The 57,671-nt window shown below is 29.2% G+C and carries 39 protein-coding genes and 1 rRNA gene (2 of these 40 only partly in view); 25 read left to right on the forward strand and 15 right to left on the reverse strand.

The features are described 5' to 3' along the window. The 6 genes from IM807_RS03455 to IM807_RS04080 form a co-directional block, all read right to left on the reverse strand. Positions 1-100, reverse strand: partial view of a hypothetical protein gene (locus IM807_RS03455; RefSeq protein WP_230861139.1) — the 5' end (the start) only. It extends 503 nt beyond the left edge of the window; the window shows 100 of its 603 coding nt (coding positions 1-100); its start codon is at positions 98-100; its stop codon lies off the left edge, out of view. Between the two features lie 469 nt (positions 101-569). After that, the gene (locus IM807_RS00260) at positions 570-869 is read right to left on the reverse strand and encodes a hypothetical protein (RefSeq protein ID WP_196362589.1); all 300 of its coding nucleotides are present in this window, start codon (positions 867-869) and stop codon (positions 570-572) included. Between the two features lie 1,181 nt (positions 870-2,050). Beyond that, positions 2,051-2,338, reverse strand: a complete 288-nt coding sequence (locus IM807_RS00265) for a hypothetical protein (protein WP_230861140.1) — start codon at positions 2,336-2,338, stop codon at positions 2,051-2,053. A gap of 894 nt (positions 2,339-3,232) precedes the next feature. Continuing rightward, entirely contained in the window at positions 3,233-4,690 is a 1,458-nt protein-coding gene (locus IM807_RS00270) for a hypothetical protein (RefSeq protein ID WP_230861141.1), read from the reverse strand. Positions 4,691-4,693: 3 nt separating this feature from the next. Continuing rightward, a complete protein-coding gene (locus tag IM807_RS00275) occupies positions 4,694-6,133 on the reverse strand; it encodes a hypothetical protein (protein ID WP_196362590.1) in 1,440 nt (479 codons plus the stop codon). Continuing rightward, positions 6,114-8,453, reverse strand: coding sequence for a S8 family serine peptidase (locus tag IM807_RS04080; protein ID WP_196362591.1), 2,340 nt, complete (start codon positions 8,451-8,453; stop codon positions 6,114-6,116). Before IM807_RS04080 ends, IM807_RS00275 begins: the two co-directional genes overlap by 20 nt. A gap of 345 nt (positions 8,454-8,798) precedes the next feature. On the opposite strand from IM807_RS04080, the gene IM807_RS00285 reads away from it, so the two are divergent. After that, positions 8,799-9,146, forward strand: coding sequence for an FtsX-like permease family protein (locus tag IM807_RS00285; protein WP_196362592.1), 348 nt, complete (start codon positions 8,799-8,801; stop codon positions 9,144-9,146). Positions 9,147-9,399: 253 nt separating this feature from the next. Here the strand turns inward: IM807_RS00285 and IM807_RS00290 are convergent, their stop codons facing one another. Then, positions 9,400-9,627, reverse strand: coding sequence for a hypothetical protein (locus IM807_RS00290; RefSeq protein ID WP_196362593.1), 228 nt, complete (start codon positions 9,625-9,627; stop codon positions 9,400-9,402). Positions 9,628-10,013: 386 nt separating this feature from the next. Here IM807_RS00290 and IM807_RS03465 point away from each other — a divergent pair, with 386 nt between their 5' ends. Genes IM807_RS03465 through IM807_RS04085 form a run of 3 tightly spaced genes read left to right on the forward strand, consistent with a single transcriptional unit; the run spans position 10,014 to position 14,050 of the window. After that, positions 10,014-10,403: a type III restriction endonuclease subunit M gene (locus IM807_RS03465; RefSeq protein ID WP_230861142.1), complete on the forward strand. Its 390-nt coding sequence runs from the start codon at positions 10,014-10,016 to the stop codon at positions 10,401-10,403. Further along, positions 10,387-11,691, forward strand: a complete 1,305-nt coding sequence (locus IM807_RS00295; protein WP_308699295.1) for a site-specific DNA-methyltransferase — start codon at positions 10,387-10,389, stop codon at positions 11,689-11,691. The genes IM807_RS03465 and IM807_RS00295 overlap by 17 nt, the downstream gene beginning before the upstream one ends. Next, positions 11,678-14,050: a DEAD/DEAH box helicase family protein gene (locus tag IM807_RS04085; RefSeq protein ID WP_196362594.1), complete on the forward strand. Its 2,373-nt coding sequence runs from the start codon at positions 11,678-11,680 to the stop codon at positions 14,048-14,050. Before IM807_RS00295 ends, IM807_RS04085 begins: the two co-directional genes overlap by 14 nt. 117 nt (positions 14,051-14,167) lie before the next feature. On the opposite strand, the gene IM807_RS00305 is transcribed toward IM807_RS04085, so the two are convergent. Next, positions 14,168-16,237 carry a bifunctional UDP-sugar hydrolase/5'-nucleotidase gene (locus IM807_RS00305; RefSeq protein WP_308699284.1) on the reverse strand — a complete coding sequence of 690 codons (2,070 nt, stop codon included), beginning with the start codon at positions 16,235-16,237 and terminating at the stop codon, positions 14,168-14,170. A gap of 404 nt (positions 16,238-16,641) precedes the next feature. Continuing rightward, positions 16,642-17,652 (reverse strand): type I glyceraldehyde-3-phosphate dehydrogenase, encoded by a 1,011-nt coding sequence (gene gap / locus IM807_RS00310; protein ID WP_196362595.1) that lies wholly within the window; start codon positions 17,650-17,652, stop codon positions 16,642-16,644. Between the two features lie 182 nt (positions 17,653-17,834). Between gap and IM807_RS00315 the strand changes: the two genes are divergently transcribed. Genes IM807_RS00315 through IM807_RS00330 form a run of 4 tightly spaced genes read left to right on the forward strand, consistent with a single transcriptional unit; the run spans position 17,835 to position 25,509 of the window. Further along, entirely contained in the window at positions 17,835-19,763 is a 1,929-nt protein-coding gene (locus IM807_RS00315; RefSeq protein ID WP_196362596.1) for a type IIA DNA topoisomerase subunit B, read from the forward strand. Beyond that, a complete protein-coding gene (locus IM807_RS00320; RefSeq protein ID WP_196362597.1) occupies positions 19,756-22,269 on the forward strand; it encodes a DNA topoisomerase IV subunit A in 2,514 nt (837 codons plus the stop codon). Before IM807_RS00315 ends, IM807_RS00320 begins: the two co-directional genes overlap by 8 nt. Before the next feature lie 56 nt (positions 22,270-22,325). Continuing rightward, positions 22,326-24,932, forward strand: coding sequence for an isoleucine--tRNA ligase (gene ileS / locus IM807_RS00325; protein ID WP_374958953.1), 2,607 nt, complete (start codon positions 22,326-22,328; stop codon positions 24,930-24,932). Continuing rightward, entirely contained in the window at positions 24,913-25,509 is a 597-nt protein-coding gene (locus IM807_RS00330) for a signal peptidase II (protein ID WP_196362599.1), read from the forward strand. Before ileS ends, IM807_RS00330 begins: the two co-directional genes overlap by 20 nt. A gap of 283 nt (positions 25,510-25,792) precedes the next feature. Here the strand turns inward: IM807_RS00330 and IM807_RS00335 are convergent, their stop codons facing one another. The 6 genes from IM807_RS00335 to pyrH are packed head-to-tail and all read right to left on the reverse strand — an operon-like array spanning position 25,793 to position 34,042. Further along, positions 25,793-27,079, reverse strand: a complete 1,287-nt coding sequence (locus IM807_RS00335; protein WP_196362600.1) for a glucose-6-phosphate isomerase — start codon at positions 27,077-27,079, stop codon at positions 25,793-25,795. Continuing rightward, positions 27,045-27,392, reverse strand: coding sequence for a hypothetical protein (locus IM807_RS00340; RefSeq protein ID WP_196362601.1), 348 nt, complete (start codon positions 27,390-27,392; stop codon positions 27,045-27,047). The genes IM807_RS00335 and IM807_RS00340 overlap by 35 nt, the downstream gene beginning before the upstream one ends. Before the next feature lie 25 nt (positions 27,393-27,417). Further along, entirely contained in the window at positions 27,418-31,803 is a 4,386-nt protein-coding gene (locus IM807_RS00345) for a PolC-type DNA polymerase III (protein ID WP_196362602.1), read from the reverse strand. Positions 31,804-31,830: 27 nt separating this feature from the next. Further along, on the reverse strand, positions 31,831-32,754 hold the full coding sequence (locus IM807_RS00350; protein ID WP_196362603.1) for a phosphatidate cytidylyltransferase: 924 nt from the start codon (positions 32,752-32,754) through the stop codon (positions 31,831-31,833). A 5-nt stretch (positions 32,755-32,759) separates the two neighbouring features. After that, the gene (locus IM807_RS00355; RefSeq protein ID WP_196362604.1) at positions 32,760-33,329 is read right to left on the reverse strand and encodes a ribosome-recycling factor; all 570 of its coding nucleotides are present in this window, start codon (positions 33,327-33,329) and stop codon (positions 32,760-32,762) included. 2 nt (positions 33,330-33,331) lie between these two features. Continuing rightward, positions 33,332-34,042 carry a UMP kinase gene (pyrH, locus tag IM807_RS00360; RefSeq protein WP_196362605.1) on the reverse strand — a complete coding sequence of 237 codons (711 nt, stop codon included), beginning with the start codon at positions 34,040-34,042 and terminating at the stop codon, positions 33,332-33,334. Between the two features lie 155 nt (positions 34,043-34,197). Here pyrH and IM807_RS00365 point away from each other — a divergent pair, with 155 nt between their 5' ends. The 17 genes from IM807_RS00365 to IM807_RS00445 form a co-directional block, all read left to right on the forward strand. Further along, positions 34,198-35,541: a hypothetical protein gene (locus IM807_RS00365; RefSeq protein ID WP_196362606.1), complete on the forward strand. Its 1,344-nt coding sequence runs from the start codon at positions 34,198-34,200 to the stop codon at positions 35,539-35,541. Positions 35,542-35,574: 33 nt separating this feature from the next. Then, positions 35,575-36,102 (forward strand): hypothetical protein, encoded by a 528-nt coding sequence (locus IM807_RS04090; protein ID WP_196362607.1) that lies wholly within the window; start codon positions 35,575-35,577, stop codon positions 36,100-36,102. A 344-nt stretch (positions 36,103-36,446) separates the two neighbouring features. Continuing rightward, positions 36,447-36,914 carry a hypothetical protein gene (locus tag IM807_RS00375; protein ID WP_196362608.1) on the forward strand — a complete coding sequence of 156 codons (468 nt, stop codon included), beginning with the start codon at positions 36,447-36,449 and terminating at the stop codon, positions 36,912-36,914. Between the two features lie 110 nt (positions 36,915-37,024). After that, positions 37,025-38,389, forward strand: a complete 1,365-nt coding sequence (locus IM807_RS00380; RefSeq protein WP_196362609.1) for a dihydrolipoyl dehydrogenase — start codon at positions 37,025-37,027, stop codon at positions 38,387-38,389. A gap of 332 nt (positions 38,390-38,721) precedes the next feature. Further along, entirely contained in the window at positions 38,722-39,567 is an 846-nt protein-coding gene (locus IM807_RS00385) for a leucine-rich repeat domain-containing protein (protein WP_196362610.1), read from the forward strand. 67 nt (positions 39,568-39,634) lie between these two features. Further along, entirely contained in the window at positions 39,635-41,413 is a 1,779-nt protein-coding gene (locus tag IM807_RS04095; RefSeq protein WP_196362611.1) for a transglutaminase domain-containing protein, read from the forward strand. Positions 41,414-41,747: 334 nt separating this feature from the next. Continuing rightward, positions 41,748-45,344, forward strand: a complete 3,597-nt coding sequence (locus IM807_RS00395) for a P97 family adhesin (RefSeq protein WP_196362612.1) — start codon at positions 41,748-41,750, stop codon at positions 45,342-45,344. Between the two features lie 24 nt (positions 45,345-45,368). Next, complete coding sequence (locus IM807_RS04100) at positions 45,369-48,929, forward strand: P110/LppT family adhesin N-terminal domain (RefSeq protein ID WP_196362613.1); 3,561 nt, start codon at positions 45,369-45,371, stop codon at positions 48,927-48,929. A gap of 54 nt (positions 48,930-48,983) precedes the next feature. Next, positions 48,984-49,089 (forward strand): 5S ribosomal RNA (gene rrf, locus IM807_RS00405). Positions 49,090-49,115: 26 nt separating this feature from the next. Beyond that, entirely contained in the window at positions 49,116-49,970 is an 855-nt protein-coding gene (gene whiA, locus IM807_RS00410) for a DNA-binding protein WhiA (protein ID WP_196362614.1), read from the forward strand. Continuing rightward, positions 49,960-50,766 carry an MAG0110 family membrane protein gene (locus tag IM807_RS00415; protein WP_196362615.1) on the forward strand — a complete coding sequence of 269 codons (807 nt, stop codon included), beginning with the start codon at positions 49,960-49,962 and terminating at the stop codon, positions 50,764-50,766. The genes whiA and IM807_RS00415 overlap by 11 nt, the downstream gene beginning before the upstream one ends. A 15-nt stretch (positions 50,767-50,781) precedes the next feature. After that, positions 50,782-51,333 carry an inorganic diphosphatase gene (locus IM807_RS00420; protein ID WP_196362616.1) on the forward strand — a complete coding sequence of 184 codons (552 nt, stop codon included), beginning with the start codon at positions 50,782-50,784 and terminating at the stop codon, positions 51,331-51,333. 318 nt (positions 51,334-51,651) lie between these two features. Beyond that, a complete protein-coding gene (locus IM807_RS04105) occupies positions 51,652-53,121 on the forward strand; it encodes a BMP family ABC transporter substrate-binding protein (RefSeq protein WP_196362617.1) in 1,470 nt (489 codons plus the stop codon). A gap of 128 nt (positions 53,122-53,249) precedes the next feature. Beyond that, a complete protein-coding gene (locus IM807_RS00430) occupies positions 53,250-54,776 on the forward strand; it encodes an ABC transporter ATP-binding protein (protein WP_196362618.1) in 1,527 nt (508 codons plus the stop codon). A gap of 43 nt (positions 54,777-54,819) precedes the next feature. Continuing rightward, the gene (locus IM807_RS04110; RefSeq protein WP_308699285.1) at positions 54,820-56,412 is read left to right on the forward strand and encodes an ABC transporter permease; all 1,593 of its coding nucleotides are present in this window, start codon (positions 54,820-54,822) and stop codon (positions 56,410-56,412) included. After that, the gene (locus IM807_RS00440) at positions 56,412-57,326 is read left to right on the forward strand and encodes an ABC transporter permease (protein WP_196362620.1); all 915 of its coding nucleotides are present in this window, start codon (positions 56,412-56,414) and stop codon (positions 57,324-57,326) included. Before IM807_RS04110 ends, IM807_RS00440 begins: the two co-directional genes overlap by 1 nt. A gap of 39 nt (positions 57,327-57,365) precedes the next feature. Further along, on the forward strand, positions 57,366-57,671 hold the 5' portion of the coding sequence (locus tag IM807_RS00445; RefSeq protein WP_196362621.1) for a thymidine kinase. 252 nt of this gene lie beyond the right edge of the window; only the first 306 of its 558 coding nucleotides appear in the window; its start codon is at positions 57,366-57,368; the stop codon falls past the right edge of the window.

Consider the following 57,671-nt stretch of genomic DNA (forward strand, 5'->3'; position numbering starts at 1 on the left):
TATCTGCTTTGCAATTTTCCGTGTCCACAAGAACACTATTTACAAAAAATTTAAGATCAAAATTTTGCAAAAACTCAAAGCTTTTCGCTGTATTTTCCATGTTATATTTTCGAAAAAAGTATTTTTTTAAAAGAGAAATGACAAATTTTGCCCAAAAAGCATTTAAAAAAAATCCAAAAAAAGCAATGACAGAATATATCAACACATTAATAAAATTGGGAAATCAAATATTATAATCAATTAGAAATCTGGATTTATTTTCAACGCTAAAAATGAAATTTTTACCTAATGAAAAAAAAGGAACCTTATAAATAAAAATTAACAAAAATAATGAAGCACACAAAAAAACTGAAAATAAATTAAGAATCAAATAAAAAAATGCTGAAATTAATCGTATTTTATGATATAAACCTTTTTCAACGCTTTCATATTCTACTAGCAAATCAAATAATTTATAGTAGCTATTAAGTCCAAAAAAAGGAATAAAAAAAATCCAATTATCAAATTTTAAATTGAAAAATTTTTCTAAACTATCTTTTTTAAACATTACTTAATTTGAATTTTCTTTCTTAAATACTATTCCAAATTACACTTTGAATAAAATCAATTATACCTATTACTATTTTTGTTTGAATAGAAACCCAACTAGCAGAGAGTAAAATGGGTTTAGCCTTCATTATTTTCATTCTTAAAAGATCAATTGTTTTAATTATGTCAATAATGCCTATTTTGGTAGTTTTCACTCCTCTTATATAATTTTTATATATTTTTTCAAGTTGACTAACTAACTGATATCTAATCCTTACTCACTCAGGATTGCCAGTCATTTTATTATAAGCATCTTTATATTCAACAGCTAAATGCGTCAAAGTTCCTGCAGCAATCCCAGATGCAGCTGCTGATAAAAAGTTTAAAGAAAAACCATAAGCAACTGCAGGCTAACTAGTTAGCTATTTTTCCTTATTTTTTCCACCTTATTTAGATTAGTATCAAAAAATTTTTTTCTAATCCTACGATATGTTCATTCAATAAAAAATTGTTTTAGTAAATCGACAGATTCAAACAGAACAAAGACAGCAGTACTTACTGAAGAAATTTTTCATAAAAAAGTTGGAGTAAGCAATTGAAAATCATTGAAAAGAGCGAAAATTACTGCCAAAATAAAAATTCAGATGAGCAAAAGATAAAAAAATAAAATTTTAAACATTACAATGAAAAACTTTTTCTGATTAAAATCTTTTTGTTCTGTATTAAAAATATAAGCAAAAATAACTGTATAAAATCAATAATAATTTTGCATTTCATTTACAAGTCAGTCAAATTCACTAATTTCGTTTTTATTTTTTAATCGAATATAGTAAAATCTAACAAAACGCCTAGTAAAAAAAACATAATTTAAGGGAATTTTTTGCCTTAAGTTGCTAGTTCTTGTGAGCCAGTGCTGATATTTTCAACAAATTTTTCTTGATTTTTTCTTTTTTTTACAGTTTTCTTTATCGACAAGAACGCTATTTACAAAAAATTCTAAATTAAAATTTTGTAAAAATTCGAAACTTTTTGTTTTATTTTCCAAATTATATTTTTGCAATAAAAATTTTTTTGAAAAATAAATAACAAATTTTGCCCAAAAAGCATTCAAAAAAAATCCAAAGAATGCAATGAAAGAATATATTATCACATTCATAATATTTGGGAACCAAATATTATAGTCATAAAAAAAATTAGTTTTATTTTCAATGTTAAAAATGAAATTTTCACCTAATGAAAAAAAATGAAGTTTATAAACAAAAATTATTAAAAATAATGAAATACCCAAAAAAATTGAAAATAAATTAAGAATCAAATAAAAAAATCACGAAATTACTCGGGTTTTATAATAGGAAATTCCATCAAAACTTTCATATTCTACAAGCAAATCAAATAATTTATAGTAACTATTTACACCAAAAAATGGAATAAAAAGTAGTCAATTATAAAATTTTAAATTGAAAAATTTCTCTAAACTATCTTTATTGAACATTATTTAATTAAGTTAGTTGCCTTATCGTTTTTAAACAAATCTTCAAATCGCATTTTGAATTATATCAATTATAGTAATCGCGATTTTTATTTTAAAAGAAACTCAACTAGCAGAAAGCAAAATCGGTTTAGCTTTTGTCACTATTTGTCTTAAACGACTAATTGTTTTAATTATGACAAAAATACGTGTTTTTGCATATCTTATTTCTCGAATATAATCCTTATTTCAATCTTCGAATTGCTTAAGAGACTGGTATCTAATCTTTACTCACTCAGGATTACTATAAGCATCTTTATATTCAACAGCTAAATGCGTCAAAGTTCCTGCAGCAATCCCAGATGCAGCTGCTGATAAAAAGTTTAAAGAAAAACCATAAGCAACTGCAAGAGCATAATTAATAGCTGCAAAAATTGATGATTTTACATGCCCGTTTCAAATTTCAGTGACCTGCTAAAATTTGTGAACTTCCTTCGTGTTTATTTAATTATAACATAAAAAGCATTTTTTGCTAATGTTTTTCTTCGTTTTTTTCCAAATTCCTTAACGCGTTTATATTTATCTTTTAATAGGCAGCTAGGTCCAAATTTTTCTAACGAAAAAGCTTCCCTTCAGTTGTATTTTTCGAATAACAACTTGAACAAAAATATTGAAGATTTTGAAAAAAATAATCTGAATTTTTTAATATCAGCCGGCCCCAAAAAAACTCTTTCACTACTAGTTAATTTACAAACCACTCTTCAGTTTATACTTTCTCTGTTCTGATAATTTTTGCAATTAGTTTTTTAGTGTTTATTGGATTTTTTTCTAAAAATTTAAGTTTTTCAAAGCAAAAATCAATTGCCGTTTTAAAAACTTTAGGTGCAAAAACTAAGGAAATTTTATTTTACCATTGACTTGATTTATTCATTGTTTCCATTTTAGTGTTGTTTTTAGGGTTTGTTTTTATAATTCCGATCATCCCAGAAATTTATAAAATCATTTCTAAACAGGAAATCAATAAAAATTTTTAAAAATTTATTCCGAAAAATCTTAAAATGACAATTAAATCAGTATAAAAATTTCAGACACATCAAGAAGGGTGTTTCAAAATTAAACATATTAATTTCTCAATCAAAGTTAAAATTAAATACATTAAAATTGCAGAATCTGAAGGGTTTAAAACAGCAATTCTGCAATTTGCATAAGAATACAGAGAATTTTATAAAAACAAATTTATTTATTTATTATTTGATTATATAAATTATTGAATTGATCTAGTGTTTCAATTTTAGAATATTCAATTTGCGTAATGTTTGTGTTTCCAATATCGATTTTCTCAAACTTTTCTAAATTTTCAATTTTAAAATTATCGGGTTCAATTGCAAAATTAGTAAATAAATTCTTATAATTAAAGGTAAAAACAGTTATTTTTTTAGTTTTTTCATCAACATTTCAATACAAAATTTCATCATCAAAAATTTTTTTTGCTTCCTGTTTTTTCAAAATAAATTTATTGAAAACTTCGGAATTAGTTTTTGTTGGAATAAAAAGTTTTGAGGGAGTGAAAGCATCGCCTCATTCTGAATTAATTGAACCTGACATAGTTACAATTAGTTTTTTTGTTTCTTCTAAATTTGAAAAAAATTTTATATCCTCGAATTGTTTTTTATCGTTATTTGTATATAATCTTGTACTTTTTAGGTTGTTCTTATCTTGAATTTCCTGTTTTTTCAAAAGAAATTCCTTGAATTTTGAAAAATCATTATCACGAATAATGTTATTATAAAGAACTAGATCTTCAATTTTACTAATGTGAATGTCAAATTTAGAATTAAATCTATTTTCTATAGATTTATCTATAATTTTATAATAAATATGAAATTTTTCTGTCATCGAGTTCGAATTAATCGAAACACCGGCATGATTGATTGGTATTAATGGGTTTATAATTTCATTGTATTCATGCCCTGGGGTAAAAAAATTTTCCAATTTTGAATCAATCGATATTAATCCTATATTTTGTTGATTCGTTGAATCAACAAAATATAAAATAGGATTTAAAAAAGGTTTCTTATCTCTTGATATAAATGCCAAATCTTGATAATTCCATATTGGGCGAACATAAGCAATAATTGATTTTTTGTAAAAAAAATCAGGAGTTTCTAATACTCTTTTATAAAATTTCTCATTTTTTATTTTTGAAAAAAACGAGAAAAAATCTTTTTGGTTTTTCAAAACAACAAAATTATTAATGATTTTTTTATTTTTTCACACACCCTGGTCAGTTATTTTGCTAAATTCTAATGTTTCATTATTTTTGCTAAATTCAGAGTTAAAAAAACTACTTAGTAAAATAAAAGGTGAATTACTATCTGAGTTTTTAAATAAATTGCTTTCAAAAGCTTTATATTTTTTACTTAATTCTTCGACTTTTTCTGGATTTTTTCGAAGTAAATCTGATCAATAGTGCGAAGAAAATCAATGGTTTTTTTCTAAATGAGCAACATCCTGAGAATTGTCGTTAGTAGTAAAAAAATTATTTTCACCATCGGGTACATCCTGAAAAGCAAAATTAACTAATTTTTTAGAACTTTTATGATTAATGGTCAAAATTGCAGAAACAACTGCGGCAGCTATGGTATTTACTAATAATAAACCACCATAAAAAATTTTTTTAAATTTTTTAGTCATGCTTTACCCCATTATTTTATTATATAAATTATTAAAATCTAGAATTGAATTTAATTTTTTCACATGGATTTCTTGAACATCAATATCGCCTATATCAATTTTTTCGAATCGTAGTAGGTTATCAAAATTGAATTTTTCAGACTCTTTACCAATCTTAGGGAAAATATCTTTATAATTTATGGTATAAATTATAATTTTTTTAAAATTCTTATCAAATTCTCAGTAGATAATTTCATCTTGGAAAATTTCATTTACTTGCTGTTTTTGCAAGATGAAATTATTAAATTTATACGTTTTATCTTGGGAATTTATCGGGATAAATAAATTTGAAAGATGAAATGCAATTTCCCAATCTTTGTTTTTTAATAAATTCTTGTTATTTATTAAGTCTTTCACTTCATTAAACCGAGAAAAAAATTGATTTTCATTTAAACTAGGTGTATTTTCCCCGGTCAACGAGGCGTAAATTCTAGTCTTTTTTAAGTTATTTTTTGACAACATCAAAGTTTTTTTATCAATAAAATCTAAAAAATTATTGAATTCAACTGATTTTTTATCTAGCGAATTGTACAATACCAAATCTTCTATTTTGGAAATTTTTATTGAAGAAAGTGGGTTTGATTTATTATAAGAATTCTTAGGAACGGGTTTATAAAAAATTTGAAAATTTTGCTGCGCTTTTTGAGAGGCAGCATCATTTTCTTCAAAATAATTTGAAAATTTTTGATCAATTGAAAGAATACGATTTTGATTTTTGTAGTTGATTAAATCTGTTGGTGATAAATCAGTTTCTAAACTTGTTTTGTTAAAAATAGGAACAACACTTGATTTGTCTTGTTTTATATAGACCAAAAGAAGAGTGTTATTAAAGAAATCTTTTTGTAAATTTTGAGTAGCAAATGTTTGTTTGTCAGCAAATGTCTTAAAAATGCGTTCATAATCTTCAAAATTATCAATAATCAAAAAATTATTAGCAAATAAATCATTAAATCTGTTTGAAAATGAATTTAATTTTAACTCTTTAAAATTAAAATTTTTGTCCTGTGATTTTTGATATTGATTGCTGAAAAAGGTTGATAAATTTTTAGTTGGGCCACCATTTGAATTATAAACAAAGTGTTTGTTTTCAAAATACAAATATTTTTTAACTATTTCCTGAATTTTTTCAGGTTCTTGCAAAAAGATTGTTTTTCAATTAGAATTTTTGAATCAAGGAGAGTTTTTACTATCGATATTTGCTAAATCGTTGTATGAAAAAATATTAGATTTAATAAGGTTGTCTTTGTTTTCAACTTTTAAAATAGTTTTTTGCAAATTTTGACTAGAAAAGTTTGCGTTATTTTTAAATGAAAGATTTTTTATAGTGAAAATTATTGCAGGAATAAATCAAGGCGCAACTAACAAAATTACTATAAGTATTGCCTTATTTTTTTTGTGCAACATATGAAACCGCCAAATTATCATCAATAGATTCTTCGAAAAGTGAAGATTTATATTTTTTCACTAATAACCTGTATATTCCCGATTCATCAACTAAATGTCTTATTAGTTCAACATTTGAGGATGCTGATGAACCGGAATTCAAGTTAATATTTTTTCAATCAGAGCCATATTTTTTTTGCAAAATTAAATCATAATCACTAAATAGTCTGTTATCTTGCTTGTTAAGAAGAGTTTTTCTGTTCAATCATTCATCGTGATGCTCGGGATGGTATTCTTGTCTAAATTTTGATTCTAAATTTTGATTGTGTATTTTTTCACCCATTTTATCAACTAAATATGATAAACCAAATGTAAATAACTTATAAAATCAACTGTCCAATTGGTTTTCATATTTTTTTAAAGGCTTTGTAAGTCCTGCGTTAAAAGCTCATGCAAGTGAAGCTTTTATTCTGTCGCCTTTATTTAATTTTATTTCGGGTGTTGTATAAACATATTCATCATCATTTTGGGCAGAAACGCTAAATGTTTTTAAATTCGATACTGCTTTTTCTATGTTTGCGAAGTTGATTTGACCAGCTCCAGTGGCAGAGTCAAAACCACTCGATTTAAGCTCGTGTTCATTTTCATAATTTTGTAAATATGCTTTTTTACGATTATCTTCTAGATAATTATCAATTGAGGAAGTTATATTCTCGTGCTCATTAGCTTTTTTTGTAGAGTCAACAAATTTCCTTATAGAATCAAAATCTAGGCTGCTATCAATAGCCGATGAGGAAAGTACACTCATTATTGCTGGAATAATATTTTTTTCATCAAATAAAAATGGATGTAAACTTACTATAGTTGATACTATACCAGTTACAATTGGCGCTGAAAAACTTGTTCCTGACTGAGGTGATTTTTGGTCAGTTAAACCAATAATATTTTCGCCCGGAGCTGATATAAAAGGTTTAGGTAAGCCTTTCAGAGCGTCTGGTAATAGCCTATTGCTAAAATTACTTGCATAGAAATTTTCTTTTGTTCCAAAACTAGAACCAACAACAATAGAATTTATAGCATTAGCATATCCTGATATATAACCATATTTGTTTGATGAATTATTGTTTTTCCATTTACTATCATATTCATTTCCCGCAGAAAAAATATTTACCACACCATATTTTCTTGATAAGAAATCTAAATAAAAAATATGGTCAATGTATTTAGAAACGGAATTTTTTAGGGCAGAATCATAACCATAAATATCTTGAAAGGTAGCATCTACATCTTTTTGTTCTATAAAATCAAAACCATAACTGTGGTTTATTATCCTAACTCCATTTTCAATTATTAGTTTTTCAAAAATTGACATTCAAACAGGCGAATCAAAGGTTGCTTTGCCTAAATTTGCAATATACAGGTTAGAATTGGATGAAAAACCACTTGTTCCCGCTATTATTCCGGAAACTAAGGTGGCATGATCATTTTGGCTTTGTTCGGTTTTTTCCGATTTAGCATCCCCAATATTATAGTAATTAACTAAAAATTCAGGGATTTGGCCTTTGATAAAATCGCTTTCTTCATAGATGCCACTCATATCCGCTTCAACTACGCCAACTTTTTGATATGGGTTACCGCCTGAATAGTTGTAGTCAATTATTTCTTTTTCTTTTCTAAAAAAATCCTTACTATTACTTAACTTTGAGTAATAGTAAGCAGCGTGTGAGTAATTATCATAAAATATTTTAGTTTTAGCTTCATGACTTAAGGATTTGGTAGAATAAGTCGGTAGTAAATCCGTATTAGAGGTTTTTTGTAAATTGTTAATTATTAACAAAATAAAATCTAGTTTTTCTAATAATTCAGCGGTTTTTTTTTCAGTTAGTGAATCAATATTAATTCATATTATTGGTGATAATTTACTTACATAACTACTATTTACTTTGATATTATTTTGTTCTAAAATTGAAATTATTTCTTTTAAATATTTATTATTATTTTGTTCATAATATTGAACATTTTTGTTTAATGAATTGTTGTTGGTATCACTTAAATCTAAAAATATTTTGACATTTACATTCGATGCTTCTGAAACATTGTTATTATTAGAACCGAGTAATGAAGAATTACTGAATTTCTGGGTAGATTGTCTGCTGAATATTTTTTTATTTTTTTGCTTAAAATTGAAAAAAGCGGTTTGTACATTTGATAATTTGTTGTTATATTTAATTTTATTGACAGTTTTGTCAGATTCTGACGAAATCGTCAATAAAACAAAACCCGAAAAAATTGATGTTGTTAAAATAGCAGAAAAAAATTTAGTTAGTTTATTTTTTCTCATTTTAGTGACCTGCTAAAATTTGTGAACATCATTCGTGTTTATTTAATTATAATATAAAAAGCATTTTTTGCTAATGTTTTTCTTCGCTTTTCCAAATTCCTTAACGCGTTTATATTTATCTTTTAATAGGCAGGTAGGTCCAAATTTTTCTAACGAAAAAACTTCCCTTCAGTTATATTTTTCGAATAACAACTTGTACAAAAATATTGAAGATTTTGAAAAAAACAATCCGAATTTTTTAATATCAGGCGGCCCCAAAAAAACTCTTTCACTACTAGTTAATTTACAAACCACTCTTCAGTTTATACTTTTTCTGTTCTGATAATTTTTGCAATTAGTTTTTTAGTGTTTATTGGATTTTTTTCTAAAAATTTAAGTTTTTCAAAGCAAAAATCAATTGCCGTTTTAAAAGCTTTAGGTGCAAAAACTAAAGAAATTTTATTTTATCATTGACTTGATTTATTCACTGTTTCCATTTTAGTGTTGTTTTTAGGGTTTGTTTTTATAATTCCGATCATCCCAGAAATTTATAAAATCATTTCTAAACAGGATTTTGCCCAACCCTCATATAAGCAAGTTACAATCATTTTTTTAATAACTTGAATTATAATGTTTGCAATTTTAGCGTTAATTTATTTTTTAACTTCAAGAAAAATCTACAAAAAATCTGTAATTTCTCTCCTGAATAATTAAAGATCTAATTTTTGACATTAAAACGCTAAATCAATAAAAATTTTTAAAAATTTATTCCGAAAAATCTTAAAATTATAATTAAATCAGTATAAAAATTTCAGACACATCAAGAAGGGTGTTTCAAAATTAAACATATTAATTTCTCAATCAAAGTTAAAATTAAATACATTAAAATTGCAGAATCTGAAGGGTTTAAAACAGCAATTCTGCAATTTGCATAAGAATACAGAGAATTTTATAAAAACAAATTTATTTATTTATTTATTATTTGATTATATAAATTATTGAATTGATCTAGTGTTTCAATTTTAGAATATTCAATTTGCGTAATGTTTGTGTTTCCAATATCGATTTTCTCAAACTTTTCTAAATTTTCAATTTTAAAATTATCGGGTTCAATTGCAAAATTAGGAAATAAATTCTTATAATTAAAGGTAAAAACAGTTATTTTTTTAGTTTTTTCATCAACATTTCAATACAAAATTTCATCATCAAAAATTTTTTTTGCTTCCGAAAGTTTGCTAATTTAATTTAAAATTTGATAATTGGCTTTTTTATGCCTTTTCTTAGGGCTAATTGTTATTATAAATTATTTGATTTGCTTATGGAAAAATGTTGATGAATTTTCTAAATATGCATATCAAATATATTCAAATAAAAAAAAAAAAAAATGGAAAATAAAAGTTAAATGGCGAGGAAAAATTAGCTTTTTTATGTATAATTTAATTATATAAAAAATAAATTACTAAATCAAAACAAGTTTTGTTTCAATTACAGATTGAGTAAGAAACAGAATAAAAAGATTAGCAAAATTCTAATAATAAAAAATGAAACTAAGGGAATTTAATTAGTTAAAATTAACAAAGTATGCAAACAAAATCAACAATTTTAGAAAAATTTAAGCAACAAATCGAGGAAATTTCCTCAAAAGAATTAAATCTGGATCAAAAAAAATTAGCATTCGAAATTCTTGAAAAATTTCCCGACAATAAACTTGAATATGTTTTTCAATTTATTTCTCAAAGAGTAAAAACTGGTTTTCGTTTTGATGCAGCACCCGAAAGTGATTCGGGGGTAGTCGCAATACTATCTAAAAATGAACAACTTTCTTTTACATTAGACACAAATAAGCCACAAAACACCCTTATTATTGGCGAAAATTATGATGCTCTCAAAAATCTTTTAGTCATCGAGAGAGAGAGAGAGAGAGAGCCACGCAAGTGGCTATGATGTAATTTACATTGATCCACCTTATAATACTCAGGCTAGTTTTAATGAAGGAAATCAAGTTGCAAATGATAAAGAAAATATTTTGCCTTCAAAATTTATTTATCGTGATAAATATTCGCGAAACGGCTGGCTAAATTTATTAAACGAGCGACTAAATTTAGCCAAAAATCTTTTAAAAGAGGATGGGCTAATTTTTATCTCAATTGATGACAACCAACAAGCCTATTTAAAAATCTTAATGGATGAAATCTTTGGGGAAGAAAATTTCATCACAGATCTAATTTGACAAAAGAAAAACGAGGGTTCATCATCTGATTCCAAATTTATCAGAGAATTAACTGAATATGTAGTAGCTTATTCAAAAAATATTCAACAATTAATAACAAATACTTATATCCAAAATATCGATGATGGCTCATACAAATTTTCCGATGAGCATGTTGAAAAAAGAGGAAGATATAAATTAAATCAACTTGATAGAAACGGCCTAACATGATCACATGGACTTGATTTCCCAATTGAGCATAACAAACAAGTTTATTATCCAGGCGGATCTGAAGAAGATTGAAAATCAAGAAAACTTGGAAAACATGCCACCAAAGATTGGCGCTGACGCTGAAGCAGCCAAAAAGTTAAATGAGGAATTGAGAATGATTTTATTGTTTTTCAAAATGAAAAAGTCTATACAAAACAGTATCAATTTGTTGATAATGATAACCAAGAAATAAAAAGAACTGCAAAATTTTCTAATTTAATACTATCAACTCACGGATCTAAGGGCACTCAGGAACAAAAAAATATTTTTGCAACCAAAGTCTTTGATCATCCAAAACCCGTTGATTTAATTAAATATTTAATTAATTTGCACCCTAATAAAAATATAAAAGTGCTTGATTTTTTTGCTGGATCAGGAACAACCGGCCATGCTGTTTGGGATCTTAATCGTCAAGACGGTGGCAATCGAACTTTTACTTTAGTGACAAATAACCAAAATAATATAGGAATTAATGTTACTTACGAAAGACTTTTTCGGGTTGCAAATGGTTTTGGCACAAAAAATGAAAAAGTGGCTTGGTCTGAAAAAAATGAAGCTTATTGTACTAATCTAAAAGTTTTTGATATTAACTATTTTGACACCAGCATTTTTAATTCTGAAATTGAAATTGAACAACTGACTAATTTACTCATGAAATTATTTCGCGAATTTAATATTAAAATTAATGAGAATGTTAGCGAAGGCAAATATCTTGAATTGCTTAATCATCTTTTAGCGCTAAAACCACAAAAAAGCAAGGAAAATGATGAATTTAACTAGCGCCCAAAATAAAGCTGTTGAAAATTTAGTTGAAACAACAAAGTCATTTCTCAAGCAAGAAATCAATTATAATGCAATTTACTTCAAAGCCCCAACAGGTTCTGGCAAAACATTCATGATGCTAAATTACATTGATGAATTAATACAATGAAATAAATTTCATAGTAATCATGAGCTAGTTTTTGTAATTGTTACGCTATCTAGCGCTGAATTACCAAAGCAAATGGAAGAAAGTTTTGATGAATACAAGCAATTTATTAACAATTCTAATTTGGAGATTTTTCGAATTGAAAGCCCATCAAATTTAAATAGAACATCAAAAATTGATAAAAATTATCAATTTTTTTCAAAGCCTGATTCAATTTATATTATGGGTGGTGCATCTTTTAAATCCAACTCAATTCTCCGGGAACAAGGAGCAATTGAGTTATTTTTAGCTGAAATTAAAAGAAAAAACCAAGTCTTAATTTATATTAGAGACGAAGCCCATATTGGTTCTAGTGTTAGACTCAATGAAAAAGAAAAATCGTTTGAAACACAAATGCAAGCAAATGCAAATTTTATTCTTAAAATGACCGCTACCCCTAAAACTGATTTACCATTAATTGAATTATCAGAAAAAGATTTAGAAGAAGATAATATTCAACTTCTTAAAAACAAAAAAGAATTTAATTTTGGTTTAAAAAGTGGTGGTGATTACAGTAATGAAGAAATTTTACAAATTGCCTGTGAAAAATTTAATAAAATCAAAGAAAAATACAATGATGATGTAAATGAACCAGGGTTAAAAGGAATTAACCCGGCAATGTTAATTCAAATCGACAATGATAGTGAAAAAGATATTGCAAAAAGGGAAATTTTTGAAAAAAATATTAAAACCATCATCAAAATCATTGAAAAAAATAACCTCAGTTGAGTTAAATATTTTGATAAAAACAAAAAAGAAAGCAGTTTAAGGCAAAAGGAAAATTTTTCCCTACGTGATATTTCCAAAAATATTTCCTCAGTTGATGTGATAATTTTTAAAATTGGTCCAGCAACTGGCTGGAATATTCCCAGAGCTTGTATGTTAGTTCAGTTAAGGAATATTTCTTCAACCAATTTGTCAATTCAAACAATCGGGAGAATCAAAAGAAATCCTAATCCCGAATATAATTTTTTGAACAATTCAATTGCTTTAAAATATTTTATTTACAGTAATTTGGATCAAGAAGACAAAACTGTGCATAAACTTTTTTTAAAGGATAAATATAAGGATTATCGATTCATATCAGGCAATATTGAGTATTCCAATCATAAAAATAACTCTAAAAATATTGTTGACATAAAACAGTATGAAAAAAATTTTCTGGATAAATTTAGGCCTGAACTTGATAAATTTAAGACTGAATCTATCCAGAAAAGTAAGTTTTATGTTTCTTTTGAAAGTCTAATCAACAAGTATAAACAACAGTGAGAAGGTGATAAATTTATTATTGCTGGGTCAGAAAAGTTTGGTTCAGGAACGCTGATTACTAGAAAAATTTCAAATATTATTGAATTAGAAATTTTTCTAATCAAATTAAAAAATAATCTTAAAAAATATCTAACGCAACAAATTAGCAATTTCTTTGCAGAAATCAAAGCTAAACTTATTCAAAAACATAAAATAAATTCACAAATTTTAGAAATGATTCTGTTGTCATATTTTAGACCTGAATTTATTGGTATTTACAATGACACTATTAATTCGCAGATTAAAAATGAGGAAATTAAGTACAAACTTAGTTTTGACGAGCCGTTGCCAGAGCAAATTGAGTTTGGCCCTGAAGGACGAATAATTGAACCTGATGAATATTTTGGTTACCGCAAAATCGGCAGCAAAAACAAGAAAGACGAACTTCTTTTAGATTCAGAAGCAGAAAAATTTTTTGCAAATGAATTAATAAAAATTAATAAGCAAAATGAAAAAATTAATTTTTGGGCAAAAAATTCGGCATATGGCAAATTAGGGTTTCAATATATAAAAGTGGAACAAATTGCGCAATCTTATCCTGATTTTTTAGTAAGAAAGGGTAACCACTTTTTCTATTTTGAAATTAAAAATTACAATGATTTTGATCCTAGCAAGACAAAATTGCTAATCGAGCATTATCAAAAATATCTAGAAACTCACATTAACAATCAAATTAACTTAACTTTAGTATTATGTTGAGTTAAAACCGATACTAAAGAACTATATTTTGCTGGCTCATCTACTTTGAAAGAGTTGAAGGAATTAATTGATTTTAATTTGTCATCTAACTCAAAAGAGGAATTTGAGAAAAAAAGAAAAGAAGAAATTCCTTCCCAAAATTTGGCAAAATTTTTTGAATTTTAGTTGCTTAGCGTTAAAAATTACACTGACTTTAATTAGATTCAATTATCTTGTTTTTAAATTTTTTTCAAAACAAGATAATTGCCAAATGAACTTATATTAACAAAATTCATTCTTATTTTAGGAGTTTTCTGTTGGCAAACCCTCCACAACTTGTCCTGAATAAGTTGATTTATTAAGGTAATCAGACAAATTTCTTTCAAATTTCTTTTGATTGTTAAAATTTGAATTTTCAGTTCCTTTTTTGGCAAATTCAATTAGGACATCAATAAATTTTCCGCCCTGATAAGCAAGTTCAAGTTTATCGTTGTTTTCCTTTTTTGTCATGTCAAGCATTGAATAACCATCACCACCTTCTAGAATAAAATCATTTGTGGAAAGGTAGTAATATTTTTCAGGGTCAATCGGTTTGCTACCAATTTTAAAACTAGAAACATCAGGTGTTCAAACATAATCGTTCCTTTTTGTGATTGGGTCAATTCCTTTTTCAACCTTTACTTTATATGAAACATTTGATGAAAGTTGTGAAAACGCACCGGATTTTGCTCGAGAAAGACCGTGTTTTAAAACTTCTATCAAAATTTTTCCTTTAATTCTGACACTCGAGATCAAATTTCCAAAAGGACTAACACTCAAAGCAACTTCCCTTGTAATTTCACCTTTAGCAAAATTTGCACGCAAGCCGCCGCCATTTACTAGCCCAATTGAATTATCAGGTTTTGCATCTTCTCAATTATTATGAGATTTTGTTGATTCTTGCTTAACAAAATCTCATGCAAAAGCATCAGCAGCAAAAACACCAAGTGAAGTTGGTTTAATTCTCCCAATTGAAAAGTTAGTTTCACCAACTTTTTGGGTTGTTGTGTGCTCAAATTCACCAGGCGAATTAAACACAACAACCTTGTTTTCTTTATCAAAAGCTTTTTTTAGTTTTTCAACCAACCTGCTTGGTAAGTCGCTGTTGTAAATTTCAATTTCGCTCATATTCCTCAAAACTTGGTGAACTTCAGCAATTTTACCAGTTTTTGTGTCAAAAACTAAGTCAATATCACCCAAAAATTTTGTGTAATGGCTAGTTTGACTAATATAAATATTTTTTTCTTCAGCCGCTTTTTTATTAATAGGAACATAAGTGTGGCTGTGTCCGTCAAGGATTAAATCAAGTTCTGGATCAGCGTTTTGCGCTAGATATTCGGAAGTTCATTTTTCTTCATTTCTGTCAGTTCCAAGGTGGGTTGTAGCAATGATGAATTTAACTTCAGGTTCAGCTTTTTTTATTTCAGAAATCACTTCATTTGCTGATACGGTTGGATCACGAAATTCAACTAACTTTGAGTTTCGTGGGTGCGAAGTGAAAACAGTATCAGGGGTGGTAATTCCGAAAATTGCAACCTTGATACCACTAATCAACTCCTTAATTATGTAGGGTTTGAAAACTCTTTTTCCGACCCTACTAGGGTCATAACCCTCTGGTTTTTCAGCTTCTTTTTCAAAATTTTTTCAATAAATATTAGCTGAAATAAAGGGTGTGCTAGCACCATTTTTCAGAGCAGTTTGTTCTTTGTCCAACTCTAAAAGATAATTTAGACCGTAGTCGAACTCATGGTTTCCAACTGCTACTGAGTCATAGCCAATAAATTTTGCAATTTGTGAAATAGTTTTTCCTTTGTCAGAATCAGAAAGTGGTAATCCTTGGATTAGATCACCAGCTGAAAGCACTAAATCCTTGTTTTTTTCAGCTAAATATTTTGAAAAATCTATCATTCCAATATATTTGTTAAATTTACCGTCATCAAATTGAAGTCGACTATGCTCATCATTTGAATGAAAAATTTTTATAGTTCTTAATTGTGAATTTTCTCGTTTTTCAGCATCACGAAGTTTTTTAAATAGATAGTTGTATTCTTGAATTAAAGGTTGTAGAACCTTGTGTGATTCAAAGTAAAGATCAAAAATTTGCTGCTCAACAATATTTTTTTTAGTCTCATCAGTCTCTTTTTTGTAATTTGCCTTTAAATTTTCTAATTTTTTGGCAAATTCAGCAATTTTTGAGTTATAAATTTTGTTATTTTCAAAATATTGCTCTCTAATTTTTGCAGCCTGCTCAGTTTTAAAAGTGCAACTACTCAAAAAAATAAAAGTAGACGGTACCAAAAGAACCGTCCCTAAGATTAAATTTCTAAATTTCACTAATTTCTCCCATTTTTATTAAAAATCAAAAAGTTAAAACATTCTTATTATAAACAATTTTTTCAAAATTTTTCTATTTTTTTTATGAAATGGAAAAATAAGAATAAAAATCAAGTTTAATTATTTAAAATTTTTTGACTAAATTTAAACATTTTTTTATAAAAAATCAAGAGAAATAAAATTTAAAAAGTACTAAAAATAGTAGGGTTTGTGAATAAACCATTTTTGTGACTTGATAAGTGAAAAAATTTAGGAAAAATCGACCAATTTTCCACTAAAAATTCATTACTTTTAATGATAATTTTGTCAAATTTTAATTAAATATATTTTTTACAAAATAACATATATATAAAAAAAAAAACGCAAAAGTTTGCGTTTTTTACTTATATTATTTTTAAAAAATTTTATTTGTTGGCAAATAATTTAATTACACGAACAAATTGTGAAACAAAGGAGTATTCATTATCATATCATGTGTACAATTTGTATAATTTTTTACCACCAGTTTCCACAAATTTTGTAAGAGTTGCATCAAAAATTGAACCATGAGTATCGCCAATAATGTCACCTGAAACAATTGGTTCATCGCAATATGCAAAAGATTCATTTGCATATTTTTTCATTGTTTCGTGGATTTCATCAATTGACGGACTTGATTTAAGTTCAACACTTAAATCAACAAAAGATCCAGTAATTACAGGAACTCTAATTGCAATTCCATCAAGTTTTCCAGTCAAACTTGGAACAACAAGTCCAATTGCTTTTGCAGCTCCAGTTGAAGAAGGAACCAAATTTACTGCAGCAGCACGGGCGCGGCGTAAATCTTTGTGTGGAGCATCTTGAAGTCTTTGATCGGCGGTGTAGGCATGAATTGTTGTCATAAATCCATGGCTAATCCCATATTCTTTTTCAAGAACATTAACTAAAGGCGCAAGTGCATTTGTGGTGCAAGATGCAGAGGACAAAATTTTATCTTCTGAACTAACAATGTCATGATTTACATTGTAAACAATGGTTTTTACATCATTTCCAGCAGGTGCTGAAATTATAACTTTTTTTGCGCCTGCTTCTAGGTGCAAACTTGCGCCTGATTTTGAAGCAAAAAATCCAGTACATTCAACAACTAAATCAATTCCAAGTTCACCCCAAGGTAGCAATTTAGGGTCTCTTTCTGATAAAACTTGAATTTTTTGATCTTTTATTTTAAGATAATTTTTCCCATTTTCACTTAAAACTTGAATTTTCTCATCAAATTTTCCGTGTGCTGAATCATACTTGAAAAGATGAGCTAAAACTGACGCGTCACTTAAATCGTTAATCGCGACAACTTCCAAACTAGAGTCATTAGTTTCAAGAATTCGGCGAAGGGCAAGTCTTCCAATTCTCCCGAAACCATTGATAGCAATTTTTTTCATGATTACTCCCTTTTGCGTTTTTATATAATATTAAGATTTTCGTTTGTTTTGCTGAAAAAACGTAAAAATCTTAAATTTTTTGTTTAATTTTACCACTTTAAGGAAAAATTGTATTAAAATTTATAAAATTAATTAGATGCTGAATATTGAATTCAGATATTTTTACCAAAAGAAAGGTTTTTATGGACTATTCTGTCGAAAAACTTAAACTTTTAAAGGGACTTGAAGCTGTTCGAAAACGCCCCGGAATGTACATTGGATCCACTGATATAAACGGTTTACATCAGTTAATTTGGGAAATTTTTGACAATGCTGTTGATGAAGTTATTGCCGGATATGCCAACAAAATTTTAGTTACTATCAACCCTGATAATTCAGTTGAAATCAGTGATAATGGTCGTGGAATTCCAACTGAAATTCACAAAAAAACCGGTAAAACCGGAGTAGAATTAGTTTTTAGTGAATTACATTCTGGCGCAAAGTTTTCTGCTGAAGTTTACAAAACAGCTGGCGGCCTCCATGGTGTGGGCTCTTCAGTTGTCAACGCACTTTCTGAAAAATTGGAAGTTTTTGTGAGTAGGGATAAAAAATTATTTTACACTTCTTTTGTTAACGGGGGAAAAATTGAAACCAAAACAAAAATTATTGATTCAACTACAAAAAAAGGAACAAAAATAAAATTTTTACCTGATTTTTCTGTTTTTTCACATAAAGAATTTGATCCTGAAATGATTTCAACAAGATTGCGTGAGACTTGTTTTTTAGTAAACAATTTAAAAATTGAATTTTGTGATTTAAGGAATAATACCAACGAAACTTTTTACTTTGAGAATGGAATAAAAAGTTTTGTTGAATTTTTAAACAAGCCTTACACCAAAATTCATGATGAAATCATCAATTTCAAGGACAAAAAACAAGAAATTATTGTCGAGATTGCTCTTCAATACAATGAATCTCAACAGGAAAATTTAATTTCTTTTGTTAATAATGTTAAAACAAATTTGGGCGGCACTCACGAAAATGGCTTTAAATCAGGACTTCTTAAGGCTCTAAATACTTTTGGTCAACAAATAAATGTGCTTAAAAATAAACAACTTTTTGAATTTTCTGATGCAAAAACTGGCTTATCAGCAATTTTGTCACTTCGAATTCCTGAACCAATTTTGGAATTCGTTGGGCAAACTAAAAATAAATTAGCGACAACTTTGGCAAAAAATGTTGTGGAAGAAATCGTTTTCACAAATTTAATGACATTTTTTGTACAAAATAAAGAAATAGCAATAAAAATTTTAAATTTTTTAAATGAAATTTATCGTCAACGCCAGCAATCAAAATTGAACATTATTGAGTCAAAAACTTCAAAATCTGTGGGTAAAGAAAGAAGAATTTTATCTGGAAAATTAACTCCTGCTAACTCAAAAAAAGCAATGAATTGTGAACTTTTTTTAGTTGAAGGTGAATCGGCTGGAGGCTCTGCTAAATTAGCAAGAAACCGTGAATTTCAAGCAATTTTGCCCTTAAAAGGTAAAATTGTAAATGCACAAAAAACAAGATTAATTGATCTTTTGAAAAATGAAGAAATTATTGCTGTTATCAGTGCATTAGGTACTGGAATTGGGCAAAATTTTAGCCTTAAAAATTTAAAATATGGAAAAATTATTATCATGACTGACGCTGATAATGACGGTGCCCACATCCAAATTTTAATTTTAACCTTTCTTTTTCGATACATGCGCCCTTTAATTGAAAACGGTTTTGTTTACATCGCTCAACCTCCTTTGTACCGAATTAGCGCCAAAAATAAAGATGATATTTATCTTTGGGATGAAAAAAACCTTCATAAATACACAAAAACTGGTCAAGACTTGCAAATTCAGCGTTATAAAGGGCTTGGTGAAATGAATGCGTCACAACTTTGAACGACAACAATGGATCCTAAAACTCGCACTTTAGTAAAAGTTTTTATTGATGACTTGCAAGAAGTTGAAGAAAAATTCACAATTTTGATGGGCGATCGTGCTGATTTGCGAAAAAACTGAATTGAGGAAAATGTTGATTTTTCACTTGAAGATTCATTTATTGAAAATTTAAAAGGATCAATTCATGAATAAAAATAAATTTAATACCGTTGTTGATTCAAATTTGGAAAGAATTTTAGCCCAAAAATTCACTCGTTATTCCAAATATATCATTCAACACCGTGCAATTCCAGATGTCAGAGATGGTTTAAAGCCAGTGCAAAGACGAATTTTATATTCAATGTGGCAACTTGGGCTTAAAAACAGTAAAAATTACAAAAAATCAGCCAGAGTTGTTGGTGATGTAATTGGTAAATATCATCCGCATGGCGATTCTTCAATTTATGATGCTCTTGTAAGGATGTCTCAAGAATGAAAAATGAATGCAACTCTTGTTGAAATGCATGGAAATAAAGGTTCAATTGACGATGATCCAGCTGCTGCGATGCGTTATACTGAAGTCAGGCTTGCTGAAATCAGTACACATTTGCTTGAATTAATTTCTAAAAATGTTGTTAGTTTTTGTCCAAATTTTGATGATAGCGAAAAAGAACCAACAATTTTGCCAGCAATTTTTCCTAACTTGCTAGTTAATGGTGCAATTGGAATTGCAAGTGGTTTCGCTACTGAAATTCCGCCACATAATTTAGTCGAAGTAATTGATGCAACCATTTTGATGATCACAAATCCTGGGATTACTGTTGAAGAAATTAGTAAAATTATTTTAGGTCCTGATTTCCCTACAGGCGGAATTGTTTACGGAAAATCTGGGATTTTTGATGCGTTTAAAACTGGAAAAGGGAAAATTAAAATTTCTGCAGATTACAAAATTATTGATCAAAAAGAACAAAAAATTATTGAAATCACATCTATTCCTTATGGAATTTCAAAGGCAAGTTTGATCCAACAAATTGATAATATTCGTTTTGAAGAAAAAATTTTTGGAATTAAAGAAGTTATTGATCAATCAGACCAAAAGGGAATTTTAATTTTTATTGAATTAGAAAAAGATGCAAATCCAGATTTAATTATTAATTATTTATTACAAAAAACTGACATTCAAATTTCTTATTCTTATAATTCAGTTGCAATTTGCAATAACTCTCCTAAACTTTTATCAATAAAAGAAATGATTTTTTATTTCCTTGAGCATTTTAAAAAAATCAAACTTACTGAATTTGATTTTGATCTTTTAAAAAGTAAAAAAAGACTTGAAATTGTTAGTGGTTTTCTTAAAGTTGCTGAAATTACAGCTGAAGTTATTAAAGTTATTCAAAATTCAGACAATTCAAAGGCTGGCGTAATTAAAGATTTAATGAATTTTTTTAGTTTTACAGAAATTCAAGCCGAAGCAATTGCGACAATGAGACTTTACCGTTTGTCAAAAATTGAGCAAAAATACTTTTTAGATGAAGCGAATGATTTGAGCCAAAAAATTGCTGAAATTACTGAATTGATCGAGAATACAGACAAATTTAATGACCATTTAATTTCAATTCTTAAAAGTTTTAAAAAAACTTATGGCACACCTAGAAAAACAAAAATTATTGACTCTGATTTGAAAATAAAAGTGAATCACAATGAACTAATTAAGGATGATTTTTTTTACTTTTGAGTAACAAAAAATGGGCTTTTCAAAAAAATGAGTCTAAAAAATTCAACTAATGATGAAATAATTAAAAATCAAATTCCCGAAGACGATTATTTTGTTTTTCAAAATAAAATAAGTCAAAAACAACAGGCATTTTTTATTACAAACAAAGCAAATGTTGCAGCTTTTCCTGTTCACAAAATTGAGGAGTTAAATCAAAAACAGCCTGCAAATAATTTAAGTATGATTTTTGGCTTTGGTAACACACAGCAAATAATTGATAGTTTTTTTTGTGAAAATTTTGAAAAAAATCAATTTTTCTTACTAGTCACTAAACAAGGATATGTTAAAAGAGTTTTAGCAGAACAATTATCAGCCTTCAGATCCAAAAAAATGCAAAATATTTTCAAACTAAAAGAAAATGATGAATTAATTAGCGTGTTTTTAGAAACAAAATTGAAAAATCTTGTTGTAATAACAACGCAAAATCGAGCTTTAAAATTTAGTGTTTCAGAAATTCCAGTATACTCCAAAAATGCATCAGGAATTAAGGCGATCAGGATGTGAAAAAATGAGCAAGTTGCAACCTGCCAACTAATTCAAACAGATGATTTTCTTGTAGTAATTGACGGATATTCGCGGTTTGAAAAAATTGATACATCCATTTTGCGCTTTGATAATCGCGCTGCTTCACCAAAAAACTTTAAAACAAAACTTGATTTCTCCTTAGAACCAAAAGATATAGAAATTTTCAATCCAAATTTACTTGTTTTTGAGTTTGGAGATTCAATTAAAATTTTTTCAATTGATGAATTTTTAAATTTAAAAGCTGATTCTAAAAAAATTTATAAACTATTTTTACCAATTGGCAAAAATAGTTTAGTGCAAAAAGAACAAAATTTAAAGAATAATTTCGACGAAACTACTTCTAGCTTGAAAGAAAAATTAGAGGAAATAAACAAATTCGATGTTAATTCGATTCTAAAAAAATTGGAAGAGGATATCTAAAAATGGACAAAAATTACTATAAAAATACATTAAATATTTTTAATTCAGATTTTCCTATGAAGGCGAATCTGAAGGAAAAGGATAAATTTTATTCTGAATTTTGAAGCAAAAATCAAATTTATCAAAAAATTCTTGAAGAAAATAAAAAAAATCAAAGATTTATCGTCCATGATGGCCCTCCCTATGCAAATGGAAGTATCCACATTGGTCATGCGCTGAATAAAATTTTAAAGGATATCATTGTTCGTTACAGATCCATGTCAGGTTTTTATTCACCCTTTGTCCCTGGTTGAGACACTCATGGTTTGCCAATCGAAAATAAGATTACTAGTAAAATAAATTTTTCATCAGTTCTGGAAATCAGAGAAAAAGCAAATAATTTTGCTAATTCACAAATTTTGGTACAAATGGAACAATTTAAAAAACTAAACCTATTGACTGATTTTTCAAAAATTTACCAAACAAATGACCCAAAATATGAAGCAAAACAGCTAAAAATCTTCAAAAAAATGGTTGATTTAGGCCTTATTTATCGTGCACTTAAACCAATTTACTGGTCACCAACTAGCAAAAGTGCGCTCGCTGAGGCTGAAATTGAATATTTGGAGCACAAATCCTATTCAATATTTGTCAGTTTTTCCCTGGAAACAGGAAATAATTTTGTAAACCCTGGTGATAAATTGATAATTTGAACCACCACCCCATGAACCTTAATCGCAAATTCAGCTGTTGCTGTCGGTAATGATTTTGAGTATGTTAAAGTTAAGGTCGGAAATGATTTTTTTATTTTAGCATCTAATTTAGTTGAAAAATTAAGCTTAATTTTTGGGTGAAAATCCTACCAAATTACAGCTAATTTTTTAGGAAAAAATCTTATAAATTTACAGTATTTTCACCCAATTTTTGTAAAAAAATGTCCCGTAGTAGAAAGCAATCACGTTGATTTAGCAGCTGGTTCTGGGCTTGTTCACATTGCACCACTTTTTGGCGAAGATGACTACTGAGTTGGTAAAAAAAATAATTTAGAAATGGTTATGCATGTTGAAGATGACGGGAAATTTAATGAAAAGGCTGGGGAATTTTCTAATTTGTTTTATGCAGATGCAAACCAAAAAATTGTTGATTTTCTCAAAAATAAATCGGCCCTTTTGAATTTAGATTTCATTAAACACTCATTTCCCCATGATTGACGCACTTTAAATCCTGTAATTTACCGCGGAACCCCGCAATGATTTGTTTCAGTTGAAAAAATAAAGAGCGGGCTTGAAAAGGCGATTGATTCAATTGTGTTTCCTGAAAAATGGTTTAAAAAAAGGCTAGAGAAAATGATAATAAATCGGAAAGACTGATTGATTTCTCGCCAAAGAAGTTGAGGAATTCCACTTATTATTTTTTATGATCAGAATAAAAATCCAGTGCTTGATAAGCCAGAAATTTTTGATCACATAATTTCGCTTGTTGAAAAATTTGGCTCATCAATTTGGTACCAAAAAACTGCTGATGAACTTTTACCAGCTAAATTTCAAAATTTAGGATGGTCAAAAGAAAATGATATTCTTGATGTTTGATTTGACTCTGGTGCGAGCTTTTTAGCCGCTGATGTTTTAGGAGAAGAACCACCTTTTGAAATTTATCTTGAAGGATCAGATCAATATCGTGGTTGATTTAACTCATCTTTGATTAATTCTTTCATTTATTCTGGAAATTCACCCTACAAGAAATTGTTGTCACATGGTTTTGTTGTTGATGCAAAAAATAATAAAATGTCAAAATCAAAAGGAAACGGTGTTGATCCATTGCAAATTTTGGAAAAATATGGTTGTGATATTCTTCGCCTTTGAGTTGCCAACAGCGAATATTACAATGATATTGTTTATTCAAATGAAATTTTTGAACAAAATGTGGAAATTTATCGTAAAATTCGCAACACGGCTCGTTTTCTTATCACAAATTTGGCGGATTTTGTACCTGAAAAATACGAATTGACTGAAATTCATTTATACATTTTTAATAGAATAGCAAAATTAAAAAACGAAATTATTGATAATTATGATAAAAATCGCTTTGTTCGAGTTGTTAAATTAATTAATAATTTTATAATTGATTTTTCCAATTTTTACTTGTCAATTACTAAAGATAGCTTGTACGTTGATATGAAAAATTCACCAGAAAGAAGGCAAATTCAGTTTGTTTTTCACGAGTTTTTGTTAGTTTTAACAATTGCAATTGCACCAATCATGCCAACAACTGCTGAAGAAATTTATCAATTTATTGCTAAAAAGGATAAAAAAATTTCTATTCATCTTGAGAAATTTTTTCAAAAAGCTGATTTTAATCAAAAACTTGATTTTGAATTAAAAAACCTTCTTGAATTCAGAGACTTAGTTTTGCAATTAATTGAAAAAAAGATAAAATCAAAAGAGATAAACCGCTCTAATGAAGCTGGCCTTAAAATGAAAACCGATCTACCATTTTCCTGGGGGTTTGATTTAAAAAAAATACTAATGATTGCTGATATTTCTTCTGATAAGAATCAGAGTAAAGAATATGAGGTTTATAATTTAAATTGGCCAAAATGCCCAAGATGCTGAAATCATTTTAAATCAATTGAAGTTACCTGCAAGCGCTGTTCTGAGGTTCTAAATGAAACTATGAAAAGCTAAAACTAGCAATTTTGTACAAGAAAAATATCGTCGAATAGGAAAAAAACGTTTTTTTTTAAACATAGTTATTGCTTTTTTTATTGTTATAATACTTTTATTATTGGACCAATTGACAAAAAATCTTATTTTTACTCAATCTGAGTTTGAAATTTCAACGCAAAAAGGATTTGTCAAACAAATTTCTTGGTGAATTATTGGATTTCGGCCACTTTTACATCAAGGGGTCACTTCAAAAATTAATGAAATTATTGGGTTCACTGGTATTCACATTTTTGCTCTAATTTTAGGAATTTCTCTGCTAATTTCAGTCCCTTTTAGTCCAAAATATTTTCTTACAGTTTTTCTTGCAATTTTGATGAGCGGTAATATTGGAAATGAAATTGATAGACTTTTGAATAATAACACTGTAAAAGATATTCTTTATTTTCCTTTTTGACCTGGATTCAGAGGGACCTTTAATTTTGCAGATGTCTTTATTGTCTGCGGCCCGGCCGGAATTCTCATTTTTTTTATTATTGATTTTATTCGTGATATTTTTAGGAAAAATCGAAGATTTAGAAAAAAAACTAGAAATTAAGAAAAAATTATTAAAATTAAAATTTTACTAAAAAGAGAGAAAAATCATAAGAAAAAATAATTTTTTCAATTTTTTTCTACTAATTTACAATTTCGTATCAAATTATTTCCATACACATGCAAAATTGTAATTTTTATTCTTTAGATTTTGCAATTTTGAAGTATTTAATTTTATCACCAACTGTGAATTTATTATGTTTCATTTTGACACACTTTTCTTGACGTGTCTAAATTTTTTATATACTAAATTAGCACAAAAGTAAAGGTTTTTCCTAAATTTTTTACTAGTTTCAACCCAAATTTTTAGATAAACGTTTTTTATAATTTTCAACTCCAGGTTGGTCAAAAGGATTTACGCCTAGTAAATACGCTGACATCGCGCATGCTTTTTGGAAAAACATGACTAGATGACCAAACGATTTTGAAGAGCTATCAGGAATTTCAAGGACAAAATTGGGATTGTTTCCTTCTTCTGAATGAGCTAATGTTGTTGCTAAAAATGCTTGAAAATTGATTTCATTAACACTTTTATTGGCAAGTAGATTAATTTTTGATTGAAATTCAGGCACTTCACTAATTTTTAAATCAAATTTTGGATTTTTAATAAAAATTACCGTTTGAAAAAAATTTTTGCTTCCTTCTTGAATGAACTGACCAAGTGAGTGTAAATCTGTTGAAAAAATTGCTGAAGTTGGGAAAATACCCTTCCCATTTTTGCCTTCAGATTCACCAAAAAGTTGTTTCCACCATTCATTAAAATACATTAAAAATGGCTCATAAGAAATGAGAATTTCAATTTTATAGTTAAATTTTTGGTTCAAAATTAAGCGAGAAAGCGCGTATTTATAGGCTAAATTTTCTGAAACATCCGGTTTTGAATACAAAAAATTTGCTTCTTTGGCACCTTCAATAACATCAAAAACATTAATTCCTGCAAAAATCATTGAAAAAAAACCGACTGATGATAAAACGCTGAATCGGCCGCCAATTGACTCAATTATCTCAAAAATTTCAAAATTATTTTTTTTAGCTATTTGTAAAAGTTCGCCTGTTTTTGTGCTAGTTGTAACAAAAACCCTTTGTTTTGCTGCATCCTTTCCAATTTTTTCAACTAAAACTTGATAAAGAATTTGAAAAGCAATTGCTGGTTCAATTGTTGATCCAGATTTGGAAATTACATTAATTGCGAATTCTTTTTTACGTAAATATTCAATTTTTTGGTATAAATCAGTAGAAGAAATGGAGTTTCCAATGAAAATAACTTCCGGTTTTTCCTGGTTTGGACCAAGTCCAAAAACAAAATCAATTGCAGCTCTAGCGCCCAAATATGATCCACCAATTCCAATTACAACCAAAGTTTTTATTGAATTTTTGTGTAAATTTTCTATTATTTCCTGCATTTTTTTGATTTCAGCAAAATTCACTGCTGAATCAGGAAAGTTATTTCAACCTAAAAAATTTTTGTCAGGACTTTGCTCTGAATTAATTCGTTTGTGAAATTCTTTTATTTTATCAGTAAAACTGGAAAAATCAAGGTTAATTTTTGTTTTTATTTGTAAATTTAGGCTCATAATTTAATTGCTGCTCCACGTGTTTTTTCAAATTTTTGAATCCAGAAGGTGTCTCAAAAGGGAAATCACTGTTATTATAAAAAATATGTGAATGCACATCTGATAAAGATGCCCTTTTTTCAAAGTGAGAAATAGTATCAATTTGCAAAATAAGTTGTTGGCCAACACGGTAAAAATACTCAATTTTTTGGTTTTCAGCCAACTTCTTTGTATCTAAAAAAACAACACCCGTATAACCAAAAGGCATCTCAACTCAAAAATATTTTTTATTTAATGATCTGATTTTACATAAAATTTTATCACCAACATTCATAATAAAAAAATTTTCCTTTAAAAATTTAATCAAAAAGATTTACTTGTGCTTTTTTAGAAATTTTATCAAAAACACCCAATTCAGTAAGTTTTTTTATCGCAGTTGTATTTGTTTCAGTGCGATTTTGAAAATCATCAATCGAAGCAAAAGCTTTTAAATTACGTGCCTCAACAATTTTACGTGCATTTACATCACCAATTCCATCCACTGAAACAAAAGGCGGAATCAGAGAGTTATTTTCATTATTAACAAGTCAAATTTGTGCCTGTGATTTCTCCAAATTTACTTTTTCGATTTCAAAACCCCTTGATTTTAATTCAAGACTAATTTCAAGAAACGGGATTAGATCCCTTTCTTTGGGCGTAATCTTGTTTTGTAAGTTTGATTTTGTATTTCCTGCCCTTTTTTCATTCAGTAAATTAATTTTAGCTTGAATTTCCGAGGCCGGTAAAACTAAGGTTTCAATATCTTTTACATCTGGTCGGATTGAAAAATAGGCTGAATAAAATGCTAAAGGATGATAAAGTTTAAAAAATGCAATTTTTCAAGCTTTCATTGCATAAGCGACAGCGTGCGCTTTAGGAAACATGTAACCAATTTTGTTTAGCGATTCAATGTACCAGTCCGGAACATTTTTTTCTTTCAAAAGTTCAACTTCAAGCGCAGTCAAACCTTTACCTTTTCGTACTTTTTCCATGATATTAAAAGCGTCAAGATGCTCTAAATTTTTCTTTAAAAGATAAAGCATAATGTCGTCCCGACAGGAAATAACGTCCTGAATTTTTAGTTTTTTTTCAATAATTAACGGTTCAGCATTGTGTTGTCAAACGCCACTTCCGTGTGCTAATCCACAAACCGCTACAATGTCGGCAAATGAATTTACTTTTGCAACTTGCAGCATTTTTCGCACAAATTGAGTACCAAATTCAGGAATACCAATTGATCCTGTTGGTTCGCCAAGAATTTGGCCTGGCTGAATCCCTAATTCTTTGCAAGAACTAAAGAGAGATAAGATTTTAGGGTCGTTTTTTGGAATTTTTTCGGATTTTATTCCCGTTAATTCTTCAAGATGAAGCAAAATTGTGGGGTCATCGTGCCCCAAAATATCAAGCTTTAAGAGATTGTCATGTAAGGCATTATAATCAAAATGTGTTGTTTTTCAGTCAGATTTTTCATTATTTGCGGGGAAATTAATAGGACAAAAGTCTTCAATTTCAAAGTCATTTGGGATGACAATAATTCCACCTGCATGTTTCCCAGAAGTTCGCTTAACGCCTTGAGCTTTTGTTGCCAAAAAATCTAAATACGAATTTGAAAAATAAGAAACATGACGATCAATATTAAATTTTGGATCAAATTGGGAACGAATTTCGCCCAATTTTTTCGCCAAACCATAAACTGATTTTTCAGCATTTGTCAAAATAGTTCCGGCACGAAAGGTGTTTTTTGAACCAAAAAGTTGACGCACAAAATCATGCATTTTAAGTTGAGTTTCCCCTGAAAAATTAAGGTCAATATCAGGGACTTTTTCAGCATTAAATCCTAAAAAAGTCTCAAAAGGAATATTGTGTCCATCCTTGTCAAGGTCATTTTTACAATTTTCACATTTTTTATTTGGCAAATCATAACCTGATAAAATTTCGTCGTTTTGTGAAAACTGAACAACTTTGCAATTAGCGCAAAAATAATGTGGTGGCAGCGGGTTTACATCAGTAATTCCAGTCAAAAATGCAACAATTGATGAGCCAACTGAACCACGCGAGTCAACAATTGCACCTTGATTTTTTGCTTCTTCAACAATTCTTTTTGAAATTCAATAAACCACGTGAAAACCATGGTTTATGATTGGTTCAAGTTCATTCTTAATTCTTGAACGAATTATTTCAGGCAAAGGATTTCCGTATTTTTCAAAAGCTTTTTTGTAGACAAAATCCCTTAATTTCACTTCTGAATCATCAAAACTTGGTGGGAAGAGCCCTGTTTTGATGATTTGAATTTTATCACTAACTAGATTTGCAATTAAATTAGAATTTTTAACAACAATTTCATCAATTAATTCTTGATTTTCAAGAAATTCAAATTCCTTTTTTAATTCAGCAGTGGTGAAAAAATGCTTGTTTGGGAAAATGTGGCTATCTTGTCGATTTTCCCGTTCACTTTCGCGATTATCAAGCAAAATGTGGTTGACGCCGCCGACACCCTTTGCATAAATATAAAGTTCGTAAAAAATTTTTTCACGGGGTTGGCAATAACGTGGATCGCTGATGGCAACCGCTGGAATTCCTAACTTTTTTGCTAAATTAATTAATTTTTTTAGCATATCTTCAATCTGATTTTGGGTAAAAATTTCCCTTTTTACCAAGTGAACGAACGCTGAAGGCGGCGGGATTTCAATAAAATCGTAAATTTTGGAAAAATCTTCCACACCTTCAGGGTCAAGATATAGAAAATGTTGAATCAAAAGTGATTCAGGTCCACCCGAGCCAACCAATAAATCAGGATCTTTTTTAATTAAATCATAAAAAATTAGAGGCCGCGAAATCAAATTTTCTGTGTTTGCAATCGAAACATGTTTGTACAATTTTTTGATTCCAGCCTGATTTTTGGCGATCATGGTCAGTTGTTTTGGAAAAACTTTTTCAGGTTTAAGGTCAAAAATTGAACTTTTAATTTTTGATAAACCTTCTAAATCAGTGATTTTTTCAAGATTTTCCAATTTTTCAAGGAAATTTTTTCAAACTTTTGTTAAAACTTCTGCATCAAAATCAGCACGGTGAGCAATTTCGTCATCATAAAAAAATTCAAATCTTTTGGCAATATTTTTCAAACTATGACTTCTTGCTTCGGGATTCAAGAATCTGCTGACCTCCAGAGTATCAATGATCGGATTTTCCAGTTTTTTTTGTGCATATTTTTTAAAAAACTGGTTTAAAAAGTTAAAATCAAAATTGGCGTTGTGTGCCACTAAAATTGAATTTTCAATAATTTTCTCAATTTTTTGAATCGCAATTTCAGGTGAAACTGCTAATTCATCAATCATTTTTTGCTCAATTCCGGTAATTTTTGTAATTATTTTGGGAATTTTTCCATTAGGTCTAATAAAAAATTGGTGTTTTTCAATTTCTTTTCCAAATTGAAAAACAATTGCACCAAATTCAATAATTTCATTGTAAAAACTCGATAAACCGGTCGTTTCTAAGTCAAAAATTACAAATTTGGCGGAAATCAGGTCAATATTTTTAGTGAAATTAATCACTTTTTCAACTTTTGATCGATAAGTTGAAAAAGTCGTTCCGTAAATTGGTTTAATCCCACTGTTTTGAGTAGCGCTGTAAAATTCAGGAAATCCCTGAACTGAATCAAGATCAGCAATACCGATAGCGGTGTGGCCGTAACTTTTTGCTTGTTTGACATATTCAGCAGCTGAGGAAATTCCGTCCATTGTTGATTTTCATGTTCGGGCAGAAATTTCAACCCGTTTGACTGGCGCATCGTCAATTTTTTCTGCTGGAAAAAAAACAGATTTTTTAATTTTTACTATTTTTTTCAATTTTAATTGAATATTAAATTTATAACGGTCGTTTGGTTCATCAATTATTGCTCAAATTCTGACCAAATCGCCAGTTTTCAAGTTAAAATTGTCCATTGAATTTACAAATTTGTCAACACTGACAGCTTGTGAAAATTCAAAGTTATTAAGGTGAATTTTTAGCCAAATTTTTCCATTTTTTGTCTTTATGGACCCAATTTTATAGATTTGGCCATCAAACTGAACATGAGGATTTTTGTGCGAACGAATTTGCGCTAAATCAATTACTTCATAATTTTGCAGGGGCAAATTCCTTTTTGAGCCAGAGGTTTCTTTGCTGTAATCATCAAGTTGGTGAAGATTTTTTTCAAGAATTAGTTCTGGTTTTTCTTCAAAAATAGGCTTTTCTTCTAAAATAAATTCTAATTTTAGGTGAATTAGGCCAAGATAATTAATTACTTTAAGAAATTTTTCGCGTTCTTGTTTAAAAATTTCAAAATTTTTTGAATTTTCAAAAAAAATTTTGAATGAATTAGGACTTGCTTTTTGGATTTCATCTTCACTAAAAAAAATAGGATTATCGGTAAGAAGTTCCATTGAAGCATTAATATATTCAAGCAAATCTTCATTCTCAAAATAATTTTGAGAAACTTCAAATTGAAATTCTAGCTTGGAATTATTAAAGGCATTCGGGTCTTCGTTTGTTTTCTTGGCGGCAATGAAAAATTCAAGCAAATCTTGAAACTTTGGCAGTGTATTTTTTTTAATTTTTAAAAAAATGGTTTGATTTTCGCCAAGCTCGCTTATCACTGTAACATCATCTCAATTTGCTGGCGCTTTTCAATTAATTTTGTCGCATAAATTCTTAAACGCTGAATTCATTTTATCCCTTCTTGTCAAAAATTAAAATTATGTCAAAAATAGAACAAAAAATGCAAAAAATAAAAAAACAAAACTTGAGGAGTCGAACCGGTCAAAAAAGCCGCCATGCCCTTTGATTAAATTAGAAAAATCCTTGATTTTAAGATATCTTTTTATCATTGAAAAAAACATATCACCAAAAATTGCGCCCAATGGAAGTAAAATTATCATTAGGACTTTCAAAATTGGGAAAAATTTTGTTTCAATTTTGAAATCAGTATTTAAAATAACAGCAATTGCAAAAATTAAAGTAAAAAAAAGTGAGGCAATAAAACCTTCAATTGATTTATTTGGCGAAAAATTAAAATTTTTTTTAAAAATTTTTTTTCCAAAAACATAACCAAAAACATAACCAAAACTGTCACTAATTACCGCAATTGTGAATAAGAAAAAAACTAAAAAAATATTAAAAATGTTCAAAATTCACAAAATTTTAAATGAAATTGAAGCAAATAAAATAGTCAAAAATCGGAGAAAAAAATCCGTAATAAACATTCTATTTTTATCACTTTTGTCAAAAAATTGAACGACAAAGGCTAAAAATAGGACAATTAAAACATCGTAATTTAAGAATTGTTTTTTTATATAACTGGCGATAAAACTTCAGCCAAAATTAATATTTTCCGCGAATAAATTTTCATATGACGAAATGTTAGAAGGGGAAATGAATAAAAAAACGGCAAAAAAAGCTAGTAAAAAAGTGAAGAATTTTTTCGTAGAAAAGTGTTTAAAAACTTCAAAAAGACTATAAAATAGGACAAGCGCAAAACAAACAAATGAAATTATTCGTCCATAAAAACTAACATAATGACCGATAAAAAGAATCGGTAATACAACAATTAAAATTAAAAATATCGATAAAATCCGTCTTAAAAAATCTTTTTGCAACCTCAAAAGACGGTTTGAAATCATGATTGCTACGTTGATTGAATTTCTTTAACTTTTTTTTCAAAAAGAATTTCCAATTTTTCTGTTTCATGGTCAGTTGATTTTTGAATAACATCAAGAAAATGTTTTTCAAAATCTTCAGGAAAACCCTCTTTTTTTATCAATTTGTTTAAATTTTGCCGAACAAGACGAACTCTAATTTTCGCCTCCTCATAATATTTTTTAATCTGAACAATACTTTCCTGACGTTTTTCTAGAGTTAATTCTGGGAAAATTACACGAACTTGATTGGCTTCTTTTTGCACTTGTGCATCAATTTTTGATGCAACAATTGCTGATGCAATTGTTTTAACAAGTGCAACATCGTAAGGTTTAATCAAAAGTTGCAAAGCTGAAGGAGACGAAATCGATGCAACTTCATTAATTGGGGTCAAAGTGTCATAAAAATTAACTTTTATGTGAGAAACTAGTTGTGGGTTTGGGGTTCCAATAACAACTTTTTTGAAATTTTTCTCCATTTGTTTGCAAACTTCTTCGTTCTTGTCATCCAAAACTTGCTTATAAAATTCAAAATTTGATTCAGGGTCGAAATTTTTCATTGTTAAAAAACCTCCGTATGTTCAATTTGGCCCTTGATAAGTCGAACAATACTATCTTTTTCCTTTATATTGAAAATCAGCAGCTTTATTTTATTGTCGCGAGCCATCGAAAAGGCAGTTGAATCCATTATTTTAAAATTTCTTTCAATTGCCTCATCGTAGGTAATTTTATCATATCTAACCGCATTTGGATTAATTTTTGGATCAGAGTCAAAAACACCATTTACATTGTTTTTACCAACCAGAATAACCTTTACTCCCATTTCTGATGCAAAAAGTGTTGCCGCACTATCAGTTGTAAAGTACGGGCGGCCTGTTCCGCCAACAAAAATTATAACACGATTTTCTGAAAGATACTTTTGCGCTTTTTCAAGAACAAAATATTCGCAAATTCGCGGATCCAAACTGATTGATGACAAAACACGAGTTTTGATTCCAAGATCTTGAAAAACCGATTCAAGTGCCAAGCCATTCATAGCGGTTCCTAGCATACCAATGTAATCTGCAGTGTTACGGTTGATACCATTTTTTGCAGCCGATGTTCCTCGCCAAAAGTTTCCGCCGCCAATAACGATCAAAATTTTAAGCCCTAATTTTTGAATTTCCTTAAGCTGAGAAGCAAGTTGTCTAACAAGCTCATAGTCGATTGCTAATGATTTTTCCTTGTTTGCAAGACTTTCACCAGAAAGTTTAATTAGAATTACTGAATTCATATTGGCCTTGTTTTTTTCACATATTATAACACATTTTAACAAAAATGTTCAAAAAAAGTAAATTTGGGCAATTTTTCATAAAATTTTCCATTTTTTTCATCGAAAACAAATTTTTTTTAATATATACAAAGAGAAAAAAAGAAGGAGTGTGGGAAATGAATAAAATTTTTTATCTTGTTAGGGCTGTTATTTTCGTAATTTTTGCGGTTTTTAGTCCTATTTTTCTTTTCAGTCAAAAAAACGGCATTATTGGAAATCCCACTAACGCTAGCTTTAATTTTGCGGAAATTGCTGAAAAATTAAATTACAATCAAGACCTTAACCAAGTAAAAAGAACTGTGAAAGTCGGCATTTTGATTGAGGAAAATGGCGATGAAAACAACATTAATTACAATAATTTAAAGCAAATTTTTCAATTTTTTTCCCCAAATTCTAATCTAATTATTTACCGATTTAAAACGAGTGAACAGTGACTTGATGGAATTAAGCACTTGGAAACAAGTGGTGTAGAGATAGTTTTGCACCTTTACAAAGATGATCGAGAATTCCTAGCTCATCCCTTGCCAAGTAACGGTCAATTTGTTAAATTTGGTGATTTTCTTGATCGCTGAACTGAAAAGACCGGAATTTTGCATTTTTTTGACGGAGAAAAAACCGTAGGAGACGAAATTTTTAGCAACTTTGTAATTTTTGCAAAGGTTGATGATAAATTTAAAAATAGTGGTAAATTCTTTAATTATGCAAAGATATTTGGCAACGGGTACGGCGTATCTAAATCTAATCATTTTGTTGTTCCTGAATTAAATTTTAACTATCAATTAAATTCAGGAAAAGCAACAGTTGATTTTTACCCTATTATTTTATTAGGAGCTTTATTTAGCCAACTTTCATCGAGTTTTGATAGCTATGATAATTTAAAAAATGTCAATCAAAAAATTTTAATTGCTTTGTCATTGACAGCAAAACCTAGTGAAAATACCAATTTGGGTTTCAACGGAACTCACATAAATGAAGGTTTTGGCCACATAAATTTTAAAAATGCCTTTTTAACTTTAGAACAGGGTAACTTTATTCACAATAAATTTGATGGAAGTACATATACATCGGCTCCTTTTGAATTAATAAAAGGGCAAGAATTTTCTGCAATGATTTTTCATGATAAGTTTTCTCAAAAAAGTGTTGAAATTATTGAATCAGCATTTAGTGCTTTTTTTCGAAAAATTTACAATAGTATTTCAAAAATTTTTACATCTCCAGAAAATCCGAAATTAAATGATTTCGATATTAGTATCGAAATTTTTCGTGGTGGGTGAACAAAAATTATTGAAGCTAATTCGGAAATTAGCCCTTTTGACAAGATCTATTTTCGCGCTTTTGAGGATGCGCAATATCGAATTAAAGTCACAAACGCTGACTTTATACCAGGAAAGCCAAGCACGTATTTCTTGGCATGAAAAAAATACCCAATCCAGTTACGAGTTCAAGAAAAAAACACCTAAATTATTAAATCCATTATAATAAAAATGCAAATTATGAATATTTTTATTGATACAACTGGAAAATTTTTAGTGATTGCGATCTTTAACAGTGATTTTCAACTTATTGAAGGCAATGTTGAATTGCTAAAAAATAAGGCAGATTTACTTCCTATTAAAATTGAGGAAATTCTAGAAAAAAATAAAATAGAAATCTCAGAAATACAGTCTTTTTACGTTAACTTGGGTCCTGGCACCTTCACAGGTTGTCGAATTGGTTTGACATTTTGTCGCACTATTTGCCAACTTGGTGGGAAGCAATTATGAATTTCTTCAACTTTTAATCTACTTTCATTCAAAAATAAAGAAAAAAAACAATATTTTGTCGATTATAGTGCAAAATCTCAATTTAGCGCTTGAGCCGAAGATGGTAGATTAGTCTCTGAAATTTCAGAAATTAGTGAAAAATTTAAATCAGAAGATAAAATTGACTATCAATTAATTTTTGACAATTTTCTAGAAGCAACAAGTTTGTTTGAAAATAAGAAAAAAATAGTGGATATCACGCCTTTTTACATAAAATAAAAATGTTTCGTTCTTATCTACGCAAAAACTATATAAAACTGCTATCTGTTAAGTAGAAAATTAGCAAATTTTCACATTTTTTTACTTTTTAGGCATTTAAAAACAATTATTCCTAGAAAAGAACCTATTTTTAAAGATTTTTAATTTCTACCTAAAAATTAAAAAAATTATTTTAAATTAGATTTTATATAAAATTAGCCATTTTTAGTGTAAACTTGGTCGAAAAATCAATCTATTTTCCCTAATTTTCTCATTTTTAGGTAGAAAATATCTCAAATAAATTTTTGCGCCTACTAATCTTTACTATATAATTTGAATTTAAATATAATAAAAGGAAAAATTTCATGGAAGTTTCAAAACAAGAAATAGAAAACATCTTAAAATCAACGAAAAATTTTGCAAAAATATGTCTAATTATCCGTGGGATTAAGTTTGGAATTGGTGTTTTATTTATTATGTTTCAATTAGCTGGATCTGTTACTGTGGTGGATGTTCTAAGGGGTAATTTCGCTATTTCAGCCCTAATTTCCGTATTAATTATAAGTGTTATTTGGCTTTTATTAACATTAACTTTTAAAATTTTATTGATTGTTTTTAGTTTTAAATTGAATAAATTGGCAAAAGACTTAAACCTTAAAAATCCGCACTTGATATCAAAAATACAGGGTTTTCACACCCTTTCAATTGTCGGAATTTTTGTTCTATTAATTGACATTATTTGTTTAATTATGATTTTTATTTTTATTTCAAAATCAGGGAGAGAGATTATTTTTGACTCAGAAAAACCAAATACTTTTGAGAAAAATAATTAAAATTAATTTTTAAGTGAATCAAAAAAAAAAAAAAAAACAGGGGTGAATATTTTATTCCCGTTTTTTGTTTTTAAAATATTTTTTTATAGTATTATTTTGTTAGGGTGAATATGAAAAAATTTGATATTGGTATAATTGGCGCTGGGCCTGCAGGATACACTTTGGCCATTATTTTAGCAAAAAAAGGGAAAAAAGTTGCACTTTTTGAAGCAAATTTTCTTGGTGGAACATGTGTAAATCGAGGTTGTATTCCAACTAAGACAATTTTGCGATCAGCAAAAGTAAGACAATTAATCTTGGAATCTCAAAAATATGGGATTTCTAGCGAACACAAATATGATTTGCAAAATATTTTTTTAAACGCCAGAAACAATTCTGAAAAATTACGGCTTGCAATTAAGGATAATTTGCAAGCTGCTGGCGTTGAAATTTTCAACCAAAAAGCAGAATTGTTATCTAAAAATATAATAAAAACAGAAAACGATGAATTTCAAGTTGAAAAAGTAATTCTTGCAACCGGAAGTGAGCCAAGAAAAATTTTAATTGAGAATTCAGAAAATGCAAAAATTATTACTTCAGATGATCTACTTCTTAAAAACCATGAATTTGAAGAATTGACAATAATTGGTGGTGGAGTAATTGCGCTTGAATTCGCAAATTTTTATGCAACTTTTGATAGAAAAATAACAATTATTGAGTCAAATAATGAGTTTTTTTTAAATTTTGATGATTCAATCAAAAAAGCCGCTAAATCAATTTTGAAAAAGCAAAAAATAGAACTTTTAACCGGGGCAAAAATTGTAAAATATGATAATGATGGTTTAATTATTCAGCAAAATGGCAATGTTTTTAAACATAAAACCAAAAATATATTAATTGCAATTGGTAGAACTACTGAAAATTTTTCATTTAAAAATTTAAATTTAGAAAAATATAGCAACGGATTGCTGAAAGTGAATGAGTTTTTTCAAACCTCAGAGGAAAATATTTATGCAATCGGTGACTTGAACGGAATCATGATGCTATCAACTAGCGCATATAAGCAGGGAGATGTTGTTGCAAAACATATTTTAACTGGAAATTCAAGTGAAAAATTTGTAAAATCTAATATACCTTTCGCAATTTATACAAATCCTGAAATTTCTTTTGTTGGGAAAAGTGAAAAAGATTTAGTAAATGAGCAAATTAATTTTGACACTGTTGAAATTTTGGCAAGAAATTTACCTCGAGCACATGCTAATTTAGATTTTGAAAGTGGTTTTGTAAAAATCAATTTTGAAAAAGATACTTACAAAATTCTTTCTGCAGCAATTTTTCTTGAAGAATCATCAATTTTAATTAATCAAATTGCTCTTGCAATTAGTAAAAATATGACAATTTTTGACCTTCAAGAATCAGCATTTACTCATCCAACCTTGGCCGAATCACTTTATTATATTTCAAGAAATATTAGATTTTCTTCATATAAAAAATAGCAAGAATTCCATATTTTTTGTATAAAGAGTTTCTAAGAATTTGCAAAAATTTTTAACTTTTTATCTAAAACCAACTTTGCAGTTATTTTTCAAGAAAAATAAAGCAATAAGTGCGCTGAACAAACATTTTATTAAATTTGTCAGTGCACATAAATATTAAATTTTTAATGTAAAAAATATCAGAATTTAAAAAAGTCTTTTTCCAAAACCCTTAACAAGTAAGTGTTTTTTAATCTAACAATCACTTTAAAGTTGTGCGCAGTTATTATAGAAATTTTTTTAATTTTACAAATAAATCTAAAAATAATATTAATTTGTTGTAAAATTTTCATATGAAAAAAATTATTAAATTACTAAAAATTTGTACTATTTCAGTTCCGCTTTCGCTCTTTTTGTCTTGCGGCCAGGCGCAAACACAGGCTGAAATTCTATTAGAAACTAAGGAAAAAAAAGATTCGTCATATGTAAAAATCAACCCAGATTCTAGCACTTTTGTTCTTGATTTATCCACTAGTAACATTGAAAAAATTGATAAATCAGCTTTTTCTAGTTTTAAATCGCGAATTTACCAACCAGTTAATAGCTTAAAATTGTCTGATGGTAGTGAAAATAATGCTAAAATGCCCACCGAAAACAATAAAGAATCCAAAAAAATCAATTTTTATTACTTGTCAAAGATAATTTTTCCGCCGACGCTTCGGGAAATTGATGATTATGCTTTTTATGCTGATAGTGCGAATCTCACCAGTGGTGAGAAAATTACTGAGCTTGATTTTTCATTGTCAAAAAAATTAGAAAAAATTGGAAATTTTGCTTTTCAAGGCAACGAAATTACAAAACTCACTCTACCAGAATCTGTTATTTCGATAGGGAAACAGGCTTTTGCGTTCAATAAGTTGCAATCGGTAAATTTTGCAAAAGCAAAAAATCTTAAATTAATTGCAACAGGCGCCTTTTTTAGCAATCAAATTTCTGAATTAGATTTTTCACAAAATTCAAGTTTAGCTCAAATTTCAGCGAGCGGTTTTGAATCCAATTTAATTCAAAAAGTAAGTTTTAGCCCTAATTCTCAGTCAATTTCTTTAGGAAATTCATCTTTCAAGGATAATAAAATTGCAAATGAATCTGGTTTGATTGGGTTGCCGCAAGGTAGCAAAACCGAAAAAATTTTTATTTAGAACAATTTTAATAGCTTACAAAAATATCTTATTTAGTGAGCAATTTTTTAAAAAAGAGGAGATTTAAATGACAAAAAAACATGGATTTTTGTTGCTTGTTTTGAGTCCAATTTTATTATTTTCAGCTTCTTGTGGAGCTGTTACTTCAAAAGTTGATCTACAAAAAAATGAAAAATCTAATAAAAAAAGCGAAATTTTTGCGCCAAAACCCAGTTTAGATTCAGAGAAATTAGCAAAAATTCCCGAGAATTTTTCAATGGAATATTCAAAATTAAAAGTAAAAGTGGAAAATTTTGTTCAAAACGAACTTAAACCCTTGAAATTTGAGGTTTTCAAAGACCAGCTAAATTCTTTTCTTGATGATGTCAATTACCATGAAGCTGCAAATTTTAATAAAATTGGTGCTGATTTTTATAAGGATAATTTTGAAAAACTTGCTCAACTTTTTGAAAATATAAAACAAAATTATCAAAAAGTTGTTGATTTTCAAGTTCCGAAAATGGACTTGAAAATTGAAAAAAAGAAAAAAAATGCTGCTGAAACACCAGAAAATTACAACAATCTTGCCTACAATTTAAATTCTAATAATGAAGCCAAAAATTTTATGAGCTTAATTGACCCAAGCCAAATCAAAGATTTTGAATTTCATAGTTATAGCGAAGAAAAACGAAAAAAAGTTGCCGATTTTACAAAAAACTTAATAAAAAATGTGGAAAAAGAGGCAGAAAAAACTAAAATCATCTTCGATTGAATTTACAAAAATGTGAAATACGCCGGGGACTTAAGGTTGACTCCATCACTTGAACCCTCAGCAGTTCTTGAGCGAAAACTTGCTGTTTGTGGCGGTTTTTCTAATTTATACAAAGCAATGCTTGATTCTGTGGGAATCAAAAATGTAATTGTAATTGGGTGGTCAAAATATGGTGCGCACCAATGAAATTTAGTCTATGATTCGGTCGCAAAACAGTATTTTTATTCTGATCCAACATGGGGTTATTTCAGAAAAAATGACCAAGATTTTGCCAAGGATCACCAAACATTTCAAATTATTGACACTTATTTTACTAAGGACAAAAAAACCTACGAATATAATTTAGGTGTTTCACTCTTTTCAAGCACAGAAACCGAAGTAAAACCAGTTGAAAAAATTTTTAATAACCTGAAAGTTGTTAGTGTTTCCCAGGAAATGTTCAAAAAAACTGAAACTTTATACATTGGTGAAAATATCAAAAAAATTGATTATCAAAATGGAACTTTTAATGTAAAAAGGATTGTTGTTTCTGAAAAAAATTCCATTTTTGCTGCAAAAGATGGAATTTTATATAACAAGGATTTTTCAAAATTAATCCTAATTCCAGAAAAATATCCAGAAAATTCTTTAGTGCTTCCAAGAACAGTGAGAGAAATTGAGGACGAAAAAAGTTCTTTGAAAGCAAAAAAATTACAAAAAATCCTTGTTGAACCAGGTAATTTTTGATTTAGAAGTTACGGTGGAATTTTGTACAACAATGATTTAAGTGAGATTATTTTTGTTCCAGAAAATTTTCAGGAAAAAATTGTTACTTCAGGAAATGTGTCGCTAAAACCGCATGTTTTTTCTTTTAACAACAACATTAAGGAAATTGAAATCGCTGAGGGTGTTACTGAAATTCCTGATTTTACTTTCAACAGTTTGGCAAATTTGTCAACGATTTATTTGCCAAAAACCTTACAAAACTTTTCAAAAAATGCTTTTGTTTCCATAAATCCCAAAAAAATTAAGATTTTTTATTCGCCCGGAATTAGTCAAAAAGTTGTTGATACCTTGGAGAAACTAAGAATTTTTTATCAGGTGGTTAAAAAATAGTTTTTTGATATAAACCAAAAATTTTAATTTTCTTCTACTTTTGTTGGTTAATTTTGAACTGATTTTTAGCAAAAAATTAATATTTTTTTACTTTTTATGCCCCAAGGATAATTTCAAACACAGGAATATATTTCAATTTCAATTTTTTGTTTTTAAAAAAATCAAAATTTAGCAAAATCATTCTTAAATTTGTTAAATTTGAAAAAATTTTTTCCACAAAAAAACATTTAAAAATTGGGCATTTAATTACACTTTTGACTTAAAAATTATTTTTATTAACAAAAAATGCTATAATAGTACAATAAAAACATTTTCGAATGCTAAGGAATTATTTATGGAAAATAAAAAGAATTTAATTATTGGAATTGGAACTGGCGTGGCTGGAGTTAGTATTCTTGCAACATCTCTTGTTTTAGTTAGCCAAATTGATTACAATGGCGTAAATCCGCGTCAAGAATTGGAAAATTTAGCATCAAAAATCAAAAACGTTGCTTTTAAATCAGAGATTTTTGATAATTCTACTACCTATAAAAAAATTAAAGAGCAACTTTTTGACGCTAGCGGAAAATTGCGGCCAAACATTGAACTTAGCAAATTTTTGTCTTTTTACACAGTTATAAATTCCCGAATTAGCAAAATCGAATTGAATTTTTCACCTGAAAAACCAATCGTTGAATTTATTAGTTTTGTTCCAAACGATGAGAATCAAAGTTTTGATCTTAAGTTTAGAATTAGACACAAAATTAGCGATAGTTACACAGCTTTTTCGCCGATTTTTAGTCAAAAAATTGCTTTTGCACAGCGTTCACAATTTGCGCTTGCTGATTTTAACACAAATTTGCAAAAAATGACTAATGACTTTAGAGAAAATATTCAAAATTTGCGCCAAAAAGATTTTGTTGCTAATTTTTCTAGTCAAAATTCCAAAGCTTCAACACAAAAAATTCCAATGCTAACACGCGTTGAGGATTTCGCAAAAGATATAAATTCAGCGTCAACTTCTGAGGAAGCAGTTGAAAAAATTAGTATGTATTTCCCCGATTTTGAAAGAATAATTTTCGAATTAAACTCTAATAAAAAAAATCAATTGGCTCTTAATCAAGGAAAAATTTTTGATTTCACCCTCGACAGAAATCCCGGAACCAACGAGTTTATTAAACTAAGCCCGACTTTAGTTCCGAGTTTTTTAATCAAGGCTGAGTTAACAAACGAAGCAAAGTTTGATTTAAAAGGTTTACAAATTGAAGCTGCCACGATGGTCGAAAAAATTGATTTGGTTCCAAAAACTAGAAGAACATTTGATACACCACCTCTTTCTTCCCCAGAGGTTGCAAAACCTGAAAAAAAAACAGTTGCTCAGTCTCAACCATTTCAGTCAGGCGGTTCTAGTACTCAACCTGGAACATCTGGTGGGTCTAGCACACCTGTAGCACCAAAACCAGCGGTCCCAGCGCCAAAACGACCAGCTCCAGCACCAAAACCACCAGCAAAACCAGCGGTCCCAGCGCCATCAGCAAAACCAAAAACACCATCATATTTTGCTGATGTTGATGAAATTCTCGAGCAGATTAATTTTAGAAAGCTTACCTTTTCGGATTTCAAAGTTTCGTCAACTGCTCAAAGTCAAACTGTTTCAATGTCAACTAGTGTTTCTGGGGTTTTAGAAGACAAAATTACAACATTTACCCAATTTTCATCAGTTTCTTCTGAACCGCAACCAGTTGCAGTGTCAGAAACAGCGCCTGCGGCTCCCGCAGCCCCAGCCCCAGCTGAAAAAACACCAGTAAAACCAGAACTTGATCCAACTAAACTTTTGGAAGTTGCGCAAAAAACCGTATCTGATTTCATTGACAAATTAAACGCAAAAGTTTATAAATCTCTTTACGAAAAATCAGAAGCAGCTGAAGCTATGATAAATAGTGATTTTTTAATTAACCCACTTTCACTTGATTTTGGTGGATTAAGTAAATTTTTTCCTGAAAAATCTCCCGAAGGTATTGATTTTTACTTAGATATTGCAAAAGCAAAAATCAAGAAGGAAGCAAGTTCTACTAGTCTTGAAATTCCAACGAAAATTAATCTTTACTCAAATTTTTTTGGTGATTCTAAAGCAAAATTGCTTAAATCTAAAGAAGAAATTCTCACAATTTCTGGTTTCAAAACAGAAGGAACATCTTCAAATACTGAAAATGGAACTCCAAATTTAGAGCTAGATAAATCTCGCCAAGATTATTACGCTCTTAATTCTTTACCAAGTAGTTCGCCGCAACTTGTTACAGTTGCAGTTTCAACTCAATCTACAGCAACAACTAACTCTCCTAGAGAAATCAAAATTGTTTCTGCTAATCCTTTTATTACAAAAACAGAACTTGAAGAGTTGATAAAAGCTCAAAAATTCCAGGAAATCAAGGATATTTTGGTAAACCCTTTCCAATATGGTTTTAATTTTGATGCAAATGAAGCAATTGTTAAAAGTTGAGTTGGAGAACAAAACTTCCCAAGTTTAAAGGACTTTCAAACCTTCAAACCCGAAGCTAACAAAACTGTAAGTGAAGTTAAAACACTTAGATCAGACAAGTTTTTTGCTGATGAATTTGATGTTGCTGCTTTTTATTCACATCTTGCAGGTCTTGAACCAGCTCAAGCTCTTCAGTATTTTCTTGCAATTGCCAAAGCAAATAATTTAGTTGACCAATCAGAGGTTCTAAATCAGGAAGATATTGAAAATGGTAATGTTTTCAATGCTGCAGCAAAAGTTAAATTTAAACTAAGTAGTAGTGAAAAAATTCATGGATTTGATTTTAATAATCAAACCTCAACTTTCCACAAACGTGCTTGAATTTCCGATCTTTTTTTACCTAAAGATTTAGCTGCTAAATTAATTAAACCAGGCGAAAATAGTCTAAGTGATGACGTGATTTTTGACAGAATCAACAAAATCCAAATTAGCGCTAGCAATTCTTCAAGTGGCGGCAACGGGCAAGGTAATGGCGATATTTATAAAGAAATTCGTGAAGGTGCCAAAAAACTAGAAGAAGGCAATTCTTCAAGTGGATCTTCAAGTGGATCTTCAACAAGTAATGGTGGAAATCAGGAAACAATTGATAAAAAAATTAAAGAATTTTTTACCTCAAAAACAGATTCTCTCAATGATTTACGAGATTTATTACTTGCTTTTTATGTAAAGGCTAAAGAATTAAAGAGTTTTGTCCCTTGAGCAAAAATTAACGAAGATTTGCAATACCAAATTGTTTTTGAAAAACAAACAGGTAGCCCTAGTGACGGAATTGAAGTTCCTTCTGGTTCTGAGTCTTACAAATTAACTTATTATTACAAATTAATTGATAGAAAAACAAAAAAGGAAGAGTATCAAACTCCTAAAACAGTTTTGAAATTTATAGTTTCAAAAGATTCTGAATCTTTGATGGATTCACAAGATAATATTGCTTTAAATAAAGCCATTTTGCAAATCCCCCCTTCCCTTTCAACACTTTACTTTAAAAAGGAAGAATTTGATAAATTGGCTCCAAATCATTGAAAAAAATGGGATCCAACAAGTGACACGTCTTGTTTTGAAAAAACAGAAAAATTCAAAGAAATTTCCGCTTTTATTACAAAATTTAATCCAAATTTTAAGGCAAAAGTAATTTCTGAAGCCGTTGATCAATTTGACAGTAATTCAAAAATAATAATTTTAGAAGCAACAAAGGAAATAAAATCTGAAAAACCTGAAGTCCCACCGAAAACAACTCCAACTAACTATCTAAAATCTTCACTAAATTTCCAAATTAAAGTTGTTTTGGATGATACAATTAAAAGTCCAGCAACAAAGACAGAAGCAACAAAGCCGATGGCGACAAAAACTGAGGCAGCCAAACCAGTTTCAACTATGCTTTCTGAAACAACAACAACAACAACAAAAACTACCTAAAATTCAAGCCTCGAAAGGAAAATTATGTCTAAAAAACAGATTGGTTTTCAAAATTCTAGAACGATAATTGCGATTGGTCTCTCATCAACCGTAATTTTAACAACTGCAATTACTGTGCCACTTGCACTTAAAAAATATGAGAGTTCCTATCAACAAAAAGTGAATGGCGGCGTTGACCTAAAACAGGTTTCGCCACTTGCAATTCAAACTAATTTTTCTGAAGCTGATTTTTCAAAAGCGCTTGAAAACCTCAAAATTGATGATAAATTTAAAAATTTGTCAGCAAAAACAGCTCTTGCTTTGGCAAAAGACCCTTCTTATTCTTTTAATTTTCTTCAAGCATTTGATTTTAGTGAAATTACAAACAAAAAATTTAGAATTGCTTTGGACATTGAAAAAGCGACCACGGTTGGTTCAGACATCAAAAATGTTGTTGTTTTCGCACATTTCGATAAGTTGCAATTGACTTATTCTAAAAAAATTGATCTAAAAGGATTTGCAGCCAGCGATTCTGTCAACGGAAATCTTCTTGATTTTAATGTTGATTTAACAAAATCAAGTTTAAATTTATCACAAAAAGATGCTGAAAAAATTGGGATTATTCCTTCAGAATTAGCACTCAAACTTGATGACAATTTTCAAACAAGTTTGAAAAAATTGCGCAACAAATCAGCAGCTTTCACCGAAGCTTTGCTTGCCACAAATCTTAGCTATAATTTGGTAAATAGTCTTGGATTGCCAACAATTTTACAATCTGGTTACGCTTTGAGTCCAAAAACAACCGTGAATTTGGAAGCAAAACAAGAAAAAATGGTTGAAGTTAATCCTCAAGGTGAAAAAAGGGTGGAAAATCAAACTTTAATTCAAAATTTAGTTTTCAAAAATCTTGATGATAAAAAAGGAACTTTGTCACTTGCTTTTGAACTTTTAGACCCAACCGGAAAATCAGTGAAAGAATTTGATTTTCCGGTTCTTGGTTCTTCAAAAACCGCTGAGAATATTAGCAAAATTGAACAAGAATTAGCAACAATCGCCACTGATTTTATTAAAATAAAACCTTTTGTGCAAGCTGCTTTGGTTCGCGACGATCTAACCGTGGCTGACATTCTTTACAAATCTGATTCAAACCCTAAAAATCTTCTTGTTTTGTTGGATAAAATCAACAAAAAACCTCAAGAAAAAAACAAAAAAGTAGGAAAAGGTACTCCACCTGTCATAAGTTTTTTGTCAGATCAATCTACAACTACAACTGGAGCATCTGAAGCTCCAAAAACTGAAACACAAAAGGCCGACCCTAAAAAACCAGATAAAGATGCAAAACCTGAAGCAAAAAAACCTGCACCCTTCCCTAATCGCGAAATTTTTGCAACCTATTTTGATTTTAAACCAGGAAAAGTTTTAGAAACAAAAATTCCAGGATATTTTATTACTTTAAATTCAGTTGATTTTGCAAAATCGTTGACAAATGAAGAAAAAGCGAAACTTTTAGAAACAAAAAAAGTCGCTTTTGACTTTGATTTTACAATTCAAAAAGAATCAGGAGTTCTAAGCCCTTATTTTGAATCAAAAATGGTTGATTCAGATTTGGGATCAATTTTGGAAACAGTTTTAGCCAAAGTTGGTAAAGGTCAAAGTGAGAAAAAATTCCTCATTAAAGTTGCAAAGAAAAAAGTAAGATTGGAAATCAAAGCCGATTACAATAAACATCAAAGACAAATTGTATCAACTTTAATTTCACAAAAACTTCAAGATGATCCTACTGCAGAAGATTTTGATATTACAAAATTACAATCTACGGATTTCAATCCACTACAAACCGTTGTTAAATTTAAACAGGATCCAGCTGGTCCGTTACTTTTATCACTTGGAACTGTAAAATCTGTTGTTGGTGAGGTTGTTGAGGATTCAAAAAATGGAAAAACCTTTGATGATGTTGCGAATAAATTGTACTTTCTTGATTATGGAAATTACCCAAATGCGGAACTTTTAAAACTTTACAAGGAAAAAAATAATCCTGTAAAACCGGGAGGGGAACCTGAAGCAAAAAAACCTGAAACTCCTCCAAAAGTTGAACCCCCACTTGTTGACGCTCTTTCTGATATTTCTAGTGACAAAAATATTTTTGTTCCTCGATTAGTTGCTGTGGCTGCACAACCAACTCCAGTTGCAGCTGAAACAACTAAAGTTTCTCTTCCAGAAGATAAATTCACAGGAATTGGGACAAAATTATGAAAATTTCTTGATAAAACAAAATTGCAAGGTGTAAGTGGTGCAACTATTAAATATCAAGTTGTTGAAACATCACCTCAACAACTTGATGTTGTTTTAAGTTTTAACACACCAGCTAGTTCAGGTGCTGGAAATAATTCAGCACAAAGTGATGAACCAATTGCAAAAGCGGTATTTTCGATTCAAAATCTTGAAGAAAGTCAAGCTTTTGATCTTCTAAAATCATTCAATCCAACAGTAATTTTTGATTTTCGCCGTGGTTTTGAAAAAAATAATAAACCAGTTGAAAGAATTTCCGCGTTAAATCGTGATGATATCAAGGCTGAATTAAATCAGAAGTTAACACCTGAGAAAATAAAAGAAGAAAAAGAAACACTAGAACAAGATATTAATGAACTAGAACAAGATATTAAATGTTGCAAGGAAAAAGGTAAATGCTGCCAACAATCACCACCAGAATGCAAAGCACCTTGCACAACATGTGACAATTGTGAAACGAAAAAACAACTTGAAGGATTAAAAAAATTAAAAGATAGTATTGGAAAAGATCTAAATACTTTCTCTAAAATTGAAGGATTTGAGGTTAAAAAAGGAATTCCGCTAGTCAGTGGAAAATCACTTTATCTAAAAGATGGAGTGATTATGCTCGCTTTCAAAGCAAAAGAAGTTGGTGATGGCAAAAAACATTTCCTACTTTCTTCAAACAAAAATTTTGGGCTTTTCATTGTTAAGTCAAAATATCCAAATAGTAAAACTCCGTCAGAAGGAAAAGACACATTTTTCATCGGGATCGACCAAGGTGGAGTTAGAGCAGGTGGAAGAGATTCAGATGCGACTGCTGCAATAGTTGCTGGCAAGCAAGAAAAAGAAACCATAACATCAAGATTGAAAGTTGCTAAATTATCAGAAAAAACTGGAACACAGACATATGTTGTTAGCAAAGAGGAACAAGCTATAAATCAATTTTCACCTGCCATATTCAGTCAAAAAAATATCAACCTAACAGATGAAACTGTCAACTTTGATGATATTTTAAAAGAAGATTCACTTTTGTTTTTAACAATTATCAAAAAGAATAATAAGTGAACATTTTGGTTAAGTTCAGGAAACACTTCTAACCCAGAAAAACAAAGAATTGTTGCTGATTTAAATCTAGAACACCTTGCTGGAATTTATGACACTCTAGATTGAACAGTTTTAGGTCCTAATCCTCAAGGTGATGCATATAAAGGACCAATTTACGGTCCAGCAACAATTAGTTTTCGTGGTTTAGTCGCTTATGATTCAAGCACATTACCTGAAAATATTGAAGATGTTGCCAAACTTAACGCTCAATTTATTAAAAAATTTAAATAAAAAAAAAAAAAAAAGTTTTTTATTTTTTTTTATTTGTGATATAATTATATTCATAAGAGTAACAATAGCAAAAGGGATCACCTGAATCCATTCCGAACTCAGTAGTTAAGCCTTTTTACGCCGAAGATACTAGAAATAGGAAAATAGGGAGTTACTCTTTTTTTATTACTAAATAAATGGAAAATTATGACTTTTAGCCAAAAAGTTAAAACCGAAATTCTTGAAAATCGATTATCAAAGCCAAAATTTACGTCTTTAGTTCAAGGTTTAATTTTTAGTGCCTGCCGTTTTGACAACGATGATTATTATGAAATAAGAATTAATAAAAAAATAATCATTGACAAATTAAAATCAACTTTCAAAAATTTTAAATTTGAGTTTTTTGATTCAAAAGCCAATATAAATTGGATTTGTATTAAAAAAAAATCAATTAAGATTAATAAAAATCCGCAGAACATTCAGTATTTTTTTGCTGGCCTTTTTATTGGCGGGGGCTCAATTTCAAAGTTTGAATCAAAAAGTTATCATCTTGAAATTTCATTTTTAAATGAAGAAAAATGTGCAAAAGTTTTGTCACTTTTGCAGCAAAATCAGACTCAATTTACTTTTCGCAAAATTTTTCACAACAAACGTTTTAACATTTACTTAAAAAAAATCACTCAAATTATTTACTTTTTAATGGCAATTGGCGCCCTTGAACAAGCAGCACAGCTGGAAGTTTTACGTATCAAACGTGATCATTTTTTGAATGCAAATCGAATCACAAATTTTGACATTTATAATGCCAAAAAAATTACTAGATCTTCAAGTGCTTTTGCTGAAAATTGAAAATTAGTGCAAAAAAAACAACTTACTAACCATTTTACTGATGAGCAGCAATTCTTTTTTCGTTTAAGAGCAAAAAATCCTGAATTAAGTATTCGTGAAATTTCAGAAATTTTAAAAAAAGAGTATAATTTACTTGTATCAAAAGGTGGCTTAAATCATTGATTGGTAAAATTAAAAAAAATATTGGAAAAAGGAGGCGAAAATGCAAAATAGAATTGTTTATAATTCAAAGGATTCTAAGGCATATAGTAGATCAACATTTTATATCCAAAAGCAAACTAATAAATTGCTAGCATATTCGATGATTTGGTTGGGTCTTGGAATTTTGTTTATTGGCCTTGTTACTTTCGGTATCCTTTCAAGTGATACTTTATTTTCTTTATATTTAAAATTTATAAGAGCATCTTTTAGTAGTGTAGCTGCAATAATTATTTCACTTTTCGTTTTGGTTGGAATAAATTGAGGAATTTCGGCCTACATTTCCAAGCGGGCGCTTACTGAGTCGCCGCCAACCGTTGTTTTAGCGCTACTTTTCTTGGTTTTTATTTCCGCAAATTCACTTTTTTTGCCAATAATTTTCACTGCCCAATATTTGGTTGATGGATCCTTTAATTACATCATGATTGCATTTGCTGGTGCCGGTGGATTGATGTCGATGATTGCAATTTTAGGCTACTTTAATATCATTAATTTTGGAAAATTGTTACCCGTAATTGCAATCGGTTTTTTGATTGAAATTGTGATTGCAATTACCTCTTATTTTGTTTTTTCATCAATTTTGACCACATTTTACATAATTATTGGTCTAAGTGTAACACTCGGAATGGTTGGTTATCAATTTTGACTCATCAAAAATCAAACTTGCCAAATTCTTGCTTTCTACAATGATGAAGCCGAAATTAAGCGCGTTTTTTTAAGAATAGCAATCTGAAATGCCTTAACTTTGTATTTGTCACTTGTTCGCCTTTTCTTATTTTTGTTAAGATTATTGAATTTTACAAGATCTTAGTTTTTGGGAGTTTTGATGGAGCAAAAGTTACTTTTAGTTGATATTGAAATTACTAAAGGGTCAAATATTAAATATGAATTTGACCAAAAAGCTAACAGGCTAGTTGTTGATCGGATTTTGCGAGGTGACTTTGTTTACCCAGCGAATTATGGCAGCATTCCTGAGACTTTGGATTGGGACGGCGACCCTCTTGATGCTTTAGTCTACACAAATCAAAAATTTTTGCCAAATTCACGATTGACAGCTAGACTTTTGGGTGCGCTTGAAATGATTGATGATGGTGAAATTGACACTAAATTAATCATGGTTCATCATGATGATTATCGCTTCGAACACATCAAAAAACTTGAAGATTTGCCTGTTGAATGATTAGATTCTATTCACTATTTTTTTAGTAATTATAAAAATTGAAAACGTCCTGGAATTACAAAGGTTTCAAAATTTGTCAAATTGGATTCAGCGATTAAAGAACTTGAAACTTCACAACAGCTTTTCCAAGATTATGGTAATTTAGACAAATCTGAGTTTTTAAAATTAATGCGTCAAAAATTTCCTGAAAAATATTAAATTCAAATTAGTTTATTATTAAAAACAAAAAATATGACCTAAATTAGGTCATATTTTTTGTTTTATTTAAGAAAGATAATTTTGAATAAATTTTTCTAAATTTACACGGAAAATTGGCTGATTTTTCTTAAAAATGTTTTTACTTTTTAATTAAAGATTTTTTAAAATCTTACTCTAAGATTTAGGAAAATTTTAATTTTTAAATCCAAAAAACTTAATTTTTTGATATTAATTTAAAAACTATACCTACTTGTGTTAAAATTTATAATGTTAAATTTTATAAATTATGTTTAGTCTGAAAGGAAAAATAAAAACTATATGAATAAGATCAAAAAATTATTAAAAAAAAGCAGGATTAAGACATTTTTGGGTCTAGGATTAGCAACTCCACTAACAATGGCGGCGCTGTTAGCCGGAAGTTGTTCAGCGATTAGTGAAACAACAATTACTGATGTTTCTAAAATTTCTACAGTAGTTGAAAGTCGAAAAGCAGAAATTTTAGCCGCAAATAACGATGAGACAAAACATTTTCATATGAATCTTGCAATTGTGACTGCTGATGGAAAAGTTAATGATAATTCCTTCAATCAGTCAAGCTGGGAAGCAATTCGTCAATTTGCAAAATTAACTGATAGTGAAACCAAGCCAATTGACAGCGCAACTTCAGATTTGCAGGGAAAGTATAATGCTCTAATTAACACTAATTCTAATGTTTGAGTTCTTTCTGGATTTCAGCACTATGATGCAGTCAAAGCTTGACTTGGAAATGCTGAAAATAAAAAAATGCTTCAAGAAAAAAAAATTATTATCATTGGAATTGACTGACCGGCTGGAGAAAATGATGTTCCACAAGGTCATTTGATTAGATTAAATTATAAAACTGAAGAAGCAGCTTGGATTGCTGGGTATGCTAATGCAAGTTTTCTTGCACAAAAATTTCCAAATGATGCAAATAAACGATCAGCAATCTCAGTTGGCGGCGGCGCTTTTCCATCTGTTACAGACTTTATTGCTGGTTATTTGACTGGAATCAAGGCTTTTAACACTGAGAGTAACTCTAAAAAAACAAAAATTACTGATGACAAAATCAACATTTCGACTGGTTTTGCGCCAAATGCAACTGCAAAAGTGACACTTGAAAATTTAGCAACAAATGGTTCACCAACAACACTTTTGGCAGTTGCTGGTCCACTTACAAGCATCTTTTCTGACTTTGTAAAAGACAAAAACGATCGTTATTTAATCGGAGTTGATACTGATCAATCCTTGATTTATACAGAATCAAAAGCAAAATTTTTCACTTCAATTGAAAAACGATTAGGTGAATCAGTTTTTAATGTTTTAACTGATTTATACACTAAAAAACAAGGATCACAGAATCTTGGTGAATTTTCATTAGGAGCAAAAAACGCCTTTGTAAAATTAGGTTACAAGAATAAATTTGTTGGTGTTAGTGACAGTTCTTTAGAAGGCAACGACAAGGTTTTAGCAGATAAAGCACTTTCAGAAGCAAAAGCAAAATTTGAAGAAAAGACAAAAAATAAAAGTGGTGAAGAAATTCGTACAACTCTATCAATTCCAGCTATGAGTGGAGATCAAGCCGCAGAACTTACCAAATTAGTCAAAGAAATTAACGAACTAGCTAAAACATCAAGCACTTCTAATCCAAGTCAAATGCTAGAAAGAATGCCAGAATCAGATTCAGGCGAAACCTCAAACACTGCAACTCCTTCTGGTGGTCACAATCATGACCATTCAGGTCACAATCATGATGGTCACACTCACTAGTAAAATTTTCTTTTCAACTTTTAAGAGTCTAAGATTTTCAGTAAATTTTATAAACTAATTAGACGCTTTTAAAAAATCCAGCAAAAATTTTGCTGGATTTTTTCTTTTTTTGATAATATTTAAGTCAAATGAAAAAACAGGATTTTGCAATTGAGTTTATTGGAATTTCCAAAAAATTTGGTAATTTTTTTGCCAATCATAAAATTGATATTAAAATAAAAAAGAACAAGATTCATGCACTAATTGGCGAAAATGGCGCCGGAAAATCGACTTTAATGTCAATACTTTTTGGGATTTATACGCCCGATGAAGGTCAAATCAAAATCAACGGCAAACAATCATTTATTGATAATCCTAATTTAGCAACAGATTTTGGAATTGGTATGGTTCACCAGCATTTTAAATTAATTGACGCCTACACAAATTTTGAAAATATTATTTTGGGTCAAGAATTTACGCAATTTGGTCGTCTAAACCTTGAACCTGCAAGACAAAAAATTAAAATTCTGCAAGAAAAATACAATTTACATTTCGATTTAAACCAAAAAACAGGTGATGCTTCTGTTGTTATTAAGCAAAAAATCGAAATTCTTAAAATTTTGTATCGTGATTCAGAAATTTTGATTTTCGATGAGCCCACCGCCATTCTTTCTCCACAAGAAATTGATTCTTTTTTGGAAATTTTGAAATTTTTTGTCAAAAATGGTAGAACCATTATTTTCATTTCACACAAATTAAAAGAAATTAAAGAAGTTGCTGATTCAGCAACAGTTTTACGTCATGGCAAAGTTGTTGCTAACTTTGAAAGTCTTGAAAATGTTAGTATTTCCGAGCTTTCCAACGCAATGGTTGGTCAATCTGTCGAAATTCAAAAAAATCAAATTACAAGTGATTTTCAAATTCCGGGTCTAAAAATTGAAAATTTAACAGCAAATTTTGACAAAAAAATCACTAATTTAAACTTTGAAGTTGCTAAAGGCGAAATTTTTGCAATTGCTGGAATTGAAGGAAATGGACAAGTTGAATTAGAATTAGCGCTTGCTGGTTTGATTCCATCAAATGGAAAAATTATTGTTTATGATAACAAAAATTTACCAAAAAACCTTGCAAATTCAGGTGCTTTTTCTCGTTTTGGTCTTATTTCTTATGTCCCAAGCGACCGACATAAATATGCAATTGTCCTTGATTTGCCAAATTTAGATAATTCAATTATCCGTAATTTGGCAAATCAAGAATTTACCAAAAAAACCTATATAAAAACAGGAAAAGTCAAAGAATTTTATGAAAAAATTGTCAAGGGATTTGACGTTCGTGGCGACTTGAGTGGAACTAAAAACTCTCGACTTTTATCTGGTGGAAATCAGCAAAAATTTGTTGTTGGCCGGGAAATTCTCACTCCACATGAGGTTCTTTTGATTGTTCAACCTACTCGAGGCCTTGATGTGGGCGCAATTAACTTGATCCACCAAATAATTTTGGATCAAAAAAATAAAAATAAGGCAATTTTGCTAATCTCTTATGAACTTGACGAGGTTTTAGCGCTTGCTGATTCAATTTCTGTTTTAAATAACGGAAAATTATCACAAAAATATTTACGTTCGCAAATCGATCGTTATAAAATTGGAGAATTAATGGCAGGTTCAGAAAGTGATTAGTAAATTTAATTTTTTATTGCAAGGTTTTTGAAAAAAATTGTCTTTGGCAGAGTCAAGGACAACAAAAGACAAGATTTTTTCAACACTTTGAGCCGTTTTTTTCGGCATTTTAGCTTCTTTCATTTTTATTTTAGCTTTTGGATTTAATCCAATAAATGTTTATTATACAATGTTTTTTAAGATTGCTTTTGCTAAAAATGAAACAGGAAATTTACTGTTGATCACTTCAATTTTTATTTTTGCAAGTATTGCAATCGCAATCGCTTTCAAGTCTAGTTTGTTCAACATTGGTGTTCCTGGTCAAATGATGATTTCGGGAATGATTTCGCTCATGATTGTGCTGAATTTGACTTCAATTAACATTTATTTAAGACTAGCTTTGGCAGCATTTTTGGGAATTTTAGCAAGCACAATCATCGGTTTTTTTGTTGGAATTCTCAAGTCATTCTTGCGAGTTAATGAGGTAATTTCGACAATTTTGTTAAATTGAATTGTTTATTATATTGCAAAATTTTTTCTTTCAACTGACACTTTAAAGATTGGTTTTACTTCAAATTCATTTTTAACCTCGCAAAGCATTAGCGAACCTTCGTTTTTAAATTCAATTTTTTTAACAAAAAATTTTGCAGTGATTATTCTGTTTTTGGCATTGTTTTTTGCATTTTTAATTTGATTTTTGCTACAAAAAACAACTATTGGGTTGAAAATCAAAATTATTGGACAAAACAAAGATGCAGCAGCTTATGCTGGAGTAAATAACAAAATTGTGACAATTTCAACAATGACTTTTTCAGGGTTAGTTGCTGGAATCGCCGGATTTATTTGGTATATTTTTTATCGCCGCTCATTTTCGCTTTTAGGTGGGATGCCCCGTGAAGGGTTTGATGCAATTTTGGTCTCACTTTTGGCATTTAATTCGCCTTTTGGAATAATTCCAACTTCATTTTTTTACTCAATGTTGTCAATTGGAGCAAATGCACTTGAAAGTTATTCAATTGGTTTAAATCAGCAAACTATGCAAATTGTGATTGGGATTATTGTTTATTTGTCAGCAATTTCAGTAGTTTTCATCAATTTTAAGCCTCTAAAATGAACCTTGAATTCTTGATATTTATTTCGATCCAAACAATTTTTTGGAGCTAAACCAAAATCAAAATCGCCACCACAAGGCGGTCTTGAACAAAATATTCATTTTTTTGAAAACAAAAAAAATGAATATTTAAAGCAATTTTTGACCGGAAAAAATCAAATTTTTTGACTTTACCGACAAATTCAGTTGCTTAATTTTAAACTCTATTTTTTAAATCGAAAATTACTGAAAATTAAAAATAAAGATAATTTGGTACATTGAAAACAAATTCGCACGGAAATCAAAACTAATTTTGGTCTCAATTCGAATTTCAAAAATAAAAATTCTGATGAAAAACTCGCTTTTTTTGAAGAAATTGCCAAGAAAAAGCGGCTAGCGAACCAAAAACTTAATTCATTTGGCTACTTTGATTTTAAAAATAATTTTATCACTTTTAAACAACAAGTTTTTGAACAACACTTGCAATTTAAGACACTACGGGCACAAATAATTGTTGATTTTATTGAAAAATCACGCTTGAAAAAACAAGAAAAAAAGGGGAAATAATGACATCTGAAACAATAATTCCAATTTTGGCACTATTTGTGCTCTTTTTTTCAATAATTACAACCGGTTCAATCGCTGGATTGTATAGCGAAAAGGTTGGAATTGTTAATATTGCCATCAACGGAATCATGATTGTGGGTGCGACAATTTATGGGCTTTTTTCCACTTTGTTTGGTGTTTCAAACATGTTGATTCAATTAGTTTTAATCCCACTTACTACCTTTTTTTCAGGTGTTTTTGCCCTCTTACATGGGTTTATCACCATAAAATTAAAAGGAAATCACATAATTTCTGGGGTAGCACTTAATATTCTTGCACCTGCAATTTCCTTTGTCTTGTTAAAAATTTATGGAAATGCAAATAGTGCTTTTGAAACAAATGTTAATGAACTGGCTCTGGGACAAGGAAAAACACTTGAAAATATTTTTTCATTAAAGTTTATAATTGTCCTTGCACTCATTTTTGTAACCTGATTTGTCTTTTCAAAAACAAAATTAGGACTGCATTTTGCAGCTGTTGGCGAAAATCCACAAGCCGCTGCTGCTGCCGGAATAAATGTTAATAAATTAAAATGACTTGGTGTGTTTTTATCGGGAATTATTGCCGGAATTGCAGGTTCTTTTTACTTTCAGTATTTTAAATCTTCTTTTAACGGCAACGTGCAGGGTCTTGGATTTTTATCCTTAACAATCCTAATTATGGGAAGATGAAAAATTTTATTTATTGTAATTTCAGGACTAATTTTCCCTTTTTTGTACACTTTGTCAATCAATTTAGCGGCGAGTTTTGGCGCTTTTCTCCCGATTGTCGAAGCATCGCCATACATAATTACAATTATAATTCTTGCTTTTACATCAAGAAAAGACCTGGCGCCAAAGGCGCTCGGAGTTCCTTATGACAAGTCACTAAAATAAGTTGTTTTGTGATTTTTTAAATTTATAAAAAGGGTAAAAATGTACAAAAAATTTTTTGAAGGTTTAATCGAAGTGATAACTGGCCCAATGTTTTCAGGAAAATCTGATGAACTAATAAAAAGGGTGAGAATTTTGTCTTATGCTAATATCAAAACCCTTGTTATCAAGCCTTTAATTGATGATCGATTTTCAAAATGTGAAATTGTTTCACGTTCAGGGTTACGAATCCCAACTTATAGCGCACAAACAACTAAGGAAATTAAAGAACTTTTTGGCCTTGAAAAATATCAAGCAATTGCAATTGACGAAATCCAGTTTTTTGATAGTGAAGTTGTCGAATTTCTT

It is taken from the genome of Mycoplasma sp. 'Moose RK' (assembly GCF_015708155.1).
Taxonomy (GTDB): domain Bacteria; phylum Bacillota_I; class Bacilli_A; order Mycoplasmatales; family Metamycoplasmataceae; genus Mesomycoplasma.